Origin of the sequence: Bacillus sp. ES1-5, assembly GCF_022487605.1 — a bacterium.
GTDB lineage: Bacteria > Bacillota > Bacilli > Bacillales > Bacillaceae_G > Bacillus_A > Bacillus_A wiedmannii.
The window spans coordinates 115,344-173,014 of the sequence record NZ_JAKVPU010000005.1 but is presented as its reverse complement, the minus strand read 5'-3'; the positions used below and the strand labels follow the sequence as shown (position 1 = coordinate 173,014).

The window sequence follows — 57,671 nt, the reverse complement described above, 5'->3', positions numbered from 1 at the left end:
CGTATGAACATGCAAGATTCACTACAATTTAAAAACCTCTTATTACATTTACTACCTTAACAGAATAAGTAGAATGGAAAGCAATATCCATTGCCTTCCATTCTTATAATCATATTTATTCTCTTAAACTATTTCGCATTTTCTCAAGTGCTTGCCGATACACCCACCTCACTTGATAATAGGTCATTTCCATCTTGTTAGCGATCTCCCCCATCGTCTTCCCTACAAAAAAACGTTCGAAAATAATATACTTCTCCTTCTCATCTAATACACTCATAAAATCCTTTGCTCTCATTTCAATATCTTCAAAATGGAAGATATCCTCATATTCACCTACGTAAACATTCCTTTCTTGCACTGCAAACTCTTTCTTCAACCTTTCTAATATATAACCACGCACAGTTATAACTGCATATGAAGGAAAGCTTCCTTTCTCCGCATCATACCTTTCATACGCATGCCAAAGACCAATTAAACCACATTGATAATACTCTTCATGATCTTGATAAATACTTAACTTCTTTATTTGATTTACAATCATACCTTCATACAACACAACTGCCTCTGTAAAAGTCGCTGGTTTCACACAGTACCTGTTTCTAAAAGGTATACCTCTTTGTTATTCCGCCGGTACCTCCACAATATAAAAATAAAGAAGCGATTTCACTGTGAGTAATTTCAAATACTACCGCTGAAATTTGAAATTACAATGGGTTGAATTTGAAATTCTGTTGGTGGTATTTAAAATAAGGGTAAAAATAAAAAAGGTGACTCTTGGGAGAGTCACCTTTTAGTCCAATCATATTATACCGGCAAACCAGGTAAAAACTTTGCCATCAATACAACAATCGCAGCTAAGAATACCGCCTTAATAATGAATAAAACGATAATTGGAATTGCTGCTTTCACTTTGCTTAATCCTGCTGTAACTTGTAATCCTAACCAAATTAAAACTAAATTCCATAAATAGAACACTTCAATTGAATTAGCGATTCCATATACAAGTGAGCCTTTCTCAAATAACGGACCTAAACTTGTATACGCAGTTGGTGCAGCACCTAAAATTAAAGCTATAATACCATTAATGAGTCCACCAATAATAACAATAATATCCGCGTATACAATAATCATTACTATTTTTTTATAAGAAGTATCATTCCCATAAAACATCATAAACACTTTATAAATAGCTGCAACAACTAATGTTGCAATCATAACACCTACTATTCCCCATATCGTACTAGAAATTACACTTGATACAAGCGAGCCCTGTTCTGCAAGTGCACCACCTAATTTCTTTTGCATTTCAATCATCTCAGGTGATGTATACGTAATATACGAATTTAAACCACCCACAAGTCCTTGTAATAGCGCCACTATGAAGAACATACCCCAAACTTTCTCAGTCGTCTTCATTCTCTCAAACTGTAAACCAGGAGAAGTAATCATTCCGAACAATGATGGCTTCTCTCCACCAGCTTTTTGCGTATTCAAATTCGCTTCCATTATAACGCCTCCTTCTATTTATATAACCCGTTCTAACGGGCGGTTCACTTCCTCACATAGAGGCTATGAACCGCCCACTAGAACGGTAATGTATAGTAGAGAGCCCACTCTCTACTACACTACTAACTTATTCATAACGTAATGCTTCAATTGGATCTAATTTCGCAGCTTTATTCGCTGGAATTAATCCGAAAATAATACCAAGTGTCATAGAGAATAGTACGCCTCCAACGACAACTTCCCATGAAACGAGTGGTGGCCATTTCGCAAATGTGGAAACGATATATGCCCCGCCATATCCAAGACCAATTCCAATCAAACCACCTAGAAGCGTTAACATGACTGCTTCAATTAAAAATTGTAATAAAATTTTACTACGTGTTGCCCCAAGCGCTTTACGTATCCCAATTTCGCGCGTACGCTCCGTTACAGATACGAGCATAATGTTCATAACGCCAATACCACCAACGACTAATGAAATACCAGCGATACCGCCGATGATCATCGTCATAATACCAGTTACTTTAGAAACATTTTCTTGGAATTCTTTTAAATTCACCAGTTCATATTTACCTGGAATTTCACTTGGCTTACGGCTATTTAATACATCAACAGCTTTTTTCCCTGCTGCTTCTAAGTCATCTACATTTTTAGCTTGAATTGCGATATTTTGGATATCATCTGTTCCGTATAAAACAGGCCATAACGTAAGGGGGATTAACGCTTCTTCCATTTCAAATCCCATAAACTCATTATCAGATTTATACACACCAATAATTTGCATTGGCTGCCCCTTCATCTCAATAATTTGTCCAACTGGGTTTACGTCCTTAAATAATGTTTCCTCTGTCTTTGTACTAACCATCACAACATTATTTGCATGAGTAATATCTGATTCACTTAAAGTACGTCCCTTTACGACCTTTACTTTATTAACCGCAAAATATTCATTATCAAGCCCAATAACATTCAGATTTGCTTTTTTATCATTTACATCAAGCACCTCTGAATTCTGGTTTGTCGTAATAACGTGTGAAACATCTTTCACTTGTTTTACTTCCAAAATATCCTCTTCCGTTAACTTCGGTATTTGAAATCCACCCATAGCAAACTCATCATTAATATCTGCTTTAAATTGAATTGGCATAAGATTATTACCACCAGAACCTGCGAATTTCGACTTCAGCATCGCTTCCCCGCCTTGCCCAATTGCAACGACAGTAATAATAGAACCAACGCCGATAATAATACCGAGCATCGTAAGAGCTGAACGCAGTTTATGAGCTAAAATAGAAGATAGGGCAATTTTTATACTATCTAGTAAACTCATACCGCACACCTTCTATCTTCTGTAATTTTCCCGTCTCGCAATACAATACGTCGGGAAGAATACGCTGCTACTTCCTCTTCATGCGTAACCATAACAATCGTTGTACCTTCTGCATTAAGCTTCGTGAAAATATTCATCACTTGCTCACCAGACTTCGTATCAAGCGCACCAGTTGGCTCATCGGCCATAATGAACGTTGGATTATTTGCAATCGACCTTGCAATCGCTACACGCTGCTTCTGTCCACCTGATAACTCATTCGGTAAATGGTGAACTCTATCTGACAAACCGACTTTTCCAAGCGCTTCCAGAGCCCTTTGACGACGCTCTGCTTTCTTCACGCCACCGTATACGAGCGGAAGTTCAACATTTTCTACTGCAGAAAGACGTGGCAGCAAATTAAAGTGCTGGAACACAAAGCCAATATATTCATTACGAATTAAAGCAAGCTTTGACTCATCTGCTGTTAAGATATTCACATCATTCAGCATATATTCGCCTTCTGTTGGACGATCTAAACAACCGATAATATTCATAAGCGTTGATTTACCAGAACCAGACGGTCCCATAATCGAAACGAACTCACCGCTTTGAATCGTTAAACTAATATCATGTAAGATCGGCACTGCCAATTTCCCTTGATAATACGTTTTAGCAATATTATTTAACGTAATCATTTCTCTTTCACTTCCATTCCGTCATACACGTCGTCGGAAGGATTTTTAACCACCTTTTGCCCCACTTTTGCGCCTTCAACAATCTCTGTCCAATCTCCATCAGTAGAACCTTTTTTCACATTTTGTTTACGAAGCTTCCCTTTCTCTTCAATATAAACAAATGCATCATCGCCTTTTTCTACAATGCTCTTAGTTGGAACAGCAATCATCGTCTTATTCTCTAAATTTACTTGCAATGAAACGTGATAACCTGGAGATAAACCATCTTGACTATCAAGACTTGCTTTATATGTATATTGTGACATATTTTGAGTCGCTTCCCCCATACCACCAGCTTGAGCCATCTCTGCACTTGTTGGGAATTCACTTACCTCTGTAATTTTACCTGTCCACTTCTTCTTACTATTTGCTTTCGCAGTGACAGTAAATGTTTGATCTGGTTGAATTTGTGACTTCTGAAGCTCAGTTAACGTCCCTTGCACTTGGAATGGATCTTTAGACGCCACTTGTAAAAATGCTTTCCCTTGACCACCTAGCGCTTGAGATGAACTTTGTGCTGCATCTTTATCTAACTTTTGGACGACACCAGTAAAATTACTATAAATCGTAAGCTCTTTCTGCTTTTTACTTAACTCTTCTTTTTGCAACTTCCCTTTTTCTTTCTCAAGATCAGTTGTCTTTTGCGCCATCTCTAACTCACTTACTTGCTCGTCCATCGGATCTGTTACTTCTTTCCCAGCTCCGCTATCCTTTGCCTTCTTAATTTCTTTCTTCAACGAATCAATTTTCTTCTTTCCTTGATCATAACGCATATCCGCCATCTTCTGATCAAGCTCAGCTTGCTTCATTTGCAAATTAATCTCTTCATTATCATAAGAGAATAACTTCGTACCTTTCTCTACCTCTTGTCCTTCTTTCACTGCAATATCTTTCACTTTTCCTTTAGTCGGATCCGCATAGAAACTTTCAATATTCCCAGGCTTCACCTGGCCAGAAATTAATTTCGTATTATTAAGCTTTCGCTCCGTTACCTTCTCAAAGCTCACAGCATCAGCAGACGTTGCTGCGCCTTTTTTCTTCCCTTGCATTAAAAAAATATTAACTGCTGCTACAATAACGATTAGTGCAATAACCCCGATAATAATCCATTTCTTCTTCTTGTTTGGAGTACGAACCGTATTTGGTACCATATTCTCTCTCCTTTTATAACTTAATAGTTTAATATAAAAATTGTATAAAACTTTCTGAAAACAAATTACATATTATTACATTCTTTTTACAAAGTTTTACACATCCATTTATATTGTAACAAAAATTCCAATGATTAGAAATATGACATCTTGTCTTTTAAGATAGATTTAAGGAAAGGTTATATTAATATAAGAAAAGCTATCCTTTATTAATCAACTCCTTACCAAGATAAATTATTAAAATCATTTTCCTAATTGCACCATTATCATTTTTGTCATATATATTTGACATTTCATTTATTCAATTATAAAATGTCACATATAAATGACATTTCTGATGCACGAGGTCTACAATTATTAATAGGAGGTTTATATTTGAATACCGTTAAACAATATCGAAAATCTGAAGGTATATCGCAGCTAGAATTAGCTCAAAAAGTTAATGTAGCGAGACAGACAATAAACTTAATTGAAAACAATAAATATAACCCCTCTTTAGCCTTATGTATCGAATTAGCAAAAGCACTAAAAACAGATTTAAACAGTCTATTTTGGGAGGGAGATTAAATGATGAAAATTGAATGGAAAGAAAGAGTTTATAATAATTTTGTTGGAACAATGAGTGAGAGAGATGAATATCAAAAACAAGAAATCAATAAGGAATTATCTGTAGCTGGAATTGGTTTATGGTGGTTAAATATGTTGGTAATGCTTATTATGTTACTCGTTGATACTATGAACCACACAATATCTATAGGAACTATATTAGTTTTTCTATCTAATATGATCTATGCTAATTATTTAACATTTAAGCTTAAGAAAAAAGGTTTAAATGAGACTGAATGTGCAACAAAAGAAGAGTATTTGCAACATAAGAAAAAATTAAGAAAAGCGGGCTTAAAAGCAGGTGTACTTTGGGGCTTTCAAATGTTTGTTTTTATGAATTATATCCTTCCCTATGTAGGTTCAGAAGAAATCTCTATTTCTTTATTTAAGGTTGTAATTTTCATCTGTGGCGGCGGATTTTTTGGTCTAACTATGTACATAATTGGTTTATTAAATCTTAAAAAATTATATTAATTAACAAAAATCATTTACACATTAAACTGCAATTTTACATACTGTTTTTTTCCCATATAAAAATATAGAAGCTATCCAATATAAAAATTGGATAGCTTTTCAAATAAAATATTATGCTACTTTAGAAGCTTTTCTCTCATGTCCCACTTGAACAATCAGTAAGAATATCGTTGCTAATACACCACCTGCTAACAGTAACATGAAGCAACCATCCCAGCCAGAACGATCAACAATAATACCAATTGCTGCGTTTGCTATGAAGCTTCCTCCAACATAACCGAACAGACCACACATACCAACTGTTGTACCTACTGCAAATTTCGGTACTAATTCCATCGCACTTAAACCAATTAAGAACTGTGGTACATAAATTAAACAACCGATAATAGAAACTGCAACACTCACAACAATAATATTAGTTGCCTGCCAATAGACGATTGTTCCAACAACAACCCCAGCCATACTCATAACACATAATGGCATACGTTTTCCTTTGAATAATTTATCGCTTAAAAGTCCGACAATTAAAGAACTTGGAATCGCTGCTGTTTCAAATATTGAATACGCAAAATGCGCTTCTGTTTTTGTAAAACCTTTCACTGTTGTTAAGTAAATTGGTACCCAGTTAATAACACCGAAACGAATTAAGTAAACAAATGCATTCGCAATACATAAAAACCAAACAAATTTATTTTTCACTACATATTTCATTAAAATTTCTTTTGGTGACATCTTATTAGCATTATCTGCTTTTTCAAGATCTTCATAGTCATTACGATATTCATCAATTGGCGGAAGACCTTCAGATTCTGGCGTATCCTTCGCATTAATCCATACTAGAACTGCAATTACCATAGCGATTATCGCTGGGAAAATAAATACGCCGCCTTGCCAATGGCTTTCACCGAAAATACCTACACCAATTCCAATGAATGGTGGAACAAGTAGTGCACCAACGTTATGTGAAATATTCCAAAGACCTGTTTTCGTGCCACGTTCTTTCTTTGAAAACCATTTCGTCATAACAATACTACAAGGTGGTGCTCCCATACCTTGTACAATACCGTTTAGAACAAGTAATGTTAAAATCATCCCAAAGGAAGATGCATAACCGAAACAAATATTAACAAGCCCAGATAAAAATAAACCTACTGCAATAAATCGTTGAGCAAATGCTTTATCCGATAAATTACCCATAAAGAATTTACTAAGTCCGTAAACAACAGCCATTACTGCGCCTAATAATCCAATTTGTGTCGTGCTAAATCCGAACTCATCTACTAAATATGTAGTAGATAAATTAAAGTTACTACGAACTAAATAATAAGCAGCATACCCAACTGAAATTCCCATCAATACACGAATACGTAATAATTTATATACTCGATCAATCATATCCGCTGGCAATCTCTCAATTGCAGGTGCTGGCTTAAGCCATTTAAACATATATTTCCGTCTCCTTTTCTCACTTCTGAGAGAGACGCTGTCTATTCCATATCTCGATTATTCCGCTATTTGATATATTTTTGTTTGTTCTTCTAACCGGCTGTCCTTCTATTTCTTGCTCATTCTTCGCAAACATCGTTGGTACGCCAAACGAAACCTTTTCTAAAATGTGACCCGCTTCTTCTGATAAACAATAATCAATAAATAAATCCGAAATAATACCATTCGGTGCACGTTTTAGTTTCGAAATCGCATTAACAGATAATCCTGTTTGCTCAGGTTCGTTACTTAAAATAGGAAAGCCTCGTTTTTGAAGCATTCTCTGATCTCCCATGAAATTGATGCCTATCATATATTCACCGCTTGCAACAAGTTCTGCCGGTATGTAACCATTCACTGTTACTTCTCCAACTTGTCCTGCCAAGTTCTTAACATATTCCTTCGCTTTCCCTTCACCTAAAGTATCAATAAGTGATTGAAAAAACGTATATGCTGTTCCTGAGACATTTGGATCTGGCATTACAATCTTTCCCTTATATACTGGATTTAATAAATCTTGCCACCTTGATGGATAAGGAAGTCCGAGCGGTGCTATTTCTTCATTCCACCGCTCTTTATTGATCGCAATTGCCAGCTTCTCCACTTCATAACCGTACCAATAACCGTCTTTATCTTTAACAGTTTTTGAAATACGGTTCGCATGCTGACTCGTAACAGGAATAGATAGATTTTTTTGCTTCATCATTTGATGCGCGTCTACCGTACCGCCAATAATAATATCCGCTTTCGGATTTCCAGCTTCCTCTTCTACCCTCCGAAGAAGCTCTTCTGTCGAAAGACGAATAAATTCATACGTACAGCCGCGTGGTTTACAAAATGATGACAGCAAAGCTTCACCAACTTCCTCACGAGCTGCTACATACGCAACAAGATGACGATCATCCAAAATAGGGAGACCACTTTTATTATATTTAATAGAGGTTGTATCTCGAGAGCAACTAGACATCGCTCCTCCAATTACTAGCAAAAAGAAGAAAAAGGCTATCTTTCTCATGACACATTCTCCTTTACAAATAAATTTGCGAGGGAGCTTTTCATATACATAACATTCCCGTTATTATCGCCGAGATATTGCACAACAAAGTACGATGGATACACAGAAATAGTAAGAATGTCTTCTCGCTCATTCTTTATACGCTTCCCTGTTTTATAAGCGGTAATATAAGCAATCGGTTCATTCTGTGATTGTAATAATTTCTGTATTTCTCCGTAATCTGTAATTTGCTTTGCGTACCGAATCGAATCGAGTATGTGCGTAAGATTCATCGCACGTTCTACATCACCTTGGCGTACTATGATATCCTGTGCTGACGCAAAGAAGTCGCTAATACGTTCTGGTGTGTAATACAGGCTTAACAAATATGTTTGAAATGCTGAAATCATTGGGTCCGTACCATTCTTTCCGTACATATCAGCCCCGTACTGGAACAAGTCACCTACTGCAAAAGTACGTTTATGTCCATTCAAGTACGTTACTTCTCCAGTAAATACTTGTTCTTGATTCTTAGCTTCTCTCGGTTCTATTTGAATTCGGTCAAAGAATGAAACAATCGTATGCAAACGAACTTCATCCGTTATTACAATTTCTCCCCACTTTTCATGCCTAACCTTCATTTCAGTAGGCAGGGATTCATTCACCCTTTGTAAAACAGTTTGTTTGTCATTCACTATTGTGATTCGATTGTATATTTGCTTCTCCATCACATAAAACAAAATAAGAGAAACAATTATACAAAGGACAAACATAAGAACTTGAAATGATAGCCTTTTCATTTCTGCCTACCTCCAAGATAAAAAAACGTTGTTTCGAAAATACCGCATAATTGTTTCATAAATGTATCATTTAACCGCTTTCAAGTTTTTTATGTCTTCCATTCGTCTCGGAAGCAAGAATGTAATAAATATTGTAGTGCCTATTTCTTCACTACTCTCAATTCGCATACTTCCGCCCTGCTTATTCATAATCTCCTGACAAATATACAAACCGTAACCATTCCCGTAACTAGAAGGAAGTACCTTCCCTTCTGGCGATTCATTCCACTCTGCAAGCACACCTTCATCTATACCAATGCCATCATCATGAACAAAAACCTTTGCCTCACGTTCATTTACAATTACATTCATACGAATTTGCGTAGCATCGCTATATTTTATCGCATTATCAAGTACGTTTAAGAAGATCTGTTTCGTCTTATCGAAATCCGCAACAACATGTACATCTGTTAACTCATTTATCACTTCAATCTCAAATTTCTGCATGCGAGGTTTCACAATTGAAACAGCTTCTTCTGTCAATTCCTTTATATTCACAACTGTAGGTGACACTTCAAACGTACTCGTCCCATACTTTGAAGACTTAAGTAATTCCTCTACAAGTGATAATAAACGCTCACTTTCTACAGCCACATAACGCAGGCTTTCCTTTAGATCTTCCTTCGCCTTTAACTTCGGAATTAAATCCACATAGCCAATAATCGCCGTTAGCGGTGTTTTTAGCTCATGTGTAATACGGTCTAAGAAATCTTTCTGCTTCTCTTTCTCCTCTTTCAATTGCTTAATATGCAGTTCAATTCCATCGGCCATTGCATTAAAAGATGCTGAAAGCTGAGCAATTTCCACATATTCATTTAGCTCAATCTTGCTTTTATAATCCCCATTCGCAAGCCGCTTTGCCATTTGTCTTAACTGATCAATTGGCTTATGAAGAGACTTTGCCAAACGAATTGCAAAGAAAATACCCGCAGCTACTAGACAAAGAGACGTCATTAAGAACGTCCAGCCAACATTTGTTAAAACTTCCTTCTCACCCGTTAACTCATTTATAAAACGAACACTTCCGATGACATCGTTTCCATAATAAACTGGGCTTGAAAACAAAAGAATTGGAGCTGGGTCTCCCTCTTCAAAAACATAAGACTTCTTCCCCTTCAAAGAGCTCTCAATATCAATGTTCCGATGAAGAAGCGCTCCTTTTTGCGTATCCGCAACAACATCTCCATTCTTCCCAATCATCTGTACACGTACATCCATGCGCTTCGCTAAATACGAAGCAATTAAAAGTGAATTCGGACCGAGCGTCTCTACCTCTGCTTCCTTCTCTAAATAATTCATCGTATAAATTTGTGCTTCTACACTTAATTTCTCTAAAGAATTTGCTGCGTTATGATACATATTCTTTTCTAACGTAATATAAACAACCCCGTACAAAAGAACAAAAATCGGGATTAACAGTCCCACTATTCCAAACACCATATTTCTTTTTAAAGACATACCATCACCACTTAACAATCTAGTTTATAGCCAACGCCATAAATTGTCTTAATATATTCCCCGCTATTCCCTAGCTTCTTCCGCAGTCTTTGCACCATAATATCAACCGCTCTCGTATTTCCGATATACTCAAATCCCCATACTTTCTCAAGTAACTCATCTCTCATAAATACACGCTGCGGATTGGAAACAAACAACTGACATAAATTAAACTCTCGGTACGTTAACTGAATTTCTTGTCCACTAACATGCACTTTTCTTTCCTTAGGACAAATCGTTATCTCTCCCGCTCCGATTACTTCATGACTTACCGTTACCTCTGTCTTCTTCACACGCCTTGTCATATTCTTGATCCGAAGAATAAGCTCAGCATAATTAAACGGCTTCGTCACGTAATCATCTGCACCAAGCTGCAAGCCAAGCAATTTATCATTCATCTGACTCTTTGCAGTTAACATGAGCACTGGAATATCCCTATTCTTCTCACGGAACAAGCGAAGCAACTCATACCCATCTGTATCTGGAAGCATGACATCCAAAATCAGTACATCCGGCACTTCATTCCATTTCTCTAAAGCTTCTCTTCCATCAGCCGCCGTGAGCACTTCATACCCTTCCATCTCCAACTGCATCCGAATCAAATTACGAATACTCGATTCATCATCAACTACCAGTATTTTCATTATTCTCCTCCTTTCATCCCGTATTATAGTACAGTTTAGTATAGCAAAAATCTTATAAAAAAAGAGAGGGTATTGTCGAACATATGTTGAACGACAATACCCTCTCTTTCACTTATTATATTTTATTTAGCATACCCATTAGGTTGCTTCTGATGCCAATTCCAAGCATGCTCAATGATTGTCTTCACATTTACATACTTAGGATCCCAACCTAACTTCTCTTTCGCTTTCTGAGAAGAAGCAACTAAACGTGCTGGATCTCCCGCACGACGTGGCGCTACCTCAGCAGGAATTTCATGATTTGTAACTTCACGAACTGCATCAACGATTTCTTTCACGCTGAAACCATTACCATTTCCTAAGTTATAGAAATCACTCTCTCCGCCGTTCTGTAGGTCTTTAAGTCCTAAGAAGTGAGCTGCCACTAAATCTTCAACATGAATATAATCACGGATACAAGTACCATCTGGTGTATTATAATCCTCACCAAACATCATAATCTTCTCACGTTGACCTAACGCCACTTGCAGTACAAGAGGAATTAAATGCGTCTCTGGGCGGTGATCTTCTCCAATAATACCATTTGGAGTTGCACCAGCCACGTTAAAGTATCTGAAAATCTTATAACGTAAATTAGAAGCTTGGCTATACCAATGAAGCATCTTCTCGATTGCTAACTTCGTTTCTCCATACGTATTCGTTGGATTTGTCATCGTCTCCTCAGTAATAAGGTCTACATCTACCTCACCATACGTCGCCGCAGTAGAAGAGAAAATAAACTTATCTACCTTAAACTCATCCATTACCTCTAATAAGCAAAGTGCACCGTACACATTGTTATTATAATATTGAAGAGGTTTCTCCATACTAACTCCAACTAAAGAATCAGCTGCGAAATGCATAACTGCCTCAATATTTTCTTGTGTAAAAACATCTCTTAAAAATGCTTTATCACGAAGGTCTCCATTATAAAACTTCGCACCTTCCGTAATTGCATCTTCATGACCCGTTTGTAAGTTATCTACTACTACTACAGATAAACCTTCGTCTACTAATTTTTTCACAGCGTGAGAACCGATATAACCAGCTCCGCCGCAGATTAGAATTGAGTTCATTGTCTTCCTCCTACATATATTAGGATTTCTTATTCACTTACTTATTATAAAAGGTATACGATTGCTCGTATACCTTTTGTGTACCTTTATTACTTAGCAACGAAATAATCCGTTACATATTGTGCCCAAACCTCATGTCCTTTAGCACTTGGGAAGCCAAACTCTTCTGTTAAATATGGCAGGATAGCCTTCGTTGATGCATCAGGCCATGCTCCCCAATGATCTACATATGTATAACCATTTTGTGTCGCAAGTTGCTTTAATGCCTCAATTGCCTTCGGATAATTCTTCGCACCATACACTGGGTTTGGTGGTTGAATCATAATCGTAGCACCCTTTGCACTAGTAGAAAGTGCTTGTACAAATTTCTGTGTACTCGCAACAGAGTTTCCATTACCAGTTTTACCATTGTCAGTAATAAACGGTGGCTCGAATAAAATCACATCTGGATTTTCTTTCGCAATCTCTTTATCACGCTTATTTGCGATTAATTCGTCTGTGCTTTCACCCTTATATTCTTTTACTGTCACATTCCATAAACCTTTACCGTAAGCCGTTTCTAAATTACCCATTAACTTAGCTGCCCAAGCATCTTTTTCAGATGAAGAAGCTTCATCACCAACAATCACAAGGTTTACTGCCTTTTTATCCTCAGCAGCTTTCTTTAACTTCTCTTTCACTTCATCTGGTAAATTCTTCGCATATGCTTCATTAAAAGATGACTTCGCATCTTGTTTTTTCTCTGTTTTCTTCGCTCCGCTATCTTTCACTTCAGACTTCGTTTTCGTTACTTCACTCGTCTGTCCCGTCGCATTCGCAATCTTCTTATTCCAGTACAATTTACCGCTCACAACCGAAGCGACAAACAATACAAAAATAACTAGGACAAGTACTGCTTTCTTATTCATCGATTCACCTCATCTATTAATCTCACAATATATAATATTAATATAAATCCATGCAAAAATAAACCCAACTCCTACCAAAGGAGTTGGGTTATTACATATTACTTAGTCACTTCAAGATGCGCTCTTAACTTATTCGTAATATCTTGTTTCGCTGCATCTGGAACGTAGTAGTACCAAATACCATCAGCAGCTTTGTGGCCGTCACCTGGAATTTGGATTTCTTCACTATTCTCCATGCAATCTTTATAGTTCTTTTGAATATCAAACATTTGATCTTGCGTTAAACTTGTTTTAACATTTTTCTCAATTGCTTTTAATACATCACCATAACTTGCTAAAGAAGATACACTTGCACCTTTTTTAATTACCGCTTGGATAACTTGACGTTGGCGCATTTGACGGCCAAAGTCACCGCGTGGATCTTCATAACGCATGCGAGTATACTTTAATGCAGTTTCACCGTTTAAATGGATATTACCTTTAGCAAAATGTTGATCCCTCGATGTAAACTCCAAATCGTTATTAACATCAACACCGCCAACAGCATCTACAATATCTTTGAACCCAGCCATGTTTACTTCGATGTAATGATCAACTGGTACATTAAGAAAATTCTCTACTGTTTTTACAGACATATCAATGCCACCGAAAGCATAAGCGTGGTTGATTTTATCTTTTTTACCTTTACCAACAATTTCTGTATAAGAATCACGTGGAATACTTGTAATTTTCATAGATTTTGTTTTTGGATTTAAAGTAAATAACATAAGTGAATCTGATCTACCTGTTCCATTATCTTCTTGGTCTACACCCATTAATAAAATAGATATAGGTTTATTATCTGCAATCTCTACTTTCTTATCTCGCTTATCGGACTTATCACGATCCAAAGGCTTATGCACTGTATTTAACGCATTAGACACATTAGAATATACAGTATATGCATATACACCACCAGCAATAACAAGAACGCCAATGATACCTAGAATCCAGAATAGAATCTTTTTCTTCATCGTTTTTCCTTCTTTCGGGTAACAAATTCGGAAATCTTATATTTAATAACTATTATTCCTCATAAAACTATACAGATTTACAAATCATTTGTAAACCACTAATCCTTTCACTACCTTACAACTTTTTGAGAAAATCTTTTAATGCTTCTTTCCAATCTTGGAACGATTCAAATCCAGTTTCCTCAACCATCCCGTTATTTAGCACCGAATATTTAGGGCGTGCAGCAGGCCTTGGAAAATCTTCTGTTGTTAGCGGATTAACTACTATTTCAATATTAGATTGCTTGAATACCTCTTTCGCAAACTCATACCATGAGCAAACTCCTGAGTTAGAACCATGATATATCCCATACTTATCAGATTGTACAAGATTAATAATAAAACTCGCTAAATCAGTTGTATAAGTTGGTGAACCGACTTGATCATGAACAACTCCTAATTCTTTCTTCTCTTTTGCTAAACGCAACATCGTCTTCACAAAATTATTACCGTATAAACCAAATACCCACGAGGTTCTAACAATATAACTTTTTGAGCAATACTTTTGTGTATACTGTTCCCCAACTAATTTTGATCTACCATATACAGTCTGAGGATTGGTTTGATCATCCACTTTATATGGTTCATTTTTCGTACCATCAAAAACGTAATCAGTACTTACATAACAAAACTTTGCTCCCACCGCTTCAGCTGCTTGTGCTAAATATTTTGTTCCTTCAGCATTAACCTTAAAAGCAATTTCTTCATCACTCTCAGCTTGATCCACTTGTGTATATGCTGCTGTATGAATAATAATATCCGGTTTTATAGATAGTACTTTTTCACGTACTTTTTCTTCATTTGTAATATCTAGCTCTTCTCTACCAAATCCAAAAACTTCCCATGGTTGATTTTCTAGTAAACATAATACATCTTGTCCTAACTGACCTTTGGCCCCTGTTACTAATACTTTCATGTTTTATACCTCTAATCTATTGGCATATTGATTCTTGAAGTATTCTTGGTATTCTCCAGAAATAATATTTTTCCACCAATCTTGATTTTCTAAATACCATTTAATAGTTTGTTCAATACCTGTATCAAAGTTATACTTCGGCGACCAACCTAACTCTTCACGAAGTTTTGTAGCATCAATTGCATAGCGTCGATCATGACCTGGACGATCTGTAACATACTTAATTAGAGACTCTGATTTATTCAATGCTTTTAAGATTGTTTTTACAATTTCAATATTTGTACGTTCATTGTTTCCACCCACATTGTACACTTCGCCATTTTCACCTTTATGAAGTACTAAATCAATTGCCTGACAATGGTCTTCCACATGTAACCAATCACGTACATTTAAACCATCTCCATATACAGGCAATTGCTTATCGTTCAATGCATTAATTATCATTAGAGGAATTAACTTCTCCGGGAAGTGGAACGGTCCATAATTATTTGAACAACGCGTAATATTTACAGGCAATCCAAACGTTTCATGATAAGCACGAACTAATAGGTCAGCACCAGCCTTACTTGAACTATATGGACTATTTGATGCCAATGGTGTTTCTTCCGTAAAATAACCTGTTTCCCCTAAAGTTCCATATACCTCATCCGTAGAAACTTGTAAGTATTTTTTTACTTCTGCATTTTTTGCAGCATCTAATAATACTTGTGTACCTTGAATATTCGTTTGAATAAAGATATCAGGATTTGTAATACTTCTATCAACATGCGATTCTGCTGCAAAATTTAATACATAATCAAAATTTTCTTCTTTAAATAATTGATTAATAAATTGACGATCTGCTATATCACCTTTGACAAATTTATAATTAGATAATACTTCAATATCTTTTAGATTTTCTAAGTTACCTGCATATGTTAATGCATCTAAGTTTACAATATTATATTCAGGGTACTTCTTCACCATATATCGAACAAAGTTACTTCCAATAAATCCTGCGCCACCTGTTACTAATACTTTCATGTTATTCCTCCTTATTTCTCATACACAAAATTGATATTTGCTTCTTCTAATAGTGGATGTTTAGTATCTTTTTCTGAAAGAATCGGTTCACTTACCGGCCAATCGATTCCTAATGCTGGATCATTCCATAGAATGCCCGCATCATGATCAGGAGAATAGCATTCATCTACTTTATACGCCACTGTCGAATTCGGCACTAATGTACAAAATCCGTGTGCAAACCCTTTCGGCACAACTAATTGACGTTTATTATGTTCACTTAAAATAACACCCACCCACTGACCATATGTAGACGATCCTTTACGAATATCAACAGCTACATCATAAATAGCACCTGTAATACAACGTACTATCTTTGTCTGTGCTTTAGGGTTTAATTGAAAATGTAATCCTCTTAATGTTCCAGCTGGTACAGATAAAGATTGGTTATCCTGAATAAATTCGTAATCTAGACCCAGCTTATCAAAAACCTCTTTATTATAACTTTCCATAAAATAACCGCGATGATCGCCAAATACTTTAGGTTCTAAAATAACTACATCTTTGATTTTAGTTTCAATAATCTTCATTATCCGTACTCCTTTATTGATAAATTGGTTGTTTTTGTTTACTTTGTTCTGCTAATCGAATTAAATATTGGCCATATTGATTTTTCTTCATTGGCTCTGCTAATTTAAGTAGTTGCTCACGGGTAATATATCCTTTTCTAAATGCTATCTCCTCTAAACAAGCTACCTTTAAACTTTGACGTTTTTCAATTGTTTCAATAAATTGAGATGCTTCTAATAATGACTCGTGCGTACCAGAGTCTAACCAAGAAAAACCACGTCCAAGAATTTCAACGTGCAATTCTTTTAATTGTAAATACACTTTATTTATATCAGTAATTTCTAATTCACCACGAGGTGACGGCTTGATATTTTTTGCAATTTCCACTACCCGATTGTCATAGAAATATAAACCTGTTACAGCATACTGCGATTTTGGCTCTTGAGGTTTCTCTTCAATAGAAATAGCCTTTCCATCTTCATCAAATTCCACTACCCCAAAACGTTCTGGATCATTTACATAATACCCAAAAACAGTTGCCCCTTTTTGACGTTCTACAGCGTTTTGTAATAATTTTGTTAAACCATGTCCATAGAATAAATTATCACCAAGAACAAGAGCTACAGAGTCATCGCCAATAAACTCTTCTCCAATAATAAATGCCTGAGCTAATCCATCTGGTGAAGGCTGCACAGCATATTCAAGCTTTATTCCAAACTGTGAACCATCTCCCAGCAACTCCTTAAAACGGGGTGTATCCTGTGGTGTAGATATAATTAAAATTTCTCGAATACCAGCAAGCATTAATACCGATAATGGATAATAAATCATTGGCTTATCATATACAGGTAACAATTGCTTTGATACCGCTTGTGTCAGTGGATATAATCGCGTTCCACTGCCTCCAGCTAGAATAATACCTTTCATAAATTACTCGCACTCCCTTTTATATCATAGAAATAGGGAACAAACCTGTTCAGATTCATCCCCTTCTAATTTCTGTTATGACTTTAAAAATAAAGATTCATAATCATTTACGATTTTCTCCCATGAGTATTCATGGATAATTCTATCTTTCGCCTTACCACTCATCTCACTAATCTGCTCTTGCGAATATTGCTCAACTTCATGAATTAAGTTAGTTAAAGAGCCACTTTCTTTAGTGAAATAAACAGCTCCTTCTTCCCCAACCTCTTTATTAAACACTACATCTAAAAGCATATTTAATTTTGTAGAAGCCAGTGCCTCTAATAATGATGGATTCGTTCCACCTACTTCATGTCCATGGAAATATGCAAATGCATTCTCACGAACTTTCTTCAATAATTCTTGATCATATACAGTTCCAACAAACTTAACACGAGGATCTTTATCAAAATTCGTCGTTGCCAATAAATCTTGATAAAATTGATTTTGTTCAACGTTAGAGATAATAACAAAGTCTTTCTTAGAATCTGATTTCATAAATTCGCGAACCATTAATTCATAGTTGTTCTCTGGAACAAAACGACCGACTACTAAGTAATATTCATTAGCACTTATATCATGTTTCTTATACCATTCATTTAATTTTACATCATCGTCTTTCAAAGATGATGATGTGACATCAGCACCATAAGCAATGAATGTCGTCTTAGGGCTAAATTGTTTATAATCTGTTTTAATATATGACTCAATTCCTTTAGAATCACATACTAATACATCTGCATGTTTAACCATTAATTTCTCAGATATTTTCCAATATGTTCTGATAGCAGGACTCCATTTACTTCTTTTCCACTCATGCCCATCTGGATTTACAAAAACCTTTACGCCCATTTTTTCTAATTTATTTTTATAGAAAGAAAAGAACGGGCCAATACGACAAGCAAGCACGTAAACAATACAATTTGTAAGGTTATTTCTTTTAATATAACGAATGCACTCTTTTAAACTTAAAATATCGTATGCTACTGCTTTAGCACTACCGATTTCAGGTGTTTTTACATTAAAGCATCTTGCACTATTATGCTTGAACTCATCATTATTATTAGCTAGGCAAGATACGTGATACTGAATATCTTCGCTTTGCTTTCGAGCTGTTAAGTATTCTACAAATGTTTCGAATCCACCATATTTTGCGGGAATTCCTTTAGATCCGATGATAAATACATGTTTCATTTATTCTTCTACTCCTGCTCTTACCTCGTGATATAGGTTTATTATTTCATTAGTATGTTGTTTCATAATGTAAGGGAATTTCACTTTTGATATATTTTCATTTATCTTCTCTAATACCGAAGGATTGTCCAATATTAAAGACAATTTATTTGCAAAGTCATTTCCATCCGCCTTATAAATAAATCCAGTTTCTCCATCTTCTATTAAGTCCTTAAATCCGACGTGTTCAGAAAGTATGATAGGAACACCATAAGATTGAGCCTCTAGGCCAATAAATCCAAATGTTTCTTTCCAAACGCTTGGAATAATTAATAAATCAATTTGATCAAACATTTCCTTCAACTGACTATATTCATATCGACCATGAAAAGTATAATGCTCTGGACTATAGGTTTCTGGATTATTTATAAAATCACCATATACATCTAAGTGCCAATTTTTATATCCATTCCCTTTTAAGGAATCCAACGTATCCTTTAAAGCATAAAAGCCTTTATACACATCTATTGGACCCAAATATCCCAATCTTAAAATCGAGCTGTTTTTCTTTCTAGAAAAACGCTCTCTACGGTGATCATAAATATTGCTATGACTAATGGAAATGACTTTTCCTTTTAAGTCTAGAAAACTTTCAAACTGTTCTTTTGCAACAGAACTATTAAAATGGAAATAGTTTATTAATTTAAACACTTCTAAATAATACTTGCGTAACTCTACATATTGAATAGCTAGATTATCATCTAATTTTGTTACCTTTTCCGGTATACTAGGTACTTCTACACTCTTTTTAACTTGCTTTTTTTTAAATTCCCTTAGTGATTTCACAATAATACTATCCTTTAAATATCTATATGGATATGATTGCATAACATAAATCATCGGAGAACTAAGAGCATTAGTATTACACGATAGACAATTACGACCAGAATTGAAATCTTCGCAAATATTTCCTTCCGCATCCATGAGATTAACCTTGGGACAAAGACCAAAATAATCATGTGTAGTGAATACTAGCTTTATAGATAGATCCTTTGCTACTTCAAAAAACTCTTTATGTATTCCCATCAAAGTATGCACGTGAATTACATCTGGACTTATTTTCTTTAAATACCCTTCATAAATTTTCTTCTCCACTTTTTTCATAAATAGTTGTGGTTGATTAATACCATTTAACAGGGAAATAGGTAAGGGGTTTACAATCTCGTAAACCCCTATGTTTCTATATGATTTATTCTTTTTAATAGCTAGTTTGCTTGAAGTCGTAAACTTTCCAGGATATAGAAGAAATACATCATGCTCGATTAATTGTTCAAGCATTAAGTCTACCGAATATTTTGTTAACCCACCTGTACGAAATGGGGGTAAACCTAATGAGATATGCAGAATCCTCATTTTAATCCCACCTCTATTTCAAAAATACCTTCAACAACATAAAACATGTTGTCTATAACTATCTTTTAATAGATAGCTTCTCTCCTAAATCTTTACCAACATTAATCCATTTATAATCCACTGCCGGTCTATTCCAAGCCTCATTTGAAACTTCTCCTACTGAAGTAGCATATAGAGATTTAATTGCGTTCAAAATACTATCTTCTTTGTTCAAAACTGTAGGCCCTTTATCAACTTGGTTTACAAGATGACTTAATTCATCACTTTCATCCCCTAGTATTGTCCAGATAGGGGCTTTACTTCCTAGATATTCATATACTTTACCAGGAACTTGAGTACTATTTTTATTTCCATATAATAACAACACATCAGCATATACTACATACTTTAACGCTTCCTTATAAGGAATTAATGGTTTTATTGTTACATTTTCAAATTCTTTTAATTTCAACTCGTCTTGTTGCTTGTCAAATTGACCAATAAAAATAAAGTGTAATTTATCAAACAAACTCTTGTTTTCAATTTTCAATTTATCTAATGCATCACACAATGGAGTAATATCACGTAATGATTTATATATAGTACCGGTATGAACAATATTAATCTTTTGCTCTTGCAATTCTATCGGCTTTTCTTCTTTTTCCTCTATATTGCGATATAAGTTTTCATCATAACCACGGTATACAATATCGGTAATCTCCGGCTTTAAATTATACTTACTAATATACATCTCTTTTGTACTATTAGTAGTGAAAAGTAATTTATCCACTTTTCCAATAATACTCCTCTCAATCTTTTCCTCTATAAACGTTTTAAAGCTAGACCTTTCTTTTCTTAGGCTATCTCCATTCCAAGGGTCACTCCAATAACCCACCCATGGCAAATGGGGATAAGCCTTTTTTAGTTTATATGCAACAACATGACTAGAAGGTGTTTCATGCATAGAAAATATACAATCATATTCTCTTTCTTCTAGCAACTCTAATGCTTTTCTATAAGCTGGATTAATCCATTGTAAAAAAGGATCTGGAATTAGAATATTTCTTTTTACAAAACCAGCAATTTTCTTTTTTAAACTAGAAGTCTTTTTACCATTGATAGAGCTTCCAAAATTGTGGATTGGTTTCTTTGTATAAGAAACGTTATAAAGTAAGCCAGGATTTACTCGATGAACACGTACCTCCTCGTCAAATGCCCCTTCTAAATTTTCATCATAGGCAATAGAATCTTTTGGATAATCTACAGCAATCACATCTATTTCATTTCCTAAACGGCTTAAATAGTTTATATAATTTAATGCCCGTACATTCCCTGAACCAATAAAAGGAGGGAGTTGCGTCGCAATAAATAAAATTTTCATTGTATCATAACTCCTTTTATATCATTTAACATTTATATACCTACTTTCTTTTTACTATTAAAGTTATTTTCATAAAAAATCAAACCAAATGTAAGGAACATAAATATAAAAATACACACATTATAATATTGGTTAGGGTTAAAATTTGAAGTAATAAAATTCCCTGTAAATAAAATTATAGGAAACCAAATATCCTCTTTAAATTTTTTAATAAGAATTATAAACATATAAATATAGACAAATAAATATGCAATAAGGCTAAATATTCCTTGCTCTACAAGAACATTTAGAAATTGTGAATGTACAACTATATCTTGAAAACCATAATACATATACGCATTATAAATATACTGTCCTGCACCAACACCTAAAGAAAGATGAGCCATAGCAATTTCTATAGACTTATCAAATTGAACAAATCTGTTTGATTGCGTCGCTCCCCTATCTAATATTAATATTTCATATACGCTATCGTATAATATATATATAAATATACAGAAGAAAATCATACATAAAATTATAAGCATAATCCTAGTAAATATTTTTTTATAATTTAAATCCTTAAAATATGTGAAAAAGATAAATATTAAAAACTCTACACCAACAGCTAAATACGCAATTCTCGTCAAGGTTAACAATATAAAAATACAATTTAATATAAAAGCCGTTAAGGTAATTAAATTTCTATTCTTATAAAGATAGTATAATAGTACCGCAAATAGAATTGTACCTAAATTACCAGCACCATTACTTGCACCAACAACTCCCCATACCCTTTTAACAACTTTTACACCTTCCGTGTAATCTATACTTGCATTTGGATTAGAAAGTAAAAAGCTCTTATTAAATATATATTGCATTATTGAAAGCAATGAATTCACAATCGAAAATACTAATATTGATTTGAAAATAATTTCATTGCCTTGCTTGTTATTACTATTTTTAGAAGTTAAGTAAAACCATACAAGTAAAAATAGAGTTGTTAAAAAAATCAGCAAATGATGTACAAATAAGTCTATATCATATATTTCTAAAGTATTATATTGTAGAATTATTAACGCAATAATGAATGTATACACAAACCCCATTGTATAGAAGTAGCTTCTATTTCTATTATTAGCTCTTGGTAAATAAACTCTTTTGGTTCTTAGTAACATGGAGTAACCAATTAGTGCTAATACTATCATTAACATAATACTAGAAAATAAATGTATATATACATATTCTATGCTATTGATAAAAAATTTATAATCTAAATTCACAGAAATGGTTATTAATATCAACACAATTCCAATTCTATTTGAAACTCTATTTTTAAACATAAACAACATGAATATATAGACTAAAAACACAAACATAATAAATAAAATTTTACTCATTTTAATAATCACCAATTCTTTTAGTTGAAAAAGATAAACTATATTCCCCCTGAATAATAGGGATATTCACTTTATTATTTCTAACTTCAATTTTTTCGCCATTAGGCAATAATATAGCTTCCAAGTTAATACTATTTATTCTTAATGTTAAATTATTCATTTTAAGATCTCTTTTAAAGGGGCAATTTATAATAAAGCTATTCTTTTTCTCATTTACTTGAATCTCTATATGATCTCGAAGGTAAACATAATCAGCCAATTCACTACCCGTACAATACCATACATTCTTGGTTTTCAAATAATTAAACAGATGCAACAGGCTATATTTATCATCAATGATATTTGGCGCTTGTCTTCTACCGTCATCTCGAGAGGGGGCCATATGTTCTTGAATACTGATTACCAATTTATTTTCTAATAAGTAATCTACTGTTTTCATTCTTTTTTTTATTAGACTTCCTTTAAGAGCTTTTTTTATTAGATCTTTAAACGATTCAATCTCTTTCTTTAACAAATCATTCATTAATGCCCCATTTACAGTCGAAGGAATGTCTACTACTTTATTTTTCCCAAAGTATTTAATATCATAATTTGTTAACGGATTAAAGTCTTTCCCACCTATGGCACAGTTTGATTCTTCCTCAAGCCCCTTGTTCCAAAACCTGCACCACCAAGAAAAACCTGCTTTGTCTATACTGTCATCTGAATATTGATTACTTGCATATCCACAATACTTCCCACCCTTAGCATACTCTCCTGTGGTATCCTTAAAAATCTCGTTACCATATTCAATTGTTGCAACTGCTTCTTCCACACTTTCAAATAATTCCCATTCTTGTTTAAAGTCATTATTGGTTATTCCCACTTTACCATGGGTCGTCCCATGATATGTAAGCTCAAACTTAGGATTTTGATGAATTTCTCTAAAAAATTTTTTAGTCTCTTCATCGCAATTTATAAAATTTGAAACAGAGGGTATTTTAGGGTTTTCAATCATTCCTACTCTAATACCCACAGGAACAAAGAAGGTAACCTTCACGTTTGGAAAAAAAGAGAGTATGTCTTCATTTAAAAATCGAAAAGAAGAATTATCTTCATTCTTCCAATAACCCCAATCTTCCCCTAATTCCAGTTTTCCATTATTAGTAGTATCTACCCATACATTTGCTAGATCATCTATCATAAATAAAACTGGGGAATCTGCATCATTAAACCACTTACATATACTGATATTCATAACATTTTCTCCTCAATAAAGGTTTGATTCTACTCCCAAAACCGCAATACTTGTTAGTACCATTTTTTAATGCCTACATTTACATACATTTAATTCTAGAATTTTAGTTATGGATATTTTTTAGTGAACTCACTTTTTCCTTCTATTGGCAATTGAGTCAAATAATCTTTTTATTTCTTTTACAGTAATGAATCTAAATAAAATTAATAACACTACATATACTAAACATAATAGTATGTCTAAACAAAATTCGGCATATAAATTTCCTATAGGAGATATTAAAGTTATATAAACTCCATATAGCAAAAGAAATATAATAAAATATTTATATGGGTACCATAGCCCTAGACCTAAACTATAATATTTTTCACTAAAATAATAATAAAGAATGTTTGCTATTAAATAGGCAATAATTGTTGCAAGTGCAGCACCATTAATACCTAATTTAGGGACGAGCAAAATATTTAATACTATATTTATAATGGCGGTAATTACAACGATAACTGAATTTAATAGCATTTTATTAGCAATATGTAACCCTAAAGAATAAAACTGCCCCACTCCCCACACAAAATATGAAATCGTGATTAGTGGGATAATCTTATAGGCACTTAGATATTCATCAGTAGCTAAAATACTTATAGCTATCTTACCGAAAATGGCTAATCCAAAGATACAAAAACACCCTATAATATTATACCAATGAAACATTTTTTGTATTTTTTCTTTACCGTTAGTTTCCTTATAAACTTTGAACTTAAAAGATGTAAAAATTTGTGCAAATGGCGTAATAAAAACAGGATTTATTAACATTCCTATTTTATAAGCTATTGAATACATTGCCACTGCTGAATAGCCAACCATACCTTTTATAAAAAAACGGTCAACTAAATTTAATATCCATGCTGATACTTGTCCGAGTAGCATCCCTCCTCCATAATGAAGCATTTTTTTCAAATAATGCTTCTGGATTTTAGGCCTGTATTGTTTTAAATTTAAAATAAACAAAGCAATAAACACTATTAAATTTGAAAGTAAAACAGCTTTTAATATACCAAGAATCCCTTCTCTTATTATTCCAACAAAATAAGAAGCAAATAATAAGGTTAATACTAGAATAACTAACTGTATAATTGCTGATTTAAAAGCTTTGAATTCCATTGCATAAAAACTAGAGTATATAGAAATTAAACATGTTAAGATGGAACTAATCACCATCATCCTTAGATATAAAGCTATCTGCGGGTCCCCATTAAAGACGTATTTTGAAACAAATGGGCTTACAAAGTATACAATTATAAAAAAAATGCCTCCCCATAGAAGCGAAAAATTTAAAGCCGTATTTTTTAAGTGATACTTATTTTTAACATCATTAAAAAATCTTTTCATCCCAGAGTATACTTCAAGTGTAATTGCTAATGACAATAGTTGTTGGATTGTATTTAACAATTCATATTTCCCATATTCTACTTGGGCTAAGTTTTTTGTATATAAAGGAATAAGTAGCATATTTATTACTTGGGTTAAAATTGCAAAAACTACATAGATTAATCCATTGGATGCTACCTTTTTATTGTCCATATTCATATTTATTCACTAATCCCCAGTTATCTGTTTAATTATAAAAAACCATTCATATTTATTGCCTGATTAAATCGAGTCCTTATTATTTAATTTTTTAAAATATATTTTTTAATTGTTCAACCTATTAAAATTACAATGCCGAATTATCTATACGTTAGCTACATGTGAATTTTTCGAAATAGTTTTTCTAAACTTAGAAAAATGGATATAATAGTAAGAAATACATTTATTAAATCCTATTGATATATACGTCCGCTTCGAGTACATGTTATTACTTAATATATTTACTATAGCAACTGAACACTTTAGTTCCTTTGCCAACTCTAACCGAGATAAGACTGAAAATTTATGAACTCCCTTACCTCGTTTGTCGATAAAAGTATAGTCATCAAATAAATAAATTGAGCCTTCATTAACTTTAATATTACTATTTATAGTTCCATCTCTTGTTTCACCATGGGCAATATGAAAATAACCACATATATTTCCCTCTTCATCTTCCACAACATACGGTAAATGTACCTGACTATGGAGAATGCGTTCTTCCAAAATTTTATATTTATTATCACTTAATTCATCGCTATATAGATTTTTGACACTAGTAAGATGTGCTATATTCATACGCAATAGTCGATATGGATAAACTCCCTTACCACTAGTAGAATTATACTTGGTTAAATCTAATTGATAACCATGAGAGATGGTAAGAATTTTTTCTCTTATGCTTCTAAATGTACCTCGTACACCCTTATTTTTGAGCTTACTAAATAATTCCATCACCTATTACTTTCACTCTTTTCCTTATTAGGGTTCTTTCATACTTCGTATACCATATTTAATTCATTTTACTTTTTTTGTCTTATTAAATGTCTTTTATAATAAATAAAACTAAATAACGTATTTCCTTTTTTTGTATAAGTATATATTTCCTCAATATCTTTCATAAATTTCAACTTATAAAAATCAGTACCAGTACCTTCAGAATGTAATTTAATTCCTTTATTAAAACTGTCTCTAATACTTTGTTCTACTGAAATAGTACCCAATTCTAATCCTCTAAATTCTCGATCATAAGATGCGTCAAAGCAGAATTTTATATTATTAAAGAAAAAGTTTAATCTATAAGCTACATTTTTCTCATCTATACTACAAAATACAACTTCGCTATTCAGACAGTTACTAATAGTTTTTACAAAATCTCGTTTATCCTTATCCAGATAAATACAGCCCTTTTCATCTTCTAACTTTGTCTTTGAGATTCTAATAATATCATTAAAATCATCCTCACTTAGCTCTTTTATAATAGAATTATACTCTAACTGCTGCTTGCCCATCTTATTGAAAGCTGTTCTAATATTTTGCTTTAATTTCTTCGAATAAACTTTATCCCGATATTCTTCAAAATTATCATATTTATTAATAGATAAATACGGGCAACCTGATAGAACAGATATATTCTCACTATTTAAATTAAAATTCTTTGTAGATTGTGGTATATAGCTCAATTGTAGCAAATCAAATTTTTCATTTTCATATAAATAATTAAAAATTTGCTCTAAATCTTGTTCTTTTATATCGCTACCTATAATATCAATAAAAGTTCCAGCCCACTGTTGTCCTATAAATTCTATCAAACTTAATTTAACACCATACTTTTTACGTGTTACTTTCATAAATGGTGCTATTGCTACTAATTTTGAATTTTTATATAAGAAAATAACCATTACTTTCTTATCATAACCAAATTGATTATCCTCTCTCTTGTAAAAAACATCGATAAAATTTTCAATCCAAACAAAAGAAGACGTTATATTTCTATGCTTTGCTTCATTTTCAAATTTAGTCCACTCATTTTTTTTACTACGTATAGCTTCTAGCGTATTACAAACATAGATCTGATACATTTAAACCTCCACGCGCATCATATTTATTGGTTCCTTTATACAAATCCCATACAAGAACATAATCCGATTTCAAATTTAGATATGATTAAAAACAACCATACAATCAAAAAAACTTCTTTTAAAAGCTTGATGGCAAACAAACCAACACTTAAAGAAGGTGACATAACTTATCATTAGAATTCTTAGACTAGAAAAAACACATTTATTTTGATTTTTGGAACATGCACTTTATATATTAAGTTATATTTATTTGCTTATATATTCTTAATAAATTCTCACCATTATCATCCACACTTATATTTTCAACACTTTTTCTATATCTCTCATAATTCTCCATAACTTCGCTTACCGTTTTATATAAATCTTGATGGTCTCTTGATTTAAAAATTATTGTTCCATCTGGTCTCTTGCAAACATTACTTGCAATTGCAGGAATTCCGTAATATATTGCTTCCGCAATAGAAACCCCAAATCCATCCACATTGGTAGGCCTTATAAACAGCTTACTCCTTTTAACTATCGGATAAAACTCTGTATCTTTCACTTCAAATAACAGAATTTGATTATCTAGACCATACTCGTTAATTCTTCTCTTCAATTTTTCATAATAATTTTTCTCATCGTCATTTTGGCCTTGGACATCCAGCACAGCAAATAGTAATTTAACATGCCTTCCATTTAAAGTTAGCTCTTTAACCAAATCTATCAATAAATCAATACCATATAAATCTTGTCCATTATAAAATCTAACGCATCCATTAGCACAAATTATAAAGTCTTTACTTTCAATAAACTCCTGAATATTTGATGGTATTTTCTCATAGTCCTCTTTTGATTCTATAGGATTGATATAAGCAGAAAGAGTAATTATTTTTTCTTTATTAAATCCTAAACCAATTAATTCTTTTGTATTTATTTCGTTTACACATATTATCTTATCAATTTTTTTTAAGCTATTAATTAATAAATACCTCACTATAGTTCCAGAGCTATTAATTTGATCAACTAGACTTTGACCATGTACAGTAAGAATAATATTTTTACCTAAAATCTTATATAAACCTAATAACATCCTTAAACGTTTATCCAAAGAGTGAAAGTGAATAATATTTCCTTTTAGAAAGGGAATTTTAAAAAGGAACATTTTATATTTCTTGATAGCATATATGTTCCTATTTAAATCTTCTTGTTTGAATTCATCATAAACGACACACTGTATATCCTTACTTTCCAAATATGCTTTCATTCTTTTAATATGAACAGAAATACCCCCCATAGGTGGAGGATATGGACCTATAATATTAATTTTTTTCAAGTATACTCCCTCTCTCTACTACACTTTCATCCTTAAATCTACATGATTTTTTAAATTCTATTTTTGTAAATCAAGATGCTGTATCAGAAACTTATGCTTACCTCTTTTAGTTCTTTCAATATCATCAGTAATCTCTATCTCCACATCCAATGTGTCACTGGTTGCTTTACGCATTTTATTTATTATTTCTGACTTATCCTCTTCATTTAATCTTTGCTGCTCCACTATCTTCACGATAACTTTTCCTTCTTCAAATTGCTCCAATTGCATAGATCTTATCTTGCTAAAAGCATAAAAATGCTGTGCAAAAATAAGGGCTGTTAGAGATACCTTCGCACCGCTATAAGTAATAATTTGTTCCAGTTCCCTTCCCTCAAGACCCTTTATTAGTTTATAGCTTCTCCCACAACTACAATTAGTCTTGGTATTAATTGCAATATCCCCTGTTTTATATCGTATAAAAGGCATTACATAGTTATTTAAGTTAGTAGCTATAATTTCGCCTCTTTCATTTTCTTCCGTAACATATTTACCTTGTTCATTAATTAATTCGACTACACCATATTCACTTTGAATGTGATAATAATCACTTTTTTCACATTCTCCGGCTATACAACAATGCTCTGTATGTCCATAGAAGCTAAACACCCTTACTTTAAAAGCTGCTTCTATATTTGTCCTCTGAAAATCATATAATTTCTCAGAAGAACATAATATAGCTTTTAAATTATTTACCTTTATTCTTTTACCCTTTTCTAACAAAAATTTCGATAAAATATCAATTGAAGAAGGATATGCCTGAATAAAATCAGGATTAAACTTTTCTATTAATCCAATGTAACGGTGTATATTTTCTTCCGTTAAATCATATGATGATAAGATAAGATTTCCACCATCATATTCAGCAATATCCCCTTTCACACTATTGCCCCTTAATATCACAAAACGATTTCTTTTTTTCACATCATACCCCACCCGTTTCCATAGATGAGTAACAAATGCCCATTCTCTTGGACCTGCAATCTGCTTATTTTCATAAAATCCTAATGGTGTTCCTGAGGAACCTCCTGTAGTTAAATATAAAAGATCTTTTTGGCTAATTTTTTTAGAAATTAAATCATTAAAGTTTTCCTTTATAATATCCTTTGTTAAATAAGGTAATTTTTTCAAATCTTGATGAGTCTTAATTTCTTCTGGTTTTAATCCTCTTTCATCAAATACATTTTTATAATATTCAACATTTTCATATGCATATTTTAGCAGTTTTTGTAATTGTTTAAGTTGGTACTCTTGTTGTTTTTCTTCTTTCATTTTTTCACGAATTTCCAACTCTTCATAAATACTTCTAAAAACTTTTCCATGTCTATAATAATCAGGGATTAAATCTCGAAAATACTTAATAGGTTGAAGTACTTCTTTTGGTAATTTTTTTAATATACGTTTCAAACTGATCATCCTTTTAATTAACAAACGTTATAGATGTTTCTAAAAAATTTCTACAGTGTTCCACAATAATTTTTTTACTTTTTCTCTTTATACCATAGCTACTGGAAACATATATATCTTCTATTTTTATAGTTACATCCTCATTAAAATCAATATTTATATTGAGATTATTTTTACTAATACATATTTCATTTGCTGTATATCTTAATGAGGATGCAGGATCCAATATTAAATTTATTTTATAAGAAAGCTGGTTCCTCTTCCCAAGTAATTCATCTTTAATATACATATTATTTCTCTCTAATAAAAAGCTTCTTCTATGAATGACACCACACTTCTTTAGATACCCTTGATGTTGACCGACAAATTTATTAGTATGAGTTTCTATACACTCTGAAAATGTTTGCTCTTTCATATAAAATAAATTTTTAACGTCAAAATCATTCTGTTCATAATTAAGGATTTCCAATGTATTATGCATAGCTGTACTTCTAAATAAGTTACGCATTTTATAATCCCCAGTATAAATAAAAGCACCTGGGTCAATAAAAATATCTTCCCCATCTATATTTAGAGTAAAACTTAATTGATCGTTATGACTGTGTACTCCTTCACCTCTAAAGGAATTTTCCCCGCAACGAATACAGCAATATGCTCTTTCATTTCGAAGAATATAATACCCTCCATTTTCAAAAGATTTAGATCCTAATATCGGCATGATTTCGTTATTATTCCATCCCCCAGTTAACCACAAGGCCTCCTCTTTATAAGGAAATCCATAGTATCTAAAGTCGTCTCGATCAAAATATTCTCCACTAATAGCTAATAAATGTCTGAAATCATCTTTAATCCATGAGCCATACTGAGAAAAAATAATTAACCTTCCATCATCCGCATCACCAATTAACGGACTTCTGCCATTAGGTTGTGTAAGGTGCATAATAAATTCACACATCTTTTCTAAGCGTTTTAAATATCCGGTAGAAAAATTAATATTATTTTTGGTACATAAAATAGTCGTCATTAAAAATAATTCTGTGACTAGTCTATGATAAGATGTGGAGGCTTCATAATTTGTTCCATCTTCATTTACTTGAACATACATTTCTTTCTCTAACTCTAGAAAACCATACTCTAGCCAACGTTTAGGATTGTTTTCATTCCATATACCTGAAACTTTAAAATCCCCAAAGTATATGCCTATCCAAATTAATCCTATAATATTAGACAAATAATGATTCCCAGTATAATCACCTTTATTCTCCAAATTTTTATAAATAAACTTTCCATGGAGATAAAGATTTTTATGAAATTTCATCCAAAACTCTTCGCTTATTTCTATAGAGTCTTTAAAGAGATAATAACCTATAATCCAATTTACCGCCCGTATTGCTACATCCATCGTACATGTCCAGTTTACAGACATTTCAATAGGATTCTTCTCTATCCAATCTAATAGTTGTTCTTTAAATTCTCTTGCATATTTCTCATCTTTAGTTATCCAGTATGCCTTTCCTATGGTAGGAATATATTGAAATCTAGATAGTTCCCACGGAATTTTCACATCAGCATTATTACTTAAATCAACTATTTTTATATCTTTATAAAATTGATTTTCCCAAACAAATCCTGTTTTAAAATCCTTGTTCCATGGTATTTTTTCACCTAATTGGACATCTCCAGAACCTAATAAATTAAAAATATGATTACATATTTTATCTGCATCCCTAATAGTATCTGCTTCCACATCTAATTTTTTCAATTTTTTTACATAATCTAATTTCTCTTTCGTTTTAAATAAAAAGTTACATAATGGTTGAAAGTCTTTAAAATTTTCTTTCTCTAAATCAATTAAATTCTTCGAAACAATTATTTTACGTCCCTTATAATATATTGCATCATATGATTTTCGAGCTACCTTGCGAGCAATTATATGAACTGGTTTTCCCTTCAACTTGTGTATCTTCTGTAAGAAGCTTGACATTCTTACCCTCCAAAATAGTTTATAAATTATTTAATAAATCCTTTTGTATCAATAACAACTTTCTCTTTTAATTGATCAAAGTCAATTGAACTAAAAACTTCGTGATCAACTAATACTAAAATAATATCTGATTTAGCTACAGCTTCTTCAATTGAAAGAAGTGAAATTCTCTTTTCTTGAAGAGAGACTGGTAATTCATTTACATGTGGCTCTACTGCAATAACTTCTCCTACATTAGATGCCGCTAAATGTTTAACAATTTCTAGGGCAGGGCTTTCACGTAGATCATCAATATTTGCTTTAAACGCTAATCCTAAACAAGCAATTACTGGATTTTTGAATCGATCTGCTTTTTCTTTGACTTTTTCAACCACATACATTGGTTTATAATCATTTACATTTCTTGCAGTATGTATAAGTTTTGCCTCTTCAGGTGCAGCATCTACAATAAACCAAGGATCTACAGCAATACAATGTCCTCCTACCCCTGGACCAGGTTGTAAAATATTCACACGCGGATGACGATTTGCTAAACGAATTAATTCCCAAACGTTAATATTTAGCTTATCGCAAATTAGAGATAGTTCGTTTGCAAAAGCGATATTTACATCACGGAATGAATTCTCAGTTAATTTCGCCATTTCGGCTGTTCTAGCATTTGTATCCAAAATTTGTCCCTTTACAAACTGTTTATAAAATTCAACCGTACGCTTTGTAGACTCTTTGTCCAATCCACCAATAATACGATCATTTTCTACTAGCTCTTTCAAAATATGCCCTGGCAATACACGTTCTGGACAATGAGCTACATAGATTCTTCCTTTATCATTATGCATTTCTTCAGAAGTTGTTAAATCCGAACGTTCTTCTAAAATCCATTCTGCAACTTTTTCAGTTGTACCAATTGGACTTGTTGATTCAAGGATAATAATGTCTCCATTTTTTATAACATGAGCAATTGTTTTTGCAGCGGCTTCTACATATGTTAGATCTGGTTTATGTCCATCTTTAAATGGCGTTGGCACTGCCAAAATGAAAATATCTGCTTCTTCGGGCTGTAATGAAGCTCTTAATTTCCCACTTTGTACCGCTGCTTTAACTAAAATATCTAAGTCTGGTTCATAAATATGTACTTTACCACTATTAATCATTTCCACGGCATTTTTATTTACATCCACACCATGTACTTGAAATCCTTTAGTTGCCAGTAAACTAGCAGTTGGTAGCCCAATATATCCTAGACCCATTACACAAATCTTTTTATCCATTCTTTCAACCTCTTTTCTAAAAATTAGCTACTAAGATGCACCATTCGACTTAATCATAATTTGAATTGTTTTAAAAATAATTTTTAAATCATAGAATACGCTTCGTTTATTTATATATTCTAAATCTAATTCGACCATTTCTTTGAATCCAACACTATTTCTCTCCGTTACTTGCCAAAGTCCCGTACATCCTGGGGTAACAAGTAAACGCTGCTTATCATACGCTGTATATTTCTTTACTTCTCTCGGAAGTGGTGGACGTGGCCCAACTAAACTCATTTCACCTTTTAATACATTTAATAACTGTGGCAGTTCATCAATACTTGTTTTACGGATAAATTTCCCGATTTTTGTAACTCGAGGGTCCTCTTTCATTTTAAACATTGCACCTGATACTTCGTTATGTTTTAATAAGCCCTCTAATTTTTCTTCTGCGTCTATTACCATTGAGCGAAATTTATACATATGGAATTCTTTTTCGTTTTTTCCAATACGAATTTGTTTGAAAAATATAGGTCCTTTCGAATCTTCATATTTAATTAATACTGACACAATCAAAAAAACAGGGGATAATAAAATTAGTCCACATAATGCTCCAATAAAATCAATACAGCGCTTAGCTAATAAATATCCTTTACATGCATTTACTTTTTTCAAATTAAGCTCTATATTATTTTCCTTTTCCATATCTTCGCTCGATACTTTTGCCAAGGTCAATGCTCTCCCACCTCACTTCTATACATGTACATTTTCTTTCTTTACAAGCCCACTCATATACTTCATTAATTCATCTTTCAAATCTTCATTCTGAAGTGCAATTTCAATCGTTGTCTTAATAAACCCAAACTTTTCCCCAACATCGTAACGAGTTCCCTCAAAGTCATATGCAAACACACGCTGAATTTCATTTAACCGTTGTATAGCATCTGTTAACTGAACTTCTCCACCAGTACCTGTCTGTTGATTCTCAAGAAACATAAAGATTTCTGGCGTTAATACGTAACGACCCATAATTGCTAAATTTGATGGTGCTGTACCTTCTGCTGGCTTTTCAACAAATTGACGCACTTGATAACGACGGTCATTTTGTTCAACGGGATCAATAATACCGTAACGGTGTGTTTCACCTTCTGGAACTGTTTGTACACCAATAACTGACGATTGTGTTTCTTCATATTGATCCATTAATTGACGTAAACATGGTGTTTCTGCTTGTACAATATCATCACCAAGTAATACCGCAAATGGCTCATTTCCAATAAATTTACGAGCGCACCATACTGCGTGCCCCAAACCTTTTGGTTCTTTTTGTCTTATGTAATGAATATTAATGTTTGAGGAGGCTTGTACTTTTTCAAGTATTTCATGCTTTCCTTTTTCTAAAAGATTTTGTTCTAATTCAAAGGAATGATCAAAATGATCTTCAATCGCACGTTTTCCTTTTCCAGTAACAATAATAATATCTTCAATTCCTGATTCTATCGCTTCTTCTACTATGTATTGAATTGTCGGTTTGTCGACGATTGGTAACATTTCTTTCGGCATCGCTTTCGTGGCTGGTAAAAATCTCGTTCCCAGACCAGCAGCTGGAATAATTGCCTTTTTTACTTTTTTCAATTATAGCCCTCCATATCCCTTTATTTATATGTAGCAATAACAAAAACCCTACCTATAGAGTCATGTTTATAACTCCATAGGTAGAGTTTCTATTATAAATAAATTATGGGCATCCAACCCATCCTCACGTCATACTCCCGACGACAAGCGTCTAAGGTAGGTTCGAAATAAAAATTTCTACCCACAGCACGACCGAGTGCCTCCGTTGATAACGGTTAGGAGACATCACCTGTTCTTTATTTAAAAGATGCCAAACAACTTTTTACGACGAATTTGTTCTGGATCTTCTTTATAAATTGCTTTTCCGCTAATTATTAAATACGGATTCTCTCTTAAATCATTCATAACACTTGGGCCGAATTCTTTCTCTATTAGTTCATAGCTTTCTGCTAGATGAAATCCTCTTGACGTTGTGTTATGTGCATCTGATGCGATCATATGGGTTAAATTATGCTCGACAAGTTGTAGTGAAAACTTTTTGATTTTTTTTCCAAACTTACCTAGCAAACTACCTGCAGTCACTTGTGTTAATGCACCTTTATTGACAAGGTTATATAACTTATCTGGCCTCTCGATTAACTCGGCATTACGTTCGGGATGAACGATAATTGGGATCATTCCTTTTACACGTAGTTCATAAAATAGTTGTTCTGCATAACGAGGTACATGATTAGATGGAAATTCAATGAATATGTATTTGTTTGTTTCATTTAAAGTAACGATTTTACCAGCTTCATAGTCTTCTAATATATCACCATATAACCTGACCTCTTGCCCCGGTAAAATGGTAAGTGGAATATTATGTTGTTGCAATTCATCATTTAGTTGTTTTACTTGATGAATAATTGAGGTACGTTCATTTATATATTTTCCATTTTGATGGTGTGGTGTTGCGACAATTGTATGAATACCTTCCTCTATTGCCTTTTGTGCCATCACTAAACTATCTGTTACTTTCTGTGCACCGTCATCGATACCAGGTAAAATGTGACAATGTAAATCTATCATTTGTTTCATCCTCCCTCTCTCATATAAATCTTTTTTCCCTTGAATATGAGATATCCCTCATATTCAAGGGAAAAAAGGAGATATGTTCTTCCCATATCTCACTCTTTCAATTAATTTGCACCGTAGTAATAATATAAGCCCTGTTCACGTTCACGATCATTCAGAACAACGCCTAACAATTTACCTTTTGCCGATTCTAATAAACCTTTTGCTTTTACTGCTGATTCTTTTTCTGTCGATTCACTACGAACGACAAGAATAGAAGCATCACATACATTTGCCATAATTTGTGCATCTGTAACAGCTAAAATTGGCGGTAAATCAAAAATGACTAAATCGTACATACTGTATGCTTGCGCAAGAAGTTCTTGCATTGATTTTGAGCCTAACAATTCCGCTGGATTCGGCGGGATTGGACCACAAGCTAAAAAGTGTAAATTATCAACTGATGTTGTTTGTACACATTTTTCTAAACGCTCACTATGCGTTAACACATTTGTTAATCCAAAAATGTTATCTACTTGAAACATTTGATGCATCGCTGGTTTACGCATATCTGCATCAATTAATAATACTTTCTTTCCTTGTTGGGCAAACACGACTGCCATATTCGCTGTCGTTGTCGTTTTCCCTTCACTTGGGTTCGCAGACGTAACCATTAACGAATGTAAATTCGTATCAACAGCTGCAAATTCGATATTTGTTCGAATATTACGATACTGTTCTGAAATTGGTGATTTCGGTTGTTGATGAGCAATTAATTGACGACGTTGGCGATGATTTTTTTTCTTTTTAAATAAATTAAGAGCCAATTGTTTGTCCCCTCACTTTTCTTGATGATGGAGCATGTGATTTCACACTTGTTGTTTCTTCATCCATACGAGCTACAATACCTAACACCGGTAATCCAAGTAAATTTTCTACATCTTCTTCTTTTTTCACTGTGTTATCTAAGTATTCTAGTAAGAATGCAAGACCAACTGAAGCCATTAAACCAACAATGAAAGCAATTGCTACATTTAACATTGGGCTTGGTTTAATTGGTGATAATTCTTCTGACAATTCAGCCCTAGAAAGTATCGTAACGTTATCCACACTCATAATTTTTGCAACTTCACCTTTAAATACTTCTGCAGTTGTATTAGCAATATCGCGAGCTAGTTTTGGGTCTTTATCTTGCACAGTTACTGATACGACTTGTGAGTCTTTCTCATTAGCAACTTCAATTTTCCCATTTAGCTCTTGCGTCGTTATATTTAAACCTAACTTTTCTTTTACTTGATCCAAAATAACAGGGCTTTTAATAATAACCTTATATGTATTTGTTAATTGAATATTTGTTTGTACCTCATTGTATTGAATTGCTGCACCCTCTTGCTTCTTCTGGTTCACAAGAATTTGCGTCGAAGATTGATAGATTGGTGTCATGAAGAAAAAGCTAATGATAGCACTTACAATAGCTGCACCAAAGGCGATTACGAGGATCATTGCTAAACGTTTTTTTAAAATATGAAATAACTCTTTCAAACTAATTGTTTCTTCCATAAGTTCCTCCAACTTTCTAAAATTTGCACATAAGAAAAATTATAACATATAAATCTTACATTTTTTTATTTTAGTAATATCTATGTACGTTTCTTATTTAAAAACATATATAATCTTACAAAATAATCTTAAATATGACAACACATTCCATCAATTTGACAAAAATTCTATTATATCACTTTTTTTGTATAATACGATACTGAATTTTAAAACAATTCAAAAAAGCTAGTAAAAAAAATTACTAACTTTAAAAAATACTATTTCATACATTATTTTCTAATAATATCCATATTGCTCTTGTTCTTCTCTTTTATCGTTTAATATAACACCAAGTAGCTTCCCGGATGCTTTATCTAATATTTGTTTTGCTTTTATTAGTTTATCTTTTTCAGTTTTTTCACTGCGCGCTACTAATACAACTCCATCACATTTATTAGCAAGTATTTGTGCATCTGTAACGGCCAATACAGGTGGTGTATCGATCAGAACGATGTCAAACATCTTATATGCCTCTAGAAGTACTTCATCCATTTTACGATATCCAAGTAGCTCTGCTGGGTTTGGCGGGATTGGACCTGCTGACATAACATATACGTTCTCTATGTCTGTTTTTTGAATACATTGCACAAACGATGCTTGTCCTGATAATAAATTCGTTAATCCATTTGGATTATGTACAGCAAATAAATTTTGCAATGTTGGTTTACGTAAGTCAGCTCCAATTAACAATACTTTTTTCCCTTGTTGTCCAAAAACAACTGCTAAGTTTGCGATTGTCGTTGTTTTTCCGTCGCCTGGATCTGCCGAGGTAACAATAATAGAACGAACATGACTATCTACAGATGTAAATTCAATGTTTGTACGAATGTTACGATATTGTTCTGCAACACGTGATTTAGGCTCTTTATGCGTAATTAATTGTCGTAATGGTTTTCTTTTCTTTCTCCCGAACATATTAATAGTCTCCTTTTGTGAAATGCGACATTTCTCCTTTTTCTCTCTCTATGCTCGATTTCATACGTCTAATTAATATTTTGTATCACTGATTTCCCTACATCTCATCTTAATCAATATCATTCTACTTTGTCTTATATGAACGCCTTTACAATATGACAATGACTTTACTTCTTTTCTGCCTTTATCATGCATCCTAATTTTCGAATAAACAACAAAGTAATTATATGGCAATTATCTTCCATACTCAAGTAATTTTCTGACTAGTTCGCATTTTAATAATTTCACCGATGTATAGTGAAAATAAAAAAATCTCCTTGCATTTTCACAAGGAAATTTTTTATTTCTGTTATTCTTTTTTATCACCAATCGCAAATGTAATTTCAGCTTCACATGCGACTTCACCATCTACTGTTGCGATTGCTTTTCCTTTTCCGATTGGACCACGTACACGTGTCATTTCTACTTCTAGACGAAGTTGATCACCTGGACGTACTTGTTTTTTGAAACGACAATTGTCGATACCTGCGAAGAAAGCAAGTCTTCCGCGGTTTTCTTCTTTCTTTAATACCGCAACTGCGCCGACTTGTGCTAATGCTTCTACAATAAGTACACCGGGCATAACTGCATAGTCAGGAAAGTGCCCGTTAAAGAATTCTTCGTTTGCGGATACATTTTTAATTCCAACCGCTCTTTTTCCTTCATCTACTTCTAATATTTTATCAACAAGTAAAAATGGATAGCGGTGAGGAATGATTTCTTTAATTTGTTCTATATTTAGCATATAACAATCGCCCCTTTTGTAATATTGGTCTTACCACTTAGATATATTGTTTATTATCCCATTTTGTTTATTGTTTGTCATTATAAAGTGAAACTTTAATCGGTGGGGAGCTTTTTCCATCCTCACTGATTATTAGCCCTCACCAATCGGGCTTTTACGGGCAGTTGATCTCCCACCTAACTCCCTTGCATTCGCTAAATTTTGAGGTGGGAGTCTTACTGTCCGTTAATGCGGGGTAAAGTGAAACTTTAATATCTTTTTAGCCTTATATATAAAAAAATGCACACACTCTATTCCATTAAAATAGCTGCCTATTCCAGCAACTGACACGGAGGTAGAAAAGAGTGTATGCCCAAATTAGGGAAAGGCAATATGTACTGAAACATGATTTGCCTTAATGTCGTATTCGACTCATTATATTATAAACGTTTTCAAATAAGGAAATATTAAATTTAACCATATATATGAATATTTTACCTATTTCCTTCGTTTTTCTTTATTTTTCTTCTATTTTCTCAATAAATCAAAATAAAATAAAAAAATGAAAGAATAAAAAAACAAAAAAAGAACTTCGGTTAACACCTTAGTTCTTCTCATTTTCCCTACTATTTGCGAGCTAATAATAAGTGGGGGATGCCCCCACTTATTAAAGTTTCACTTTATCGTAAAGCACGCTTTGGTAATTTATCGATATTCTCTAACATAATACCTGTACCAACAGCAACACATTGCATTGGGTTTTCAGCAATTAATACTGGTACTTTTAGTTCTTCTGCTAGAAGCATGTCGATACCGTGTAGTAAAGCTCCTCCGCCTGTTAGAATAACACCGCGGTCGATAATGTCCGCAGATAGTTCTGGTGGTGTGCGCTCTAGTACGCCTTTTGCAGCTTGTACAATGATAGCCGCGTCTTCTTTTAGTGCTTCTGTAATTTCTTCAGAGCATACTGTAATTGTACGTGGTAAGCCCGTTACCATGTCACGTCCGCGAATTTCAAGCTCTTCACTACGTGCACCTGGGAATACTGTACCAACTTTTATTTTAATATTTTCTGAAGTACGTTCTCCAATTAATAGCTTATACTTACGTTTAACGTAGTTTAAGATCTCCATATCAAACTTATCGCCAGCCATTTTGATAGAGGAAGAGGTAACAATATCACCCATAGATAGTACAGCGATATCTGTTGTACCTCCACCAATATCAACAACCATGTTACCGCTTGGTTGGAAGATTTCCATACCAGCACCAACTGCGGCTACTTTTGGTTCTTCTTCTAAAAATACTGTTTTACCACCTGAACGTTCAGCAGCCTCACGAATTGCTTTTTGTTCTACAGATGTGATATTTGTTGGACAGCAAATTAAAATGCGAGGTTTTGAAAAGAAGCTCTTCACGTCCAATTTGTTAATGAAATACTTTAACATTGCTTCTGTAATTTCGAAATCTGCGATTACACCATCTTTAAGCGGACGAATTGCTACAATATTACCAGGTGTACGTCCCACCATACTTCTTGCTTCTTCACCTACTGCTAATACTTTCCCACTATTACGATCAATTGCCACAACAGATGGCTCATTTAATACAATACCTTTGCCTTTAACATGAATTAATACATTAGCCGTACCTAGGTCAATTCCGATATCTCGCGCAAACATTCCCGTCATTTCCTCCTCGATATTCAAAATCAGGTTACACCCGAATTCTTTTACACCTAATTTCTGATTTTATCATAAATTTAACAGAAACGTAATATTCGCAAAAAGAATTCTTCTGAAAAATATTACCGAATTGAAACGGAATGTTTGCGATCGCATATTTATTGACGGACCGGCTTTTCTACATCTTCTTTTCTATACTTTTGCTTTGTTGCTTCTCCGCCTCTTAAATGACGAATAGACTTATGATAATCAAGAATTTCTTTCACTTCATTTGCGAGCTCTGGATTAATTTCTGGTAGACGTTCCGTTAAATCTTTATGGACTGTACTCTTTGATACCCCAAATTCCTTTGCAATGACACGCACTGTCTTTCTTGTCTCCACGATATACTTACCAATCTTGATAGTTCTCTCTTTGATGTAATCGTGCACACCACTCGCCTCCCTAAATTGGATGTGAGAAGGGTGAAATGAGCCTCGCTGCATATGACTAAGAAGTAAGTGTGAGTGCTGTTTGTAAGCGTTAAACATTCTTGGATTTATAATGAAATGATTCACGATTTCTCACCTCAAACACTCTCTTTGCTTTGGTTTATACCATTGTATTGCCCGCACTACTGATATATGCTACATGTTCACTATTTTTGCGGACTAAGTTAAGAAAAATTACGTTTTTTTGTGAGAAATACGTTAACAGTGACTATTTTGGCGAAAAAAATGACACCTTGTATATAAGGTGTCATTCTTCTCGTTCCAACTCTTCTTCTAACAATTGATGGTGGGGAACCTCTTTCTTACCGGCAATATAATAATATAAAGTGAATAAAACAAACAATAAAATAATAGCAGTCGACAGAACAAATAAAAATGACACAGTATCCCCTCCTTTTTGTAATATATATTCGAGAATCTCGTCATATTTCCTTGTTATTGCAACTTTTTTCTCGAAATTGAGTATTTTTATATAAAGTGAAACTTTAATCAGTGGGGGAGACCCCCCACTGATTATTAGTTGAACCAATCGGGCTTTTACGAGCAGTTGCCCCTAACCTAACTTCTTGGCTTTCACTGAATTTTGAAATAGAGGTCTTACTGCCCGTTAATGCGGGGTAAAAGTAAAAAAATCAGCTCTCCTAGTGAGAACTGATTTTTTCACTTTCTTATTCTTGTGAAGAAGAACTGTTAGATGATTCTGTAGAACCATTTGTTGATTTTTCTTCTTTCTTCGGCTCTTCTTTTTTGTCACTAGTCGAACCGCTTGTCGATTTCTCTTCTTTTTGAGACTTATCTTCTGTTTTACTTTCTGGTTTCGTGCTTGTTGACTTCTCTTCTTTTTGAGATTTTTCATCAGCCTTTTTACCAGAAGCATTCGTTGCTTTTGCAGCACCTGCATCAGCTTTAATTTCTGCTACTGACTTATTTAAGTAGCGCTCAGGGTTCACAGCCACGTTGTCTTTACGTACTTCAAAGTGAACGTGAGAACCTGCTTCTTTATTCATTGCACTTAGACCGGATTTTCCTAATACTTCACCTTGTGCAACTCGTGCACCTTTTTCTACTTTCACACTGCCTAAGCTTTGATAAGAAACTGCTACACCATTTCCGCTATCAACTGTTACAACATAACCAAGAAGTGAATCTTTTTCAGCTTTCGTTACTGTACCGCTTAAAGCAGCAGCTACATTGAATTCTTTTCCGTTCTTCGCAGCAATGTCGATTCCTTTATTTGGGGAATATGTGTTGTTATAAAAGACAAGTGCTTTTTCTTGTTCCGCCTCAGTTGCTGCATCTTCATAGAATTTCTTCTGTACGACTACTTCCACACTCGCGGCTGCTGGCATTTTCACTATTTCTGAAGATTTCGTTACTGGTACTGCTGGATCTTCCGTTTGTGTATACGGTGTTGCTTGATCTTGGTTCGGAGTCTTCTTCGGATTAGCTCCTTGGAACCATAGCGCAACCATTAAAATTACCGCTGCACAAGCAATGTATAGTGCCGGAAACACCCATCTTTTTTGAAATAAATGTACTACCTTTTGCGACTTTTTATTATTTCTTCCTCGCATTCCATCATCACCTCAGCAATCATTTTGAACAATATTCACGTATCCTATACAACGCATAACTAATTACTTTTCGACAAAATCTGTAAAAATATGTATAGGAATTGTGAAATTTCCGAGGAAATGATAGAAAAAAGAAAAAACTGAGCATTTCAGCTCAGTTTTTAGTCCAATTGTTTCTTTTTATATACGATTAAACATGCAATAAGTGAAATAATGAGCCACACTCCAACATTTAGCATATGCCCACTAATACTACTAAACCCAGCACCCTCCACTAAGCTTTTAATCGCCTTTTCAAGATGAGATGTTGGAAGATAACTAATCATCGTCTTAATTACTTTATTTTCAACCATTGGCTCAAATTGTACAGCTAAATACATCGTCATTAATATCGGCATTCCAATTAGTGATGTTTGCGGGACAGACTCAGCTAATAATCCAATCACTGTTCCAATTAAAATGAATAGAATTGTTCCACATAAGAAAATAAATGCTAGCAATAAGAGATTTCCACTTAATTGATCTAGAATGAATAAGTTTACAATGGAAATACCTAACGTTAAACATGCTGTTAATATACTTTTACCAAGAAGAACTTCAACAGAAGAAGCCGGTGATAGCATTAACACACGTAACGTATGTTTTTCTTTCTCTTCTGCAATTACCATTGATTGAACAAACCCTGCAACAAATAGAAAGGACATTAAAGTAATAATGCCAACTCCTGCCTGTCCTTCTCCAAATCGGCTAAATATAAATGCAAATATAATTGGTAAAGATGCCATTAACAACACTTGTGAATTCGTCTTAAAATCCTGTACTTCTTTTCTAAAAATAGCTGATACACGTCTCATTGAAAATGTCATTATAATCCCCTCCCAGTAACTTCAATAAAGATATCGCCTAACGTTGGCTCATAAGAATGAATGGATAATAGTTCTCCTTTTTTCATCCACTCTGAAATGCGTTTTGCACCTAATTCATCTTTTTGTACCATTTCTTTCTTCTTATCCTTTAACACGACTTGTATTTGATCTTTCGCGTATTGTAAGCGAAGGTTCTCCGGTGTATCAAGCGCTACAATTTCTCCGCCACACAGAAAGGCAATGCGGTTACAAAGCGTTTCTGCTTCATCCATGTTGTGCGTCGTTAAGAAAATCGTCGTTCCTTCTTTATTTAAGTCTTTTAAGATTTTATGAATGTTTTGTACGTTAACTGGATCGAGTGCAGATGTTGGTTCGTCTAAGAAGAGGATATCTGGTTTATGAAGGATTGCTCTAGCTAGTGTAACGCGCTGCTTCATTCCTTTTGATAGTTTCTTTACTGGTGTTTTTTTATCATCTAATAGATTCACTTGCGCTAGTACTTCATCGATTCGTTCTTTTTTACAATCGTATAAGTCACAAAATAATAGTAAGTTATCATAAATGCTAAGTCTTTCATATAAACCGCTGTTGTCTGTTAAAATACCAATTCGTTTATAATCGATGCTGCTTGGGCCTGTAATATCTTTTCCTAGTACCCTCACTGTTCCAACGCTATGAAGTAATTGAGAAGTTAAAATCTTTACTGTTGTTGTTTTTCCAGATCCACTCGGTCCGAGGAATCCGAAAATTTCTCCTTGCTTCACCTCAATATTTACATTTCGAAGTGCCGTTTTTTCGTTGAAACTTTTCATTACATCTTTCATTTCAATTGCCAATGTCATCTTGTCATCCCCCTTGTTTTTTCTTTTATAGATGAAAGTCGCTTTAGCGCTTTTCGTTTGTTTCGCTTTTCTTGACTCAATCATATGAAAAACAAAGAGGTTACGCAGTAAAATACCGGTAAAAGGAGTATTTTTACCGGTGAATGAATCTTATTTTGAGCTTATTGGAGCAATTTTTATAGCCCAATCACACCTTTTAATTCATCCATTCGTCCTTTTGAAAGCGGGATTGAACTTTTTCTTTCGTCATCCAAAATTAAACTAAAGCTATTACGAGTCCACGTAATGACTTCTCGTACTCTTTGTAAATTCACAAGGTACGAGCGATGACATCTAAAGAACCCGAACCCTGTTAATCTCGCTTCTAGTTCACTTAATGTTAATGCACATACGAAATCACCTTCGCGCACATGGATATGTGTCACTCCGTTTTGCGTTTCAATAAAATGAATTTCCATCGGATCAAGTAAAATGATTTTATCGTTCACTTTCGCTGGAATTCTTTCAAGTTTCATTTGCGGAATCATTTGAACAACCTTTTCTTCATCTACCTCTTCAATTTCTTCTTGTTCGATTTCTACTTTTTTCACGCCATCATTGTTTAATATGTATACATCTTCTGTTAACGAAAGGGCGTCCGATAGGAAAGATGATGTAATAAAAATCGCCTTTCCTTGCTCTTTCATTTTCATAATCGCTTTTCGAATAATAATCGTACTCTCTGTATCTACATTTTGCTCTGGCTCTTCCAAAATAACTAAATCTGGATTATGAATCATAACTCGCCCAATATGAAGACGGCGTTTCTCTGAAAATGATAGTTTTTCTATTTTAACGTTTAACTTATCTAAAAGGCCGACATATTGTACTACTTCTTCTGTACTCATATTCGATTCATAAAGACCTATTAAAAACTTGAAGTATTCCTTCACCTTCAAACGATCATATGCTTCATCTTTCAAAAAACAAAAACCGATGCGCGAATAATTTCTCTTTCCAATCGCTTCTCCCTCAAATAGCACGTTGCCAGTTGAAGCTTCTTCCTCACCAATAATAATGCGGTGCAACACTTTAGCTGTATGGTTATTACATTGCAAAACAACACATTGCCCCTTCTCAACCTTCAGTTCAACTACCGGTAACTGGTTCGCCTTCCCTAATTGTTTCAACTCCAATAACGCCATTCTGTCTCCCCCAAATGTTTTTATCCTATTATACCAAACAATTAATGGAAAATTATGATATTTTATACAACATTTTAAGGTATTATATAACTATGAAAACATAAAGGGGGAATTCGTAATGATTCGTGATGCAATTATTGAAGGAAACCACCGTTACAGTTTGACGAGAGGGTGGGATATTACAAACGAGAACCGTACTCTATTTATTATGCTAAACCCAAGTACAGCAGATGAACAACACGATGACATGACTACAAAGCGTTGTATTAACTTCGCAAAGCGATGGGAATGTGGCAGTTTAGAAATTTGTAACCTGTTTAGTTATCGTACAACTTATCCTAAAAACTTACATGAACTCCCACACTCTGAAGTCATAGGAGAAAAAAATCGCTATTACTTAGAAAAAGCCTTTAAAGAAGCAACTATTATTGTTGTCGCTTGGGGGAAACACGGGAAACTACATAAACAATCCACTCACATACACTATCTCCTCAAACAATGGTCACACGAGCAAAAAAAAACTATCTATTGCCTTGGATTTTTAAAAAACAAAGAGCCACGCCATCCACTTTACGCACCTGCTGAGACTGAAAAAATTGATTTTTTCACAAACCCACCATTTGACGGAGGGAAACTACCATGCAAAATTGGCAAACAATAATTAAAGTAGCTGGCGAAGGAGGCTCTATCTCACTATTCGGCTTACAACAAGCCGATAAAAGATGGATTTTTTCTCGGCATATAAATGAAATCGATTATGGTGTTGACGATATAGGTGCTATTTCTCATTCCTCCCATGTTGTACACACTTGGGAAGAAGGATTAGATTTACTAAGACGTTTCCCCTGGACGCATCTTCGCCCCATTACTGTTCATCCGGATTTCGAACAGCGTATATGGGAAGAAGTTCAAAACCACACAATAAAGCGTCGTTCACGCCTGAAAGATTGGAAAGAAATTTGTCATATTGACTAAAAAAGAAGGCTATCCAAATGAAAGGATAGCCTTCTTCTCTAGCTTTGCTCTATATACGTCTTGAGCTGATCACACAGCGCTCTCTTTAAGAATTTCCCTACAGATGTTTTCGGAATTTCGTTTACAAATAAAATATCGTCTGGCATCCACCATTTCGGAAACTCTGCTCCCAGTAAAGCATACAGCTCTTCTCTTTCTACTGCTTGTCCTTCTTTTAATACAACACAAGCAAACGGGACGTTCTTGCCATTTTTCATGCGGCACCGCCACAACAGATGCTTCTAACACTTTATCATGCGACATTAAGGCATTTTCTAAATCTACGGAAGAAATCCATTCGCCTCCACTTTTAATTCAGTCTTTCGTACGATCAGCAATTTTAATAAAGCCTTCCGAATCAACCGTGACAATGTCTCCTGTATAGAGCCAACCGTCTTTCATTGATTCTTCTGTACGTTCATCCTTGTAATAGCTTCCAGCGATCCATGGGCCCCTTAAACAGAGTTCTGTCATCGCTGAACATTGACGATTTTTTAAATATATCAACGATTCGACAAGAAACCTATCTACTAAAAAAAGAAAACCGTCCCAACATAGCTCTTGGAACGGTCTCTTTTCCCCCTACTTCTTCACCATTAACTTTCCTTCATAATCATTCATCGACTTTATTTCGACACCCTTATAATAATGAGCAACGATATCTGTATATTTCTTACCTTCCGCTGCCATGCCATTTGCTCCGTATTGGCTCATGCCAACGCCGTGACCGAATCCCTTCGTTGTAACGACGATTTTATCCCCCTCTTGTTTCCACGTGAAGTCAGAAGAGCGTAAATCTAACTTTTCACGCACTTGCTTTCCTGTTAATGTTTTCCCTTGAAATGCTACATCTTTTACTCGCTTTCCTTCCGTAAGATCTTTAATATTTCCAACCTTTCCGTCTGCCAACACCTTCACACCAAGACGTTTTTGAAAGTCAGCTACTGTAAAAGTTTGCTCGCTCGTAAATTTTGGAGAGGCTTGATCCCACGGACTATCTACGCTCTTTAAGTACGGATAATCATTTCCCCAATAATCAGCAGCATTTTCTGTCCGGCCATTACTCGTTGAGAAGAAGGATGCTGAGATTGGTTTTCCATCGTATGTTAAAACTTGTCCTGCAGTTTTCGAAACGGCTTCTTCGATTTTCTTCAAATTATTTTCATAGTTATTACCCCATTGTTTCTTCAATTCTTCTTTGCTTTTGTACACTTGATCTTTCACCGTATCGGTCACGTCCGCATTGTTTTTCTTTCCTCCGTTTAGCATACGCTGCACCACAAATGTTCTCGCTGCTAATGCCTGCGCCTTTAGCGCCTCTATTTCAAAACTGGCATTCATCTCAGAAGCTACTACACCGGTCACATACTCCTCCATAGGTAATGTTTCTACCTTCTTTTGCTGATCACGATATACAGCAACTTGAACCGCTGTATCCACTTTCCCTGGAGCTGGTATACTTTCTATTGCTGGAGGAGTTTTAGAAGCTGCTTCTTCCCCTACTTTTGCTTTCGCAAACGGAATAACAAGAGCAGCAGGTACAATGATAACGAGCGCTATTAGAAGCGCTACTGTGATGAAAAGTGGCTTTGAAAATTTCATCTTATTTCCCCCAATATCCAAAAGCTTTACTCCATTCATTCTTATGGAACAACTCTTTCTTTTAGAACATACTGAAGGGGTACCATATAAAGTGAAACTTTAATCAGCCGCACCAATCGAATGTTTACGGGCAGTTAACGCAAGATAAAACAAAAATTTTCTAAATATTTTTACTGGTACGTGCATAAGTATAGAATTTATTGACTATAACAGTAATAACCCAAAAAAAATAGCCCCTACGTCAAAAGACGTAGAGACTATTTCAATTAAGCGTGAAGATCAGAAACTTCTTGTTCTTTTACTTCTTCTACTTTTTCGTTTACACGTTCAATAGTTGCACCTAATGCAGCTAATTTCTTATGGAAATCTACATAACCACGGTCAAGATGCTTTAACTCAGTTACACGAGTGTAACCTTCAGATACTAAACCAGCTAAGATTAATGCAGCAGCAGCACGTAAGTCAGTTGCGCCTACTTCAGCACCTTGTAAGCTGTTTGGACCGTTCATAATAACAGAACGACCTTCGATTTTAATATCAGCATTCATACGACGGAATTCTTCAACGTGCATAAAGCGGTTTTCGAATACCGTTTCTGTAATCATACTTGTTCCATCAGCTTGTAGTAATAATGCCATCATTTGTGATTGCATGTCTGTTGGGAAACCTGGGTGAGGCATAGTTTTAATATCAACCGCTTTTAACTTATCTGGGCCGATAACACGTACACCTTCATTTTCCTCAATAACTTTAACACCCATTTCTTCCATTTTCGCTGTAATTGAGCGTAAATGTTCAGGTACAGCATTTTCAATTAAGATGTCTCCACCAGTAATTGCCGCTGCAACCATGAATGTTCCCGCTTCAATACGGTCAGGAATAATAGAATGGTTTCCACCATATAATTTATCAACGCCTTCGATACGAATCGTTCCAGTTCCAGCTCCGCGTACTTTCGCTCCCATCGCATTTAAGAAGTTAGCTAAGTCAACGATTTCTGGTTCTTTCGCTGCGTTTTCAAGGATTGTTGTCCCTTTTGCTAATGTAGCTGCAGACATAATGTTTTCTGTCGCGCCCACGCTTGGGAAGTCTAAATAAATTTTAGCTCCTTTTAGTTCTCCCTCAACGTATGCCTCAACAAAACCATTACCAACCTGTACTTTTGCTCCCATTGCTTCGAAGCCTTTTAAATGTTGGTCAATTGGACGTGAACCAATTGCACATCCACCAGGAAGTGCAATACGAGCACGACCGTTACGTGCAAGTAATGGTCCCATTACTTGAACAGATGCACGCATTTTACGTACATATTCAAATGGTGCTTCAATGTTTAGTTCTTTAGAAGCATCGATTGTTACTTGGTTATTTTCAAATACGACTTCAGCATTTAAATGACGTAATACCTCATTAATTGTGTATACATCAGACAAAACTGGTACTTCAGATAGTACATTCTTTCCATCACTCGCTAATAGGGCTGCAGCGATTATAGGTAATACAGCATTTTTTGCGCCCTCAACACGCACTGTGCCGTTTAACCGCTTTCCGCCACGGACGATGATCTTTTCCAAATTATTCCCCTCCGTGTCCTTTTTTCAGTATCTATTCACTCAATACTCAGAAGTTATGATCGGTGTGCCAACCACAATTGTATCTTTGTTGTCTGTAGAACGTATTGCTATTTGCACATTTATTTTCTCTCTATTTGTTGAAAGAGCGTCATCCCACTTTTTATTGTATGCGGAGACTGACACAAATGCTCTTTCTTCTATCTGTTCGATCGCTCTTGCTGAAAGATCTTTCAAAAACTGATTGGTTTTATTTTGCAAAACACCTTCAATCTTATCATTCAGTACACCTTGAACACAAGTGTAAATTATAGGTTTTTCACTAAAAATTTTATTTGTTTTCTGAATGTACTTCGGGTCCCATTTCGCCCCGCTTACTTCAAAAATAATGAAAGTGTTTTCTTTAGTATTTTCCTTACTCCATGTTACTACTACTCGTTCTTCATAAGAAGAAAACTTTTTATAGGATGTAGCTTTATATCCATCTGGAGATTGCTCTAATTCCCACTTTTGAATATTCGCCTTGTCCTTCACATCGTTTAACAACTTTTGAAACGTATGTATATTAGAAATTGTTTTTGTTTCTCGCGCTAACCATGACCACTTCTCTACTTTAGCATCATTTTTCTCTAAAGTTGCAATCATGCTCTCCATTTTCTGTTCATCGCTGATCGGTTTCATCTCTCTATATCCAACCAAAAATAAAACAACACTTATTACAACAATAAGAATGGCTTTAAGCTTCAATTTCATCCCCTCCTATCCCCATTGTTAACGGAGATATGAGGTTCTATACACTTACTTTACTAAATACGTTAAACTCTTTGAATAGCCTAAATAATCAAGGAAAAAGTTACTTACAGATGTCCCAATTGCAATTGTAATTAAGATAAGTAACACTCGCGTCTGCATCACTTTTCCAGACTTCATTAAACGCTCAATGTGAATACCTTGTAAGGCCCACCACGTAATGGTAATAAACAATAAATGCGAAACAATGGCAATCAGTGCTTGTTGCCCTAAAAGATGTGCCAAAAAATCGACCCCTTTTTACCCAGCTACTACTTACGAATTACTAGAAAAACGATACCATAATAAGTAGGAGCTACACTTTTTCAAATACAAATAAGCATCTTACATTTCACATCGTAATTTGCTCTCAAAAAACATATACCTACATGCATTTTCAATTGTAATTCACACAAAATAAAAAGCGCAGAGTAACAACTCCACACCTTTTATTTTCACTATTGTACCACGTTCCCTAAGAAGAAGAAATCCTTCATTAATGGAAAATATTCATAAAAGAAATTGTATCCAATCATCGGCGTAATCCCTAGTATTACAATCGAAATTGCACAAAGGCTCATAACAACCTTTATATTCAATGGCAAACGAATTTTCTCTTCCACTTCTCCCGTCCTGAAAAACATTTGCTGTAGAATACGGAAATAATATACGAATGAGATGACTGTCGTCCCCATCATAATGGAAGCTAGTACGTAATGAGCTGGCTCTACATGCAGTGCACCTAAAAAGATATTAATTTTCCCGATGAAACCAGCTGTTCCTGGTATCCCGGCCAACGATAAAATAAAAATCGTCATCACTATCGCTGTAAATGGCGACCGCTTATATAATCCGGTGAAAATGGTAATGTTTTCTTTGTCGCTTTGTAAGATTAAGCCGTGAATAATCGCAAACGCGCCTATATTCATAAGCATATACGCAAGCATGTAAAACCACATGCTATCCATCGTAAATGGTGATAATGCTACAAGCGGAACGAGTAAATACCCCGCATGTGCGATCCCCGAATAGGCAAATAGGCGTTTTACGTTATATTGCTTTAACGCTACTACGTTTCCAATAATCATCGTAATACTCGCTAGTACTGCAATGTATATGCTCATACGTCCGTATAAAGATTGCATGTCTCCTTGCACCGATACACTTGCAAAAACCATGAGAAACAGACGAGTAATTAGTAAGAACCCTGCAATTTTAGAAATCGTCCCGAGAAAAGCAGTAACAGGCGTAGCCGCTCCCTCGTACACATCTGGTGCCCACATATGAAATGGTACTGTCGCAATTTTAAAAGAGAGTCCAACGAGCAATAGTAGAAACGCGAGAGCTAACAATAATTGAATACCACCAGCAAGCTCCCCTGCGAATACTTTTTGCATATCCACGATATTAGTTGATCCTGTAATACCGTATAAATAACTCATTCCAAAGAGCGTAATTGCCGTTCCAATTCCTCCATTAATGACATATTTCATGGCCGCCTCGTTTGATGCACGGTTCTTTTTTCGTATTCCTACTAAAATATATGAAGAAAGTGAAAGCAATTCTAAACCGACGAAAAGTGTAATGAAGTCGACACTAGAAGCCATAAACATCGCCCCAAGAAGTGCCATTAAAAATAAGTAATAATATTCTCCCTTATCTTCAATTGGATCCTTCTTATCATCGCTCATTGCGGTGCATAAAATGAGGGCCGCTCCGCCTAATAACAACGTTTTAAACCCTTTTGAAAATCCATCTAACACAAACGATCCGTTTAAAATATCTCCTGTCGGTTCACCGTATAGCGTGATCAATGACACGATTGCTAATATGACGGCTGCAATTGCACTAAGCGCTACATATCTATGGTTCAGCTTAAAAAACAAATCACATATGGAAAGAAGGATGGCCGCTCCGAGAATAATGAATTCTGGCACCATGAGATGCCATGATAAGCTAAGTAATGTATTCATATCCATCCTACTTCACCCCCAATGTTTTCAATGTATTTTGAAGCGGATCCCCTAGTATTTCTGGCATTACTCCAATTACAATAATGCAGAAGATAAGTAGCAATATAGGGACGTACTCCCATCCGTGTATATCAGCTTTCGCTTCCCACTCTTTCTTACCAAATGTCACTTGAAGTGTTGCCCTTAATACGTATACAGCGGTTAAAATGATGCCAAGTACACCGACTGCAGCAATGATTGGCTCCGCTTGGAATAAACCGAGAAAGGCAAGAAACTCGCTAACAAATCCAGACATTCCTGGTAATCCAAGTGATGCCATTCCTCCTGCTAAGAAGAAACCGCTAAGTACCGGGACACTTTTTGCGAGTCCGCCAAGCGCTGTAATGTCCGAAGTTCCAAAGCGCTGTTCTATAACGCCCAGTAAGAAAAAGAGTAAGGCTGCAATTAAACCGTGAGAGACAACTTGGAATAGTGCCCCTTGTGTACCTGGTGCATTTAACGCCGCAAGGCCCATTAATACGATGCCCATATGCGAAATACTAGAGTAAGCAAGCACCTTCCGAAAGTCCGTTTGGATGAGCGCTAAGAAGGCTCCGTACAATAAATTGATGACTCCTAAAACCGCAATGAGCGTTGCAAACTCGCGAAAGTATTCCGGGAATAACCCCTTTCCAAAGCGAATCATACCGTATGCTCCAATCTTCAGTAAAACGCCTGCATGAAGCATAACTACAGCCGGATGCGCTTCAACATGCACATTGACCATCCAGCGATGTAACGGGAACACAGGTAGTTTAATCGCAAAGGCAATCATTATGGCAAGAAACAAACCGAACTGTACGCTACTTGAGACAGTCATTCCTCCCACAGCACCTACACTCGTTAATATTTCTTTAAGCTCTGTAATATTTGTTGTACCTGTTTTTGCAAATAAAACTGAGAAAACGATGAGTAAAATAGCGGAACCAATACCGTTATATATTAAATAACTATAAGCAGCCTTTTCACTCGACAATTTCCCCCACTTCCCAATTAATAAAAACATTGGCGGCAACGTAATTTCAAAGAAGATAAAGAACAACATTAAATTTTGAGCAGCGAAGACGCCGAGCATCCCTATTTCTAACATGAGTAGCAGCATATAAAAGGCTTTCAAGTTCCTTTTAATAGTAAATGCCGCAATTGCTGCAAGCATCGCTAGAAGGGCCGTCAGCACCATCATAATGAGCGATAAACCATCAATACCAAGCTCATAATAAATGGAAAACCATCTTTTATCCACCGCTGCTAAATCCCCAAATTTAATCCATTTCACTTTTTCATCGAATAGCGACAAACTCTTTCCAGAAGCGTATGTACAAGCGAGGACGATAGCGATTCCAAATGGAAGCGCCGTCCCAAATAAACCAAGCGCTCGCACAGTACGCGATTCTTTTTTCGGTGTTAATACAAGTAAGAGAATTCCTAAAAGCGGGGAAAAAATGAAGAACGTTAATAACAAATCATTCATCGTAAATCCCCTCCCGTATAGAGCAAAATAATGACGAGTACTGCAAGCGAAACAGCTGTTACAGTGCCGTACACTTGTACATTTCCATTTTGGAGTCTAGAACCGAGTCCGCTTATCCCTTTAACTAGACTCCCTATTAAAACGGCAATTCCTTCGACTACATACACCTCAAATAAGCGAAGCACATGGGCGATTCCCTTCGTAATAGGGAGCACCGTCATATTGTATAGTTCATCCACATAATATTTTTCTTTCAAAAAGTTATAAAGATGTGTTCCCTCACCCCCAGCCCAATCTCTAGAAATAGATTTCTTGCCATATATGAAATATGCAAGAGCAATCCCAGCAAATGAAACGAGCGTCGCAACAATCATAATCCAAACTGGTCCGTGTGCCTCTCGCGCTTTAAATGCTACATCTTTCGTAAGCCAATCCCCGAGAAACGTCCCAAACCACGGTGTATTTATATAACCTGCCACTACTGCAAGGACCCCAAGAACGATCATCGGATACGTCATAATGCGGGGCGATTCATGCACATCTTCCTTCGGCTTTGCTTCCCCAGTAAAGACAAGGAAGTATAGCCGGAACATGTAGAATGCTGTTAAGAACGCTGCAATTACTGCTAATATGAATAAAACGTAATTGCCATTCATCCAAGTCACCGCTAAAATTTCATCTTTACTAAAGAAACCGGAAAAGAGCGGAACCCCACTAATTGCAAGTGTACCGATTAAAAATAGTGCACCCGTTACTTTCATCTTCTTCTGTAAACCGCCCATTTTATTAATGTCTTGCGTATGCACTGCATGAATGACACTTCCTGCCGCCAAAAATAGTAGCGCTTTAAAAAAGGCGTGTGTTGTTAAATGGAAAACACCAGCTACATAACCAGCAGATCCTAATGCGAGCATCATATAACCTAGCTGGCTAACCGTAGAATAAGCGAGCACTCTCTTTATATCCGTTTGTACAAGACCGATAGAAGCCGCAAAGATTGCGGTGAAAGCTCCAACGATTGCCACCGTCTGCATCGCCACCGTACTTGCTGAAAATAGAGGGAACATCGTCGCCACTAAATACACGCCAGCTGCGACCATCGTCGCCGCATGAATAAGTGCCGAAACAGGCGTCGGCCCTTCCATCGCATCTGGTAACCACGTATGAAGCGGGAATTGACCTGACTTCCCCATCGCACCGATAAAAATTAGTATAGCTGTTATTGTAATCATCGTAGGGGTAAGATCTCCCGTATGAATCGCCCTAAATATTGCGTCATATTCAAAACTACCTGCATGCCAGAAAATTAAGATCATCCCAATAAATAAACCGACATCTCCAATACGAGTCATAATAAAAGCCTTTTTCGCAGCAGCCTTCGCCTCTTCTTTAAAGAAATAAAAACCGATGAGTAAAAATGAACCGAGGCCGACTAACTCCCAAAATATATAAAGCTGTAATAAATTCGGTGAAATAACGAGCCCGAGCATCGCAAATGTGAAGAGCCCTAAATAGGCATAAAAGGTTGGTAATCTTTCATCACCTTTCATATAACCTTTCGAATACACATGTACAAGTAAACTCACAAGTGTAACGATAAACAGCATTAAAGCCCCTAATGCAGTCACTTCAAAGCCAAATGATATATCAATATCTCCCGTTCTAAGCCATACCCACTTATGCTTCAATCCTACTTTCGAAAACCGTTCTATTAATACAAGTACCGCAAATATAAAGGAGAGAAAGACGAGAAAAATACTAAGTACACTGCTTCCTTCTCTAATTTTCTTCCCGAATATAAGTAATAAAAAAAACGAAACAAGCGGGAAAAGCGGTATGAGCCATGCATAATCGATCATTGTTTCCTTCCCCCTTTTCGGTCACAATGTTATCCTTTGAGCGTATCCATTTCATCTACATGAACCGTCGTACGATTACGATACAAAGCAATTAAAATGGCGAGTCCTACCGCCGCCTCCGCTGCTGCTACAGCCATCGTAAATAGAGAGAAAATTTGCCCTGTTAAATTTGGAAACAAACCTAATTTACTAAACGCGACTAAATTTAAATTGGCCGCGTTAAGCATTAATTCAATACAAACTAATACAATCACTGTATTTCGCTTCGTTAAAGCTCCAAACAAACCGATGCAAAACAAAATAATCGCAAGCGTTAAATATGCAGAAGCTGGAACGCTACTCATTGGAATCCTCCTCTTTCTCATCCTTCTTCGCAAGTATAATCGCGCCAACAAGTGCTACAAGTAAAATAACTGAGGTTAACTCAAATGGAATAATATATTTCGAATAGAGAAGTGTACCGATTTGAAGTGTGTTTTTTTCATGGAGAGGTAAACTTCCTTGTGTGCTTTCATTTGCAAAATCAATATTGTTAACAGCGAAATACATAACTGCCCCAAATGCTACAACTGCAAAGAAGATAATCCATTTTCGAAGAGTAAGACGTGATTCATTTTCTGCGTTATGTTGTGTTAACATAATGCCAAAAATCATAATAATTGTGATCGCACCAGAGTAAAGTAAAATTTGTGCAACCCCTATAAATTCGGCCGATAAAAGAAAGTACAAACCTGCGATACTAAGAAATGTCAGAACGAGAGCTAGCATCATATGCATGACTTTCGTTAAGTTCAACATAAGAACACCGCCGATAATTGCAGACAAGGATAGTATGAAGAATGCTACAAACTCGCCATTCATGCTTTATTCTCCTTCCTGACGTTTTCGTCGTTTTCGTCAAGCCACTGCAAATTTTTAAATAAATCATCACGTGAATATTCCGCGAGCTCAAAGTTATTTGTCATAACAATCGCCTCTGTCGGACAAACTTCT

The 57,671-nt window shown here is 34.8% G+C and carries 58 protein-coding genes and 1 pseudogene (2 of these 59 cut by a window edge); 5 read left to right on the top strand and 54 right to left on the bottom strand.

Annotated features, from left to right (window positions below):
* Nucleotides 1-60: the final stretch of a competence protein ComK gene (locus MKO96_RS17770; protein ID WP_001001399.1), read on the top strand. 447 nt of this gene lie to the left of the window's left edge; only the last 60 of its 507 coding nucleotides appear in the window; the start codon falls outside the window, past its left edge; the stop codon is at nucleotides 58-60.
* A gap of 55 nt (nucleotides 61-115) precedes the next feature.
* Here MKO96_RS17770 and MKO96_RS17765 read toward each other — a convergent pair whose 3' ends face one another.
* The 5 genes from MKO96_RS17765 to MKO96_RS17745 form a co-directional block, all read right to left on the bottom strand.
* A complete protein-coding gene (locus tag MKO96_RS17765; RefSeq protein WP_240588239.1) occupies nucleotides 116-586 on the bottom strand; it encodes a sigma-70 family RNA polymerase sigma factor in 471 nt (156 codons plus the stop codon).
* Between the two features lie 218 nt (nucleotides 587-804).
* On the bottom strand, nucleotides 805-1,506 hold the full coding sequence (yknW, locus tag MKO96_RS17760) for a YknW family membrane protein (RefSeq protein ID WP_240588238.1): 702 nt from the start codon (nucleotides 1,504-1,506) through the stop codon (nucleotides 805-807).
* Nucleotides 1,507-1,633: 127 nt separating this feature from the next.
* Nucleotides 1,634-2,836 (bottom strand): ABC transporter permease, encoded by a 1,203-nt coding sequence (locus MKO96_RS17755; RefSeq protein WP_064460100.1) that lies wholly within the window; start codon nucleotides 2,834-2,836, stop codon nucleotides 1,634-1,636.
* Entirely contained in the window at nucleotides 2,833-3,513 is a 681-nt protein-coding gene (locus MKO96_RS17750) for an ABC transporter ATP-binding protein (protein WP_048542605.1), read from the bottom strand. Before MKO96_RS17750 ends, MKO96_RS17755 begins: the two co-directional genes overlap by 4 nt.
* On the bottom strand, nucleotides 3,510-4,703 hold the full coding sequence (locus MKO96_RS17745; RefSeq protein ID WP_240588237.1) for an efflux RND transporter periplasmic adaptor subunit: 1,194 nt from the start codon (nucleotides 4,701-4,703) through the stop codon (nucleotides 3,510-3,512). Before MKO96_RS17745 ends, MKO96_RS17750 begins: the two co-directional genes overlap by 4 nt.
* Before the next feature lie 375 nt (nucleotides 4,704-5,078).
* Here MKO96_RS17745 and MKO96_RS17740 point away from each other — a divergent pair, with 375 nt between their 5' ends.
* Together MKO96_RS17740 and MKO96_RS17735 are read left to right on the top strand one after the other, a co-directional pair.
* Nucleotides 5,079-5,270: a helix-turn-helix transcriptional regulator gene (locus tag MKO96_RS17740; RefSeq protein ID WP_240588236.1), complete on the top strand. Its 192-nt coding sequence runs from the start codon at nucleotides 5,079-5,081 to the stop codon at nucleotides 5,268-5,270.
* A complete protein-coding gene (locus tag MKO96_RS17735; RefSeq protein WP_000975582.1) occupies nucleotides 5,271-5,783 on the top strand; it encodes a DUF3278 domain-containing protein in 513 nt (170 codons plus the stop codon).
* A gap of 111 nt (nucleotides 5,784-5,894) precedes the next feature.
* On the opposite strand, the gene pgtP is transcribed toward MKO96_RS17735, so the two are convergent.
* The 38 genes from pgtP to MKO96_RS17545 form a co-directional block, all read right to left on the bottom strand.
* Nucleotides 5,895-7,229, bottom strand: a complete 1,335-nt coding sequence (gene pgtP / locus MKO96_RS17730; protein ID WP_064470693.1) for an MFS transporter — start codon at nucleotides 7,227-7,229, stop codon at nucleotides 5,895-5,897.
* Between the two features lie 19 nt (nucleotides 7,230-7,248).
* Nucleotides 7,249-8,283 carry an ABC transporter substrate-binding protein gene (locus MKO96_RS17725; protein WP_087983246.1) on the bottom strand — a complete coding sequence of 345 codons (1,035 nt, stop codon included), beginning with the start codon at nucleotides 8,281-8,283 and terminating at the stop codon, nucleotides 7,249-7,251.
* A complete protein-coding gene (locus tag MKO96_RS17720) occupies nucleotides 8,280-9,062 on the bottom strand; it encodes a DUF3919 family protein (protein ID WP_240588235.1) in 783 nt (260 codons plus the stop codon). Before MKO96_RS17720 ends, MKO96_RS17725 begins: the two co-directional genes overlap by 4 nt.
* A gap of 66 nt (nucleotides 9,063-9,128) precedes the next feature.
* Nucleotides 9,129-10,559 carry a HAMP domain-containing sensor histidine kinase gene (locus MKO96_RS17715; protein WP_240588234.1) on the bottom strand — a complete coding sequence of 477 codons (1,431 nt, stop codon included), beginning with the start codon at nucleotides 10,557-10,559 and terminating at the stop codon, nucleotides 9,129-9,131.
* An 11-nt stretch (nucleotides 10,560-10,570) separates the two neighbouring features.
* Nucleotides 10,571-11,242 carry a response regulator transcription factor gene (locus MKO96_RS17710; RefSeq protein WP_087983251.1) on the bottom strand — a complete coding sequence of 224 codons (672 nt, stop codon included), beginning with the start codon at nucleotides 11,240-11,242 and terminating at the stop codon, nucleotides 10,571-10,573.
* 122 nt (nucleotides 11,243-11,364) lie between these two features.
* Nucleotides 11,365-12,357 (bottom strand): UDP-glucose 4-epimerase GalE, encoded by a 993-nt coding sequence (gene galE / locus MKO96_RS17705; protein ID WP_098653680.1) that lies wholly within the window; start codon nucleotides 12,355-12,357, stop codon nucleotides 11,365-11,367.
* A gap of 89 nt (nucleotides 12,358-12,446) precedes the next feature.
* The gene (locus MKO96_RS17700) at nucleotides 12,447-13,265 is read right to left on the bottom strand and encodes an SGNH/GDSL hydrolase family protein (RefSeq protein WP_087983252.1); all 819 of its coding nucleotides are present in this window, start codon (nucleotides 13,263-13,265) and stop codon (nucleotides 12,447-12,449) included.
* Between the two features lie 98 nt (nucleotides 13,266-13,363).
* Nucleotides 13,364-14,278 carry a polyisoprenyl-teichoic acid--peptidoglycan teichoic acid transferase TagU gene (gene tagU / locus MKO96_RS17695; RefSeq protein ID WP_087983253.1) on the bottom strand — a complete coding sequence of 305 codons (915 nt, stop codon included), beginning with the start codon at nucleotides 14,276-14,278 and terminating at the stop codon, nucleotides 13,364-13,366.
* A gap of 115 nt (nucleotides 14,279-14,393) precedes the next feature.
* Complete coding sequence (gene rfbD / locus MKO96_RS17690) at nucleotides 14,394-15,233, bottom strand: dTDP-4-dehydrorhamnose reductase (protein WP_240588233.1); 840 nt, start codon at nucleotides 15,231-15,233, stop codon at nucleotides 14,394-14,396.
* Between the two features lie 3 nt (nucleotides 15,234-15,236).
* Nucleotides 15,237-16,256 carry a dTDP-glucose 4,6-dehydratase gene (rfbB, locus tag MKO96_RS17685; RefSeq protein WP_240588232.1) on the bottom strand — a complete coding sequence of 340 codons (1,020 nt, stop codon included), beginning with the start codon at nucleotides 16,254-16,256 and terminating at the stop codon, nucleotides 15,237-15,239.
* Between the two features lie 11 nt (nucleotides 16,257-16,267).
* The gene (gene rfbC, locus MKO96_RS17680) at nucleotides 16,268-16,825 is read right to left on the bottom strand and encodes a dTDP-4-dehydrorhamnose 3,5-epimerase (RefSeq protein WP_240588231.1); all 558 of its coding nucleotides are present in this window, start codon (nucleotides 16,823-16,825) and stop codon (nucleotides 16,268-16,270) included.
* A 13-nt stretch (nucleotides 16,826-16,838) separates the two neighbouring features.
* Nucleotides 16,839-17,732 carry a glucose-1-phosphate thymidylyltransferase RfbA gene (gene rfbA, locus MKO96_RS17675; RefSeq protein ID WP_098202150.1) on the bottom strand — a complete coding sequence of 298 codons (894 nt, stop codon included), beginning with the start codon at nucleotides 17,730-17,732 and terminating at the stop codon, nucleotides 16,839-16,841.
* Nucleotides 17,733-17,807: 75 nt separating this feature from the next.
* Entirely contained in the window at nucleotides 17,808-18,965 is a 1,158-nt protein-coding gene (gene cps2T, locus MKO96_RS17670; RefSeq protein WP_240588230.1) for a beta 1-4 rhamnosyltransferase Cps2T, read from the bottom strand.
* Nucleotides 18,966-20,282 (bottom strand): glycosyltransferase, encoded by a 1,317-nt coding sequence (locus MKO96_RS17665; protein WP_240588229.1) that lies wholly within the window; start codon nucleotides 20,280-20,282, stop codon nucleotides 18,966-18,968.
* Nucleotides 20,283-20,415: 133 nt separating this feature from the next.
* Nucleotides 20,416-21,717 carry a glycosyltransferase gene (locus MKO96_RS17660; RefSeq protein ID WP_240588228.1) on the bottom strand — a complete coding sequence of 434 codons (1,302 nt, stop codon included), beginning with the start codon at nucleotides 21,715-21,717 and terminating at the stop codon, nucleotides 20,416-20,418.
* A 32-nt stretch (nucleotides 21,718-21,749) separates the two neighbouring features.
* Nucleotides 21,750-23,096, bottom strand: a complete 1,347-nt coding sequence (locus tag MKO96_RS17655; RefSeq protein ID WP_240588227.1) for an O-antigen ligase family protein — start codon at nucleotides 23,094-23,096, stop codon at nucleotides 21,750-21,752.
* Nucleotide 23,097: 1 nt separating this feature from the next.
* Nucleotides 23,098-24,333: a hypothetical protein gene (locus tag MKO96_RS17650; RefSeq protein ID WP_240588226.1), complete on the bottom strand. Its 1,236-nt coding sequence runs from the start codon at nucleotides 24,331-24,333 to the stop codon at nucleotides 23,098-23,100.
* Between the two features lie 129 nt (nucleotides 24,334-24,462).
* Nucleotides 24,463-25,920, bottom strand: a complete 1,458-nt coding sequence (locus MKO96_RS17645) for a lipopolysaccharide biosynthesis protein (RefSeq protein WP_240588225.1) — start codon at nucleotides 25,918-25,920, stop codon at nucleotides 24,463-24,465.
* Nucleotides 25,921-26,064: 144 nt separating this feature from the next.
* A complete protein-coding gene (locus tag MKO96_RS17640) occupies nucleotides 26,065-26,697 on the bottom strand; it encodes a GNAT family N-acetyltransferase (RefSeq protein WP_240588224.1) in 633 nt (210 codons plus the stop codon).
* A gap of 65 nt (nucleotides 26,698-26,762) precedes the next feature.
* The gene (locus MKO96_RS17635) at nucleotides 26,763-27,821 is read right to left on the bottom strand and encodes a GNAT family N-acetyltransferase (protein WP_240588223.1); all 1,059 of its coding nucleotides are present in this window, start codon (nucleotides 27,819-27,821) and stop codon (nucleotides 26,763-26,765) included.
* Between the two features lie 235 nt (nucleotides 27,822-28,056).
* Nucleotides 28,057-29,136: a glycosyltransferase family 4 protein gene (locus MKO96_RS17630; protein WP_240588222.1), complete on the bottom strand. Its 1,080-nt coding sequence runs from the start codon at nucleotides 29,134-29,136 to the stop codon at nucleotides 28,057-28,059.
* A gap of 57 nt (nucleotides 29,137-29,193) precedes the next feature.
* The gene (locus tag MKO96_RS17625; protein WP_240588221.1) at nucleotides 29,194-30,582 is read right to left on the bottom strand and encodes a phenylacetate--CoA ligase family protein; all 1,389 of its coding nucleotides are present in this window, start codon (nucleotides 30,580-30,582) and stop codon (nucleotides 29,194-29,196) included.
* 13 nt (nucleotides 30,583-30,595) lie between these two features.
* A complete protein-coding gene (locus tag MKO96_RS17620; RefSeq protein WP_240588220.1) occupies nucleotides 30,596-32,566 on the bottom strand; it encodes an alginate lyase family protein in 1,971 nt (656 codons plus the stop codon).
* A 26-nt stretch (nucleotides 32,567-32,592) separates the two neighbouring features.
* Complete coding sequence (gene wecC / locus MKO96_RS17615; protein WP_240588219.1) at nucleotides 32,593-33,834, bottom strand: UDP-N-acetyl-D-mannosamine dehydrogenase; 1,242 nt, start codon at nucleotides 33,832-33,834, stop codon at nucleotides 32,593-32,595.
* Nucleotides 33,835-33,864: 30 nt separating this feature from the next.
* Nucleotides 33,865-34,551, bottom strand: a complete 687-nt coding sequence (locus MKO96_RS17610; RefSeq protein ID WP_276314208.1) for a sugar transferase — start codon at nucleotides 34,549-34,551, stop codon at nucleotides 33,865-33,867.
* An 18-nt stretch (nucleotides 34,552-34,569) separates the two neighbouring features.
* Entirely contained in the window at nucleotides 34,570-35,451 is an 882-nt protein-coding gene (gene bpsC, locus MKO96_RS17605) for a UTP--glucose-1-phosphate uridylyltransferase BpsC (RefSeq protein WP_240588218.1), read from the bottom strand.
* Nucleotides 35,452-35,691: 240 nt separating this feature from the next.
* Nucleotides 35,692-36,459 carry a tyrosine-protein phosphatase gene (locus MKO96_RS17600; RefSeq protein ID WP_240588217.1) on the bottom strand — a complete coding sequence of 256 codons (768 nt, stop codon included), beginning with the start codon at nucleotides 36,457-36,459 and terminating at the stop codon, nucleotides 35,692-35,694.
* A gap of 110 nt (nucleotides 36,460-36,569) precedes the next feature.
* On the bottom strand, nucleotides 36,570-37,271 hold the full coding sequence (locus tag MKO96_RS17595; RefSeq protein ID WP_128805219.1) for a CpsD/CapB family tyrosine-protein kinase: 702 nt from the start codon (nucleotides 37,269-37,271) through the stop codon (nucleotides 36,570-36,572).
* Nucleotides 37,261-38,004: a YveK family protein gene (locus MKO96_RS17590; RefSeq protein ID WP_240588216.1), complete on the bottom strand. Its 744-nt coding sequence runs from the start codon at nucleotides 38,002-38,004 to the stop codon at nucleotides 37,261-37,263. The genes MKO96_RS17595 and MKO96_RS17590 overlap by 11 nt, the downstream gene beginning before the upstream one ends.
* 276 nt (nucleotides 38,005-38,280) lie before the next feature.
* Nucleotides 38,281-38,958: a CpsD/CapB family tyrosine-protein kinase gene (locus tag MKO96_RS17585; RefSeq protein ID WP_240588215.1), complete on the bottom strand. Its 678-nt coding sequence runs from the start codon at nucleotides 38,956-38,958 to the stop codon at nucleotides 38,281-38,283.
* A gap of 349 nt (nucleotides 38,959-39,307) precedes the next feature.
* On the bottom strand, nucleotides 39,308-39,742 hold the full coding sequence (gene fabZ, locus MKO96_RS17580; RefSeq protein ID WP_000931959.1) for a 3-hydroxyacyl-ACP dehydratase FabZ: 435 nt from the start codon (nucleotides 39,740-39,742) through the stop codon (nucleotides 39,308-39,310).
* A 659-nt stretch (nucleotides 39,743-40,401) separates the two neighbouring features.
* Nucleotides 40,402-41,403 carry a rod shape-determining protein gene (gene mreB / locus MKO96_RS17575; RefSeq protein WP_076541461.1) on the bottom strand — a complete coding sequence of 334 codons (1,002 nt, stop codon included), beginning with the start codon at nucleotides 41,401-41,403 and terminating at the stop codon, nucleotides 40,402-40,404.
* A gap of 161 nt (nucleotides 41,404-41,564) precedes the next feature.
* Nucleotides 41,565-41,837, bottom strand: coding sequence for a sporulation transcriptional regulator SpoIIID (gene spoIIID, locus MKO96_RS17570; RefSeq protein ID WP_000544012.1), 273 nt, complete (start codon nucleotides 41,835-41,837; stop codon nucleotides 41,565-41,567).
* 307 nt (nucleotides 41,838-42,144) lie between these two features.
* The gene (locus tag MKO96_RS17565; protein ID WP_000008903.1) at nucleotides 42,145-42,279 is read right to left on the bottom strand and encodes a hypothetical protein; all 135 of its coding nucleotides are present in this window, start codon (nucleotides 42,277-42,279) and stop codon (nucleotides 42,145-42,147) included.
* Between the two features lie 286 nt (nucleotides 42,280-42,565).
* Nucleotides 42,566-43,471: a stage II sporulation protein SpoIIQ gene (gene spoIIQ / locus MKO96_RS17560; protein ID WP_240588214.1), complete on the bottom strand. Its 906-nt coding sequence runs from the start codon at nucleotides 43,469-43,471 to the stop codon at nucleotides 42,566-42,568.
* A gap of 161 nt (nucleotides 43,472-43,632) precedes the next feature.
* The gene (locus tag MKO96_RS17555) at nucleotides 43,633-44,337 is read right to left on the bottom strand and encodes an ABC transporter permease (RefSeq protein ID WP_240588213.1); all 705 of its coding nucleotides are present in this window, start codon (nucleotides 44,335-44,337) and stop codon (nucleotides 43,633-43,635) included.
* Entirely contained in the window at nucleotides 44,337-45,179 is an 843-nt protein-coding gene (locus MKO96_RS17550; RefSeq protein WP_240588212.1) for an ABC transporter ATP-binding protein, read from the bottom strand. The genes MKO96_RS17555 and MKO96_RS17550 overlap by 1 nt, the downstream gene beginning before the upstream one ends.
* Before the next feature lie 176 nt (nucleotides 45,180-45,355).
* The gene (locus MKO96_RS17545; protein ID WP_240588211.1) at nucleotides 45,356-46,363 is read right to left on the bottom strand and encodes a LytTR family transcriptional regulator DNA-binding domain-containing protein; all 1,008 of its coding nucleotides are present in this window, start codon (nucleotides 46,361-46,363) and stop codon (nucleotides 45,356-45,358) included.
* 118 nt (nucleotides 46,364-46,481) lie between these two features.
* Here MKO96_RS17545 and MKO96_RS17540 point away from each other — a divergent pair, with 118 nt between their 5' ends.
* Both MKO96_RS17540 and MKO96_RS17535 read left to right on the top strand, forming a co-directional pair.
* Complete coding sequence (locus MKO96_RS17540) at nucleotides 46,482-47,024, top strand: DUF1643 domain-containing protein (protein WP_240588210.1); 543 nt, start codon at nucleotides 46,482-46,484, stop codon at nucleotides 47,022-47,024.
* The gene (locus MKO96_RS17535; protein WP_240588209.1) at nucleotides 47,003-47,338 is read left to right on the top strand and encodes a hypothetical protein; all 336 of its coding nucleotides are present in this window, start codon (nucleotides 47,003-47,005) and stop codon (nucleotides 47,336-47,338) included. The genes MKO96_RS17540 and MKO96_RS17535 overlap by 22 nt, the downstream gene beginning before the upstream one ends.
* A 38-nt stretch (nucleotides 47,339-47,376) precedes the next feature.
* On the opposite strand, the pseudogene MKO96_RS17530 reads toward MKO96_RS17535, so the two are convergent.
* From MKO96_RS17530 to nuoI, 11 genes and pseudogenes are all read right to left on the bottom strand, one after another.
* Nucleotides 47,377-47,851, bottom strand: a pseudogene (locus MKO96_RS17530) (AMP-binding enzyme); the annotation flags it as partial.
* Between the two features lie 108 nt (nucleotides 47,852-47,959).
* Nucleotides 47,960-48,979, bottom strand: coding sequence for a stage II sporulation protein D (gene spoIID, locus MKO96_RS17525; RefSeq protein ID WP_240588208.1), 1,020 nt, complete (start codon nucleotides 48,977-48,979; stop codon nucleotides 47,960-47,962).
* Nucleotides 48,980-49,245: 266 nt separating this feature from the next.
* Nucleotides 49,246-50,550, bottom strand: a complete 1,305-nt coding sequence (murA, locus tag MKO96_RS17520) for a UDP-N-acetylglucosamine 1-carboxyvinyltransferase (RefSeq protein ID WP_000411269.1) — start codon at nucleotides 50,548-50,550, stop codon at nucleotides 49,246-49,248.
* 39 nt (nucleotides 50,551-50,589) lie between these two features.
* Nucleotides 50,590-51,294 carry a YwmB family TATA-box binding protein gene (locus MKO96_RS17515; RefSeq protein ID WP_371399382.1) on the bottom strand — a complete coding sequence of 235 codons (705 nt, stop codon included), beginning with the start codon at nucleotides 51,292-51,294 and terminating at the stop codon, nucleotides 50,590-50,592.
* A 51-nt stretch (nucleotides 51,295-51,345) separates the two neighbouring features.
* The gene (locus tag MKO96_RS17510; protein ID WP_002016201.1) at nucleotides 51,346-51,582 is read right to left on the bottom strand and encodes a DUF1146 family protein; all 237 of its coding nucleotides are present in this window, start codon (nucleotides 51,580-51,582) and stop codon (nucleotides 51,346-51,348) included.
* A 212-nt stretch (nucleotides 51,583-51,794) separates the two neighbouring features.
* A complete protein-coding gene (gene nuoN, locus MKO96_RS17505; protein WP_369294523.1) occupies nucleotides 51,795-53,309 on the bottom strand; it encodes an NADH-quinone oxidoreductase subunit NuoN in 1,515 nt (504 codons plus the stop codon).
* 7 nt (nucleotides 53,310-53,316) lie between these two features.
* On the bottom strand, nucleotides 53,317-54,819 hold the full coding sequence (locus tag MKO96_RS17500; RefSeq protein ID WP_240588206.1) for an NADH-quinone oxidoreductase subunit M: 1,503 nt from the start codon (nucleotides 54,817-54,819) through the stop codon (nucleotides 53,317-53,319).
* A complete protein-coding gene (nuoL, locus tag MKO96_RS17495; protein ID WP_240588205.1) occupies nucleotides 54,816-56,678 on the bottom strand; it encodes an NADH-quinone oxidoreductase subunit L in 1,863 nt (620 codons plus the stop codon). Before nuoL ends, MKO96_RS17500 begins: the two co-directional genes overlap by 4 nt.
* Before the next feature lie 29 nt (nucleotides 56,679-56,707).
* Entirely contained in the window at nucleotides 56,708-57,022 is a 315-nt protein-coding gene (gene nuoK / locus MKO96_RS17490) for an NADH-quinone oxidoreductase subunit NuoK (protein WP_000100078.1), read from the bottom strand.
* On the bottom strand, nucleotides 57,015-57,539 hold the full coding sequence (locus tag MKO96_RS17485; RefSeq protein ID WP_001012824.1) for an NADH-quinone oxidoreductase subunit J: 525 nt from the start codon (nucleotides 57,537-57,539) through the stop codon (nucleotides 57,015-57,017). Before MKO96_RS17485 ends, nuoK begins: the two co-directional genes overlap by 8 nt.
* Nucleotides 57,536-57,671, bottom strand: the 3' portion of a protein-coding gene (nuoI, locus tag MKO96_RS17480; protein WP_000677191.1) for an NADH-quinone oxidoreductase subunit NuoI. It continues 284 nt past the right edge of the window; 136 of the gene's 420 nt are visible here — the last part of the coding sequence; its start codon lies off the right edge, out of view; its stop codon occupies nucleotides 57,536-57,538. The genes MKO96_RS17485 and nuoI overlap by 4 nt, the downstream gene beginning before the upstream one ends.

What these genes read in the sequence shown, in the direction of transcription:
- yknW (WP_240588238.1), bottom strand. Translation starts at nt 1,506, where the DNA reads ATGGAAGCGAATTTGAATACGCAAAAAGCTGGTGGAGAGAAGCCATCA.
- MKO96_RS17755 (WP_064460100.1), bottom strand. Translation starts at nt 2,836, where the DNA reads ATGAGTTTACTAGATAGTATAAAAATTGCCCTATCTTCTATTTTAGCT.
- MKO96_RS17750 (WP_048542605.1), bottom strand. Translation starts at nt 3,513, where the DNA reads ATGATTACGTTAAATAATATTGCTAAAACGTATTATCAAGGGAAATTG.
- MKO96_RS17745 (WP_240588237.1), bottom strand. Translation starts at nt 4,703, where the DNA reads ATGGTACCAAATACGGTTCGTACTCCAAACAAGAAGAAGAAATGGATT.
- MKO96_RS17735 (WP_000975582.1), top strand. Translation starts at nt 5,271, where the DNA reads ATGATGAAAATTGAATGGAAAGAAAGAGTTTATAATAATTTTGTTGGA.
- pgtP (WP_064470693.1), bottom strand. Translation starts at nt 7,229, where the DNA reads ATGTTTAAATGGCTTAAGCCAGCACCTGCAATTGAGAGATTGCCAGCG.
- MKO96_RS17725 (WP_087983246.1), bottom strand. Translation starts at nt 8,283, where the DNA reads ATGAGAAAGATAGCCTTTTTCTTCTTTTTGCTAGTAATTGGAGGAGCG.
- MKO96_RS17720 (WP_240588235.1), bottom strand. Translation starts at nt 9,062, where the DNA reads ATGAAAAGGCTATCATTTCAAGTTCTTATGTTTGTCCTTTGTATAATT.
- MKO96_RS17715 (WP_240588234.1), bottom strand. Translation starts at nt 10,559, where the DNA reads ATGTCTTTAAAAAGAAATATGGTGTTTGGAATAGTGGGACTGTTAATC.
- MKO96_RS17710 (WP_087983251.1), bottom strand. Translation starts at nt 11,242, where the DNA reads ATGAAAATACTGGTAGTTGATGATGAATCGAGTATTCGTAATTTGATT.
- galE (WP_098653680.1), bottom strand. Translation starts at nt 12,357, where the DNA reads ATGAACTCAATTCTAATCTGCGGCGGAGCTGGTTATATCGGTTCTCAC.
- MKO96_RS17700 (WP_087983252.1), bottom strand. Translation starts at nt 13,265, where the DNA reads ATGAATAAGAAAGCAGTACTTGTCCTAGTTATTTTTGTATTGTTTGTC.
- tagU (WP_087983253.1), bottom strand. Translation starts at nt 14,278, where the DNA reads ATGAAGAAAAAGATTCTATTCTGGATTCTAGGTATCATTGGCGTTCTT.
- rfbD (WP_240588233.1), bottom strand. Translation starts at nt 15,233, where the DNA reads ATGAAAGTATTAGTAACAGGGGCCAAAGGTCAGTTAGGACAAGATGTA.
- rfbB (WP_240588232.1), bottom strand. Translation starts at nt 16,256, where the DNA reads ATGAAAGTATTAGTAACAGGTGGCGCAGGATTTATTGGAAGTAACTTT.
- rfbC (WP_240588231.1), bottom strand. Translation starts at nt 16,825, where the DNA reads ATGAAGATTATTGAAACTAAAATCAAAGATGTAGTTATTTTAGAACCT.
- rfbA (WP_098202150.1), bottom strand. Translation starts at nt 17,732, where the DNA reads ATGAAAGGTATTATTCTAGCTGGAGGCAGTGGAACGCGATTATATCCA.
- cps2T (WP_240588230.1), bottom strand. Translation starts at nt 18,965, where the DNA reads ATGAAACATGTATTTATCATCGGATCTAAAGGAATTCCCGCAAAATAT.
- MKO96_RS17665 (WP_240588229.1), bottom strand. Translation starts at nt 20,282, where the DNA reads ATGCTTGAACAATTAATCGAGCATGATGTATTTCTTCTATATCCTGGA.
- MKO96_RS17660 (WP_240588228.1), bottom strand. Translation starts at nt 21,717, where the DNA reads ATGAAAATTTTATTTATTGCGACGCAACTCCCTCCTTTTATTGGTTCA.
- MKO96_RS17655 (WP_240588227.1), bottom strand. Translation starts at nt 23,096, where the DNA reads ATGAGTAAAATTTTATTTATTATGTTTGTGTTTTTAGTCTATATATTC.
- MKO96_RS17650 (WP_240588226.1), bottom strand. Translation starts at nt 24,333, where the DNA reads ATGAATATCAGTATATGTAAGTGGTTTAATGATGCAGATTCCCCAGTT.
- MKO96_RS17645 (WP_240588225.1), bottom strand. Translation starts at nt 25,920, where the DNA reads ATGAATATGGACAATAAAAAGGTAGCATCCAATGGATTAATCTATGTA.
- MKO96_RS17635 (WP_240588223.1), bottom strand. Translation starts at nt 27,821, where the DNA reads ATGTATCAGATCTATGTTTGTAATACGCTAGAAGCTATACGTAGTAAA.
- MKO96_RS17620 (WP_240588220.1), bottom strand. Translation starts at nt 32,566, where the DNA reads ATGTCAAGCTTCTTACAGAAGATACACAAGTTGAAGGGAAAACCAGTT.
- wecC (WP_240588219.1), bottom strand. Translation starts at nt 33,834, where the DNA reads ATGGATAAAAAGATTTGTGTAATGGGTCTAGGATATATTGGGCTACCA.
- MKO96_RS17600 (WP_240588217.1), bottom strand. Translation starts at nt 36,459, where the DNA reads ATGATAGATTTACATTGTCACATTTTACCTGGTATCGATGACGGTGCA.
- MKO96_RS17590 (WP_240588216.1), bottom strand. Translation starts at nt 38,004, where the DNA reads ATGGAAGAAACAATTAGTTTGAAAGAGTTATTTCATATTTTAAAAAAA.
- MKO96_RS17585 (WP_240588215.1), bottom strand. Translation starts at nt 38,958, where the DNA reads ATGTTCGGGAGAAAGAAAAGAAAACCATTACGACAATTAATTACGCAT.
- fabZ (WP_000931959.1), bottom strand. Translation starts at nt 39,742, where the DNA reads ATGCTAAATATAGAACAAATTAAAGAAATCATTCCTCACCGCTATCCA.
- mreB (WP_076541461.1), bottom strand. Translation starts at nt 41,403, where the DNA reads ATGTTTGCGCGAGATATCGGAATTGACCTAGGTACGGCTAATGTATTA.
- spoIIQ (WP_240588214.1), bottom strand. Translation starts at nt 43,471, where the DNA reads ATGCGAGGAAGAAATAATAAAAAGTCGCAAAAGGTAGTACATTTATTT.
- MKO96_RS17555 (WP_240588213.1), bottom strand. Translation starts at nt 44,337, where the DNA reads ATGACATTTTCAATGAGACGTGTATCAGCTATTTTTAGAAAAGAAGTA.
- MKO96_RS17550 (WP_240588212.1), bottom strand. Translation starts at nt 45,179, where the DNA reads ATGACATTGGCAATTGAAATGAAAGATGTAATGAAAAGTTTCAACGAA.
- MKO96_RS17545 (WP_240588211.1), bottom strand. Translation starts at nt 46,363, where the DNA reads ATGGCGTTATTGGAGTTGAAACAATTAGGGAAGGCGAACCAGTTACCG.
- MKO96_RS17540 (WP_240588210.1), top strand. Translation starts at nt 46,482, where the DNA reads ATGATTCGTGATGCAATTATTGAAGGAAACCACCGTTACAGTTTGACG.
- MKO96_RS17535 (WP_240588209.1), top strand. Translation starts at nt 47,003, where the DNA reads ATGCAAAATTGGCAAACAATAATTAAAGTAGCTGGCGAAGGAGGCTCT.
- spoIID (WP_240588208.1), bottom strand. Translation starts at nt 48,979, where the DNA reads ATGAAATTTTCAAAGCCACTTTTCATCACAGTAGCGCTTCTAATAGCG.
- nuoN (WP_369294523.1), bottom strand. Translation starts at nt 53,309, where the DNA reads ATGAATACATTACTTAGCTTATCATGGCATCTCATGGTGCCAGAATTC.
- MKO96_RS17500 (WP_240588206.1), bottom strand. Translation starts at nt 54,819, where the DNA reads ATGAATGATTTGTTATTAACGTTCTTCATTTTTTCCCCGCTTTTAGGA.
- nuoL (WP_240588205.1), bottom strand. Translation starts at nt 56,678, where the DNA reads ATGATCGATTATGCATGGCTCATACCGCTTTTCCCGCTTGTTTCGTTT.
- nuoK (WP_000100078.1), bottom strand. Translation starts at nt 57,022, where the DNA reads ATGAGTAGCGTTCCAGCTTCTGCATATTTAACGCTTGCGATTATTTTG.
- MKO96_RS17485 (WP_001012824.1), bottom strand. Translation starts at nt 57,539, where the DNA reads ATGAATGGCGAGTTTGTAGCATTCTTCATACTATCCTTGTCTGCAATT.